The sequence below is a fragment of the Nonomuraea salmonea genome (genome assembly GCF_042428605.1).
Taxonomy (GTDB): Bacteria; Actinomycetota; Actinomycetes; order Streptosporangiales; family Streptosporangiaceae; genus Nonomuraea; species Nonomuraea salmonea.
Genome location: NZ_JBHMCF010000010.1, coordinates 1 through 43,474 on the forward strand (window position 1 = coordinate 1; position 43,474 = coordinate 43,474).

The 43,474-nt window shown below is 72.5% G+C and carries 48 protein-coding genes and 1 pseudogene; 24 read left to right on the forward strand and 25 right to left on the reverse strand.

Annotation, left to right across the window (positions count from 1 at the left end):
• Together ACFFR3_RS10255 and ACFFR3_RS10260 are read left to right on the forward strand one after the other, a co-directional pair.
• A pseudogene (locus ACFFR3_RS10255) lies at window positions 1-385 on the forward strand (hypothetical protein); the annotation flags it as partial.
• A gap of 110 nt (window positions 386-495) precedes the next feature.
• Complete coding sequence (locus ACFFR3_RS10260) at window positions 496-1,917, forward strand: serine/threonine-protein kinase (protein ID WP_379483008.1); 1,422 nt, start codon at window positions 496-498, stop codon at window positions 1,915-1,917.
• A 125-nt stretch (window positions 1,918-2,042) separates the two neighbouring features.
• Here ACFFR3_RS10260 and ACFFR3_RS10265 read toward each other — a convergent pair whose 3' ends face one another.
• Entirely contained in the window at window positions 2,043-2,807 is a 765-nt protein-coding gene (locus ACFFR3_RS10265) for an SDR family oxidoreductase (protein ID WP_364379838.1), read from the reverse strand.
• A 100-nt stretch (window positions 2,808-2,907) separates the two neighbouring features.
• On the opposite strand from ACFFR3_RS10265, the gene ACFFR3_RS10270 reads away from it, so the two are divergent.
• Window positions 2,908-3,753 carry a helix-turn-helix transcriptional regulator gene (locus ACFFR3_RS10270; protein ID WP_345385367.1) on the forward strand — a complete coding sequence of 282 codons (846 nt, stop codon included), beginning with the start codon at window positions 2,908-2,910 and terminating at the stop codon, window positions 3,751-3,753.
• Between the two features lie 5 nt (window positions 3,754-3,758).
• Here the strand turns inward: ACFFR3_RS10270 and ACFFR3_RS10275 are convergent, their stop codons facing one another.
• Complete coding sequence (locus ACFFR3_RS10275; protein ID WP_345385366.1) at window positions 3,759-4,196, reverse strand: ester cyclase; 438 nt, start codon at window positions 4,194-4,196, stop codon at window positions 3,759-3,761.
• Between the two features lie 232 nt (window positions 4,197-4,428).
• Between ACFFR3_RS10275 and ACFFR3_RS10280 the strand changes: the two genes are divergently transcribed.
• Together ACFFR3_RS10280 and ACFFR3_RS10285 are read left to right on the forward strand one after the other, a co-directional pair.
• Window positions 4,429-4,797 (forward strand): hypothetical protein, encoded by a 369-nt coding sequence (locus ACFFR3_RS10280; RefSeq protein ID WP_364379841.1) that lies wholly within the window; start codon window positions 4,429-4,431, stop codon window positions 4,795-4,797.
• 79 nt (window positions 4,798-4,876) lie between these two features.
• Window positions 4,877-5,368, forward strand: coding sequence for a DUF6789 family protein (locus ACFFR3_RS10285; RefSeq protein WP_364379844.1), 492 nt, complete (start codon window positions 4,877-4,879; stop codon window positions 5,366-5,368).
• Window positions 5,369-5,588: 220 nt separating this feature from the next.
• Here the strand turns inward: ACFFR3_RS10285 and ACFFR3_RS10290 are convergent, their stop codons facing one another.
• The 3 genes from ACFFR3_RS10290 to ACFFR3_RS10300 all read right to left on the reverse strand — a co-directional run bounded on the left by ACFFR3_RS10290 (window position 5,589) and on the right by ACFFR3_RS10300 (window position 9,152).
• Window positions 5,589-7,208: a RecQ family ATP-dependent DNA helicase gene (locus ACFFR3_RS10290; protein WP_364379846.1), complete on the reverse strand. Its 1,620-nt coding sequence runs from the start codon at window positions 7,206-7,208 to the stop codon at window positions 5,589-5,591.
• Between the two features lie 82 nt (window positions 7,209-7,290).
• A complete protein-coding gene (locus tag ACFFR3_RS10295) occupies window positions 7,291-7,734 on the reverse strand; it encodes a DUF4383 domain-containing protein (protein WP_345409214.1) in 444 nt (147 codons plus the stop codon).
• Between the two features lie 71 nt (window positions 7,735-7,805).
• Window positions 7,806-9,152, reverse strand: coding sequence for a TrkH family potassium uptake protein (locus tag ACFFR3_RS10300; RefSeq protein ID WP_364379849.1), 1,347 nt, complete (start codon window positions 9,150-9,152; stop codon window positions 7,806-7,808).
• A gap of 184 nt (window positions 9,153-9,336) precedes the next feature.
• On the opposite strand from ACFFR3_RS10300, the gene ACFFR3_RS10305 reads away from it, so the two are divergent.
• Entirely contained in the window at window positions 9,337-9,858 is a 522-nt protein-coding gene (locus tag ACFFR3_RS10305; protein ID WP_345385364.1) for a hypothetical protein, read from the forward strand.
• Window positions 9,859-9,862: 4 nt separating this feature from the next.
• On the opposite strand, the gene ACFFR3_RS10310 is transcribed toward ACFFR3_RS10305, so the two are convergent.
• Entirely contained in the window at window positions 9,863-10,318 is a 456-nt protein-coding gene (locus ACFFR3_RS10310; RefSeq protein ID WP_345385363.1) for an Lrp/AsnC family transcriptional regulator, read from the reverse strand.
• A gap of 111 nt (window positions 10,319-10,429) precedes the next feature.
• On the opposite strand from ACFFR3_RS10310, the gene ACFFR3_RS10315 reads away from it, so the two are divergent.
• The gene (locus ACFFR3_RS10315) at window positions 10,430-10,903 is read left to right on the forward strand and encodes a DUF2000 domain-containing protein (protein ID WP_345385362.1); all 474 of its coding nucleotides are present in this window, start codon (window positions 10,430-10,432) and stop codon (window positions 10,901-10,903) included.
• A gap of 4 nt (window positions 10,904-10,907) precedes the next feature.
• Here ACFFR3_RS10315 and ACFFR3_RS10320 read toward each other — a convergent pair whose 3' ends face one another.
• The gene (locus ACFFR3_RS10320) at window positions 10,908-11,372 is read right to left on the reverse strand and encodes a MarR family winged helix-turn-helix transcriptional regulator (RefSeq protein WP_364379856.1); all 465 of its coding nucleotides are present in this window, start codon (window positions 11,370-11,372) and stop codon (window positions 10,908-10,910) included.
• Between the two features lie 84 nt (window positions 11,373-11,456).
• Here ACFFR3_RS10320 and ACFFR3_RS10325 point away from each other — a divergent pair, with 84 nt between their 5' ends.
• Window positions 11,457-12,932, forward strand: a complete 1,476-nt coding sequence (locus ACFFR3_RS10325) for an amidohydrolase family protein (protein ID WP_364379859.1) — start codon at window positions 11,457-11,459, stop codon at window positions 12,930-12,932.
• Between the two features lie 3 nt (window positions 12,933-12,935).
• Here ACFFR3_RS10325 and ACFFR3_RS10330 read toward each other — a convergent pair whose 3' ends face one another.
• A complete protein-coding gene (locus tag ACFFR3_RS10330) occupies window positions 12,936-13,790 on the reverse strand; it encodes a helix-turn-helix transcriptional regulator (RefSeq protein ID WP_345385359.1) in 855 nt (284 codons plus the stop codon).
• Between the two features lie 187 nt (window positions 13,791-13,977).
• Between ACFFR3_RS10330 and ACFFR3_RS10335 the strand changes: the two genes are divergently transcribed.
• Together ACFFR3_RS10335 and ACFFR3_RS10340 are read left to right on the forward strand one after the other, a co-directional pair.
• On the forward strand, window positions 13,978-15,006 hold the full coding sequence (locus ACFFR3_RS10335; protein ID WP_345385357.1) for an alcohol dehydrogenase: 1,029 nt from the start codon (window positions 13,978-13,980) through the stop codon (window positions 15,004-15,006).
• A gap of 82 nt (window positions 15,007-15,088) precedes the next feature.
• Window positions 15,089-16,648 (forward strand): serine/threonine-protein kinase, encoded by a 1,560-nt coding sequence (locus ACFFR3_RS10340; RefSeq protein ID WP_345385356.1) that lies wholly within the window; start codon window positions 15,089-15,091, stop codon window positions 16,646-16,648.
• Here ACFFR3_RS10340 and ACFFR3_RS10345 read toward each other — a convergent pair.
• The 6 genes from ACFFR3_RS10345 to ACFFR3_RS10370 are packed head-to-tail and all read right to left on the reverse strand — an operon-like array spanning window position 16,638 to window position 21,928.
• Window positions 16,638-17,549 (reverse strand): hypothetical protein, encoded by a 912-nt coding sequence (locus ACFFR3_RS10345; RefSeq protein WP_345385355.1) that lies wholly within the window; start codon window positions 17,547-17,549, stop codon window positions 16,638-16,640. The two genes, ACFFR3_RS10340 and ACFFR3_RS10345, sit on opposite strands and share 11 nt — an antisense overlap.
• On the reverse strand, window positions 17,546-18,019 hold the full coding sequence (locus ACFFR3_RS10350; protein ID WP_345385354.1) for a hypothetical protein: 474 nt from the start codon (window positions 18,017-18,019) through the stop codon (window positions 17,546-17,548). Before ACFFR3_RS10350 ends, ACFFR3_RS10345 begins: the two co-directional genes overlap by 4 nt.
• A 3-nt stretch (window positions 18,020-18,022) precedes the next feature.
• Complete coding sequence (locus ACFFR3_RS10355) at window positions 18,023-19,234, reverse strand: macrolide family glycosyltransferase (RefSeq protein WP_364379870.1); 1,212 nt, start codon at window positions 19,232-19,234, stop codon at window positions 18,023-18,025.
• The gene (locus ACFFR3_RS10360) at window positions 19,231-20,244 is read right to left on the reverse strand and encodes a patatin-like phospholipase family protein (RefSeq protein ID WP_379483009.1); all 1,014 of its coding nucleotides are present in this window, start codon (window positions 20,242-20,244) and stop codon (window positions 19,231-19,233) included. The genes ACFFR3_RS10355 and ACFFR3_RS10360 overlap by 4 nt, the downstream gene beginning before the upstream one ends.
• Before the next feature lie 48 nt (window positions 20,245-20,292).
• Entirely contained in the window at window positions 20,293-21,132 is an 840-nt protein-coding gene (locus ACFFR3_RS10365; protein ID WP_345385350.1) for an aldo/keto reductase, read from the reverse strand.
• Entirely contained in the window at window positions 21,104-21,928 is an 825-nt protein-coding gene (locus ACFFR3_RS10370; protein WP_345385349.1) for a nitroreductase, read from the reverse strand. The genes ACFFR3_RS10365 and ACFFR3_RS10370 overlap by 29 nt, the downstream gene beginning before the upstream one ends.
• Window positions 21,929-22,065: 137 nt before the next feature.
• Here ACFFR3_RS10370 and ACFFR3_RS10375 point away from each other — a divergent pair, with 137 nt between their 5' ends.
• Entirely contained in the window at window positions 22,066-22,539 is a 474-nt protein-coding gene (locus tag ACFFR3_RS10375; RefSeq protein WP_345385348.1) for a MarR family winged helix-turn-helix transcriptional regulator, read from the forward strand.
• A 76-nt stretch (window positions 22,540-22,615) separates the two neighbouring features.
• Window positions 22,616-22,816: a hypothetical protein gene (locus ACFFR3_RS10380; RefSeq protein WP_379483010.1), complete on the forward strand. Its 201-nt coding sequence runs from the start codon at window positions 22,616-22,618 to the stop codon at window positions 22,814-22,816.
• A 152-nt stretch (window positions 22,817-22,968) separates the two neighbouring features.
• Here ACFFR3_RS10380 and ACFFR3_RS10385 read toward each other — a convergent pair whose 3' ends face one another.
• Entirely contained in the window at window positions 22,969-23,115 is a 147-nt protein-coding gene (locus tag ACFFR3_RS10385; protein ID WP_379483011.1) for a hypothetical protein, read from the reverse strand.
• 34 nt (window positions 23,116-23,149) lie between these two features.
• Here ACFFR3_RS10385 and ACFFR3_RS10390 point away from each other — a divergent pair, with 34 nt between their 5' ends.
• Entirely contained in the window at window positions 23,150-23,707 is a 558-nt protein-coding gene (locus ACFFR3_RS10390; protein WP_364379887.1) for a hypothetical protein, read from the forward strand.
• Window position 23,708: 1 nt separating this feature from the next.
• Here ACFFR3_RS10390 and ACFFR3_RS10395 read toward each other — a convergent pair whose 3' ends face one another.
• Window positions 23,709-25,043 (reverse strand): cytochrome b, encoded by a 1,335-nt coding sequence (locus tag ACFFR3_RS10395; RefSeq protein ID WP_345385345.1) that lies wholly within the window; start codon window positions 25,041-25,043, stop codon window positions 23,709-23,711.
• Window positions 25,044-25,248: 205 nt separating this feature from the next.
• Here ACFFR3_RS10395 and ACFFR3_RS10400 point away from each other — a divergent pair, with 205 nt between their 5' ends.
• Window positions 25,249-27,129 (forward strand): ABC transporter ATP-binding protein, encoded by a 1,881-nt coding sequence (locus ACFFR3_RS10400; protein WP_345385344.1) that lies wholly within the window; start codon window positions 25,249-25,251, stop codon window positions 27,127-27,129.
• Here the strand turns inward: ACFFR3_RS10400 and ACFFR3_RS10405 are convergent.
• The 3 genes from ACFFR3_RS10405 to ACFFR3_RS10415 form a co-directional block, all read right to left on the reverse strand.
• Window positions 27,075-28,268: an aromatic ring-hydroxylating oxygenase subunit alpha gene (locus tag ACFFR3_RS10405; RefSeq protein WP_345385343.1), complete on the reverse strand. Its 1,194-nt coding sequence runs from the start codon at window positions 28,266-28,268 to the stop codon at window positions 27,075-27,077. The two genes, ACFFR3_RS10400 and ACFFR3_RS10405, sit on opposite strands and share 55 nt — an antisense overlap.
• Before the next feature lie 139 nt (window positions 28,269-28,407).
• Entirely contained in the window at window positions 28,408-29,301 is an 894-nt protein-coding gene (locus ACFFR3_RS10410) for an aldo/keto reductase (RefSeq protein WP_364379896.1), read from the reverse strand.
• A complete protein-coding gene (locus ACFFR3_RS10415; RefSeq protein WP_345385341.1) occupies window positions 29,298-30,323 on the reverse strand; it encodes a glycoside hydrolase family 113 protein in 1,026 nt (341 codons plus the stop codon). Before ACFFR3_RS10415 ends, ACFFR3_RS10410 begins: the two co-directional genes overlap by 4 nt.
• A 96-nt stretch (window positions 30,324-30,419) precedes the next feature.
• Between ACFFR3_RS10415 and ACFFR3_RS10420 the strand changes: the two genes are divergently transcribed.
• From ACFFR3_RS10420 to ACFFR3_RS10435, 4 genes are all read left to right on the forward strand, one after another.
• A complete protein-coding gene (locus tag ACFFR3_RS10420; protein WP_364379899.1) occupies window positions 30,420-31,034 on the forward strand; it encodes a TetR/AcrR family transcriptional regulator in 615 nt (204 codons plus the stop codon).
• Between the two features lie 173 nt (window positions 31,035-31,207).
• The gene (locus ACFFR3_RS10425) at window positions 31,208-32,119 is read left to right on the forward strand and encodes a carbohydrate ABC transporter permease (RefSeq protein ID WP_364379902.1); all 912 of its coding nucleotides are present in this window, start codon (window positions 31,208-31,210) and stop codon (window positions 32,117-32,119) included.
• Between the two features lie 12 nt (window positions 32,120-32,131).
• Window positions 32,132-33,073: a carbohydrate ABC transporter permease gene (locus tag ACFFR3_RS10430; RefSeq protein ID WP_364379905.1), complete on the forward strand. Its 942-nt coding sequence runs from the start codon at window positions 32,132-32,134 to the stop codon at window positions 33,071-33,073.
• Window positions 33,073-34,446: an ABC transporter substrate-binding protein gene (locus ACFFR3_RS10435; protein WP_379483012.1), complete on the forward strand. Its 1,374-nt coding sequence runs from the start codon at window positions 33,073-33,075 to the stop codon at window positions 34,444-34,446. The genes ACFFR3_RS10430 and ACFFR3_RS10435 overlap by 1 nt, the downstream gene beginning before the upstream one ends.
• 13 nt (window positions 34,447-34,459) lie before the next feature.
• Here ACFFR3_RS10435 and ACFFR3_RS10440 read toward each other — a convergent pair whose 3' ends face one another.
• A complete protein-coding gene (locus ACFFR3_RS10440; protein WP_379483013.1) occupies window positions 34,460-34,786 on the reverse strand; it encodes a sensory rhodopsin transducer in 327 nt (108 codons plus the stop codon).
• Window positions 34,787-34,945: 159 nt separating this feature from the next.
• Between ACFFR3_RS10440 and ACFFR3_RS10445 the strand changes: the two genes are divergently transcribed.
• The gene (locus ACFFR3_RS10445) at window positions 34,946-35,881 is read left to right on the forward strand and encodes a quinone oxidoreductase family protein (protein ID WP_379483014.1); all 936 of its coding nucleotides are present in this window, start codon (window positions 34,946-34,948) and stop codon (window positions 35,879-35,881) included.
• Between the two features lie 20 nt (window positions 35,882-35,901).
• Here ACFFR3_RS10445 and ACFFR3_RS10450 read toward each other — a convergent pair whose 3' ends face one another.
• Both ACFFR3_RS10450 and ACFFR3_RS10455 read right to left on the reverse strand, forming a co-directional pair.
• On the reverse strand, window positions 35,902-36,702 hold the full coding sequence (locus tag ACFFR3_RS10450; RefSeq protein WP_345385331.1) for an SDR family NAD(P)-dependent oxidoreductase: 801 nt from the start codon (window positions 36,700-36,702) through the stop codon (window positions 35,902-35,904).
• Window positions 36,692-36,955 carry a hypothetical protein gene (locus ACFFR3_RS10455; RefSeq protein WP_345385330.1) on the reverse strand — a complete coding sequence of 88 codons (264 nt, stop codon included), beginning with the start codon at window positions 36,953-36,955 and terminating at the stop codon, window positions 36,692-36,694. The genes ACFFR3_RS10450 and ACFFR3_RS10455 overlap by 11 nt, the downstream gene beginning before the upstream one ends.
• Before the next feature lie 109 nt (window positions 36,956-37,064).
• Here ACFFR3_RS10455 and ACFFR3_RS10460 point away from each other — a divergent pair, with 109 nt between their 5' ends.
• Window positions 37,065-37,472, forward strand: a complete 408-nt coding sequence (locus tag ACFFR3_RS10460; protein WP_345385329.1) for a four-helix bundle copper-binding protein — start codon at window positions 37,065-37,067, stop codon at window positions 37,470-37,472.
• 19 nt (window positions 37,473-37,491) lie between these two features.
• On the opposite strand, the gene ACFFR3_RS10465 is transcribed toward ACFFR3_RS10460, so the two are convergent.
• Together ACFFR3_RS10465 and ACFFR3_RS10470 are read right to left on the reverse strand one after the other, a co-directional pair.
• Entirely contained in the window at window positions 37,492-37,920 is a 429-nt protein-coding gene (locus ACFFR3_RS10465; RefSeq protein WP_379483015.1) for an ATP-binding protein, read from the reverse strand.
• A 130-nt stretch (window positions 37,921-38,050) separates the two neighbouring features.
• Entirely contained in the window at window positions 38,051-38,497 is a 447-nt protein-coding gene (locus tag ACFFR3_RS10470) for a winged helix-turn-helix transcriptional regulator (protein ID WP_345385328.1), read from the reverse strand.
• 62 nt (window positions 38,498-38,559) lie between these two features.
• On the opposite strand from ACFFR3_RS10470, the gene ACFFR3_RS10475 reads away from it, so the two are divergent.
• Both ACFFR3_RS10475 and ACFFR3_RS10480 read left to right on the forward strand, forming a co-directional pair.
• On the forward strand, window positions 38,560-39,864 hold the full coding sequence (locus ACFFR3_RS10475) for an MFS transporter (RefSeq protein WP_379483016.1): 1,305 nt from the start codon (window positions 38,560-38,562) through the stop codon (window positions 39,862-39,864).
• Window positions 39,865-39,890: 26 nt separating this feature from the next.
• Entirely contained in the window at window positions 39,891-40,718 is an 828-nt protein-coding gene (locus ACFFR3_RS10480; RefSeq protein ID WP_379483017.1) for an MEDS domain-containing protein, read from the forward strand.
• 21 nt (window positions 40,719-40,739) lie between these two features.
• Here ACFFR3_RS10480 and ACFFR3_RS10485 read toward each other — a convergent pair whose 3' ends face one another.
• On the reverse strand, window positions 40,740-40,880 hold the full coding sequence (locus ACFFR3_RS10485) for a hypothetical protein (protein ID WP_364379928.1): 141 nt from the start codon (window positions 40,878-40,880) through the stop codon (window positions 40,740-40,742).
• 41 nt (window positions 40,881-40,921) lie between these two features.
• Here ACFFR3_RS10485 and ACFFR3_RS10490 point away from each other — a divergent pair, with 41 nt between their 5' ends.
• Both ACFFR3_RS10490 and ACFFR3_RS10495 read left to right on the forward strand, forming a co-directional pair.
• Entirely contained in the window at window positions 40,922-41,962 is a 1,041-nt protein-coding gene (locus ACFFR3_RS10490; RefSeq protein WP_364927674.1) for a LacI family DNA-binding transcriptional regulator, read from the forward strand.
• Between the two features lie 156 nt (window positions 41,963-42,118).
• The coding region (locus tag ACFFR3_RS10495) for a rhamnogalacturonan lyase family protein (protein ID WP_379483018.1) at window positions 42,119-43,474 on the forward strand (1,356 nt) is incomplete at its 3' end.

Below are 43,474 nucleotides of genomic sequence, written 5' to 3' on the forward strand. Positions count from 1 at the left end.
CGACCCCAAGGTGAAGAACATCTGGGAGCTCCACCTCAACATGGAGCTGGAGCACCTGCGGCTGGCCGTGGAGATGTTCAAGCGGTTCGACGGCCGCGACCCGGAGGAGGTGCTGGCGCCCGAACTGCCGGCGCCGGTGACGTTCGAGCCGAACAAGGCGTACCTGCGCGAGCTGATCGCGACCCAGATCGACTACACCACGCTGGGCACCGGCTACGTCCAGGAGGCCCACGAGCGCTTCGAGAAGATGCAGGAAGCGATCATGGGCGGCGAGAAGGCCCCCTCGGAGCGGGTCATCGACGACAACCGCGCCAAGAACGGCCGCGAGTACCGGCTGCAGACCGAGGGCGAGCACCCGGTCCACAGCCTCGCCGCCAACCGCTGACCCAGCGGCCCCGGGCTCCGCACCACGGTGGGCCCGGGCCCGTGCGCGTGACCCGCTCGCTCTGAGATGATCTCTGTCCGTCACAGGACACGACATGAGGGGTGCCGGCGGTGGACGGTGTACGGCAGGAGGACACGCAAAGGGAGGCGGACGGGCGCCTGCTCGCCGGCCGCTACCGGCTGACCGGCCTGCTGGGCCGCGGCGGGATGGGAGCCGTCTGGGCCGCCCGCGACGAGCAGCTCGGCCGCGAGGTGGCGGCCAAGGAGCTGTTCCTGCCCGAGCAGCTCGACGACGCCGAACGGGCGCACTGGATCGCCAGGCTCGACCGCGAGGCGCGCGCCGCCGCGCGGCTCAAGCATCCCGGCATCGTCACCGTGCACGATCACGTCACCGGCGCCGACGGCCGGCCGTGGATCATCATGGAGCTGGTGCGCGGGCGCTCCTTACAGGACCTGCTGGCGGAGCGGGGGCCGCTGCCGCCCGCGCGGGCCGCGCGGATCGGGCTCCAGGTGCTGGACGCCCTGTGCGCGGCCCACCAGGCCGGCATCACGCACCGCGACATCAAGCCGGCCAACGTCCTGCTGGAGGGCGAGCGGGTCGTCCTGACCGACTTCGGCATCGCGGCCGTCGAGGGTGACGTCACGCTGACCGGCACGGGCGCGATCCTCGGCACGCCCGCGTACATGGCGCCCGAGCAGGCGCTGGGCCGGCCGGCCACGCCCGTGTCCGACCTGTGGTCGCTCGGCGCGACGCTCTACACCGCCGTGGAGGGGCGTCCCCCGTACGACGGCGCGAGCGCCGGGGCGATCTTCGTCGCCGTCGCCACCCGCGACCCCGCACCGCCCGCGAAGGCCGGTCCCCTGGAGCCGGTGCTGATGGCGCTGCTGCGCCGCGACCCCGCGCACCGGCCGGCCGCCCACGACGTCCGCGCGCATCTCGCCGCCGTCGCCGAGGACCGCACGCCACCAGGCCCCGCCACCCTCCGCCTGCCCGCCGACCCGCCGCCTTCCGACAAACCTGGACGTCCGCCCAGGTCAGGCCGGCTCCGGCTGCTCCTCCGCCTGCTCGTGGGCGCAGGAGCCGCCGTGGCGCTCCTCGTCGCGGTGGCCGCGGCGATCCAGATCCGCGAAGCCCTGCAAGAGAGCCAGGAACGTGAGCGCTACGCCGCCAACATGGACCTGCTGGCGGGCCTCGGCACGATCCCGGGCAAGTCGGTCCACTTCCAGGAGGGCGAGGAGAGCGCCGTCGAGGTGTCGGCCACCCTGTGCGAGAAGGAGTACGCCACCGAGCAGGACAGGTGCGACGTGGGCGTCCTGGTCGACACCGTCGTCGAATGGCTGCGAACCCGCCCCGCCGTCCGCTCCGTGAACTTCACCCGGCCCAAGGAGGACTGCGGCGACGACTACGAGGACGGCGGCTGCCGACTCACCGTCCTCACCCAGAGCCCCCTGAAGCTGAGCGAGGTCGAGATCGCCAACTTCTCCGAGGACGGCGACAAGGACCTGATCAAGCTCAGATTCATCGTCGGATGACTCGTCCTCACGACCATAACTGCACTCGATGTCCGCGTAGAAATGCTCCACCTCGATACCGTCGGAGCGTTCAGCGATGATCGTCGACATGGCGGCATTCTGCACTGCTTCGACGGGGGAGAACGTCAGTCGCCGTGCGGGTCGGTGGCGTTCAGGATGGACACCACCTCGTCGTAGTCGCCGCGGACCTCGCTGTAGCGGAGGAACTTGACCCGCTCGACCTGGATCTCCTTCGCGTCCGGCCGGCTCTCCAGCAGCGCCATGGTCTCGGCCACGTACTCGTCCAGGGGCATCGCGTGCTCGTTCTCCTCGTGCCCGGGCAGCAGCGCGGTGCGCACGGCGGGCGGGACGAGCTCCACCACCCGCACGCTCGTGCCCTCCAGTTGCAGCCGGATCGACTCGCTCAGCATGTGGATCGCCGCCTTGGAGGCGTTGTAGCTGGGGGTGACGGTGAGCGGGGTGAACGCCAGCCCCGACGACACGGTGACGATGGCCGCGTCGGGCCGCGTCTGCAGGTGCTCGATGAACGCGGCGATGAGCCGGATAGGCCCGAGCACGTTCGTCGTCACGACGGACTCGGCGGAGGCGAGGAACGACTCGGGCTTGCGCCAGTCCTCGACCCGCATGATGCCGGCCATCGCGATCAGCACGTTCAGGCCGGGGTGCCGGGCGAGGACCTGCTCCGCGGCGGCCTGGATGCTGGCGGGGTCGGCGGTGTCGACGGTGACGGTGTCCACGCCGGGGTGCTCGGCGGCGATCCGCTCCAGCAGTTCGGTACGCCGCCCGCCCACGATCACGGTGTTGCCCTTGTCGCGCAGGGCGAGGGCGAGCGCGAGCCCGATGCCGCTCGTCGCACCGGGGATGAAGATGGTGTTCCCTGAGATCTGCATGCTTCGAGCGTGGCCCGGCGGGCGGCGCGGGTGCAGAGACCGGTCATCGGGGGATCGGCGATCCCTGGTTAGCGCGCCGGCAGTGCACATAATGGGATATATGGATCGTGCAGCCCTGGCGGACTTCCTGCGCCGCCGCCGCGAAGCCCTCCGTCCCGAGGACGTCGGGCTCCCGCCCGGAGCCCGCCGCCGGGCGCCCGGGCTGCGGCGCGAGGAGGTGGCGGCGCTCGCGGTGATGTCCACCGACTACTACACCCGGCTGGAGCAGCAGCGCGGCCCGCAGCCGAGCGTGCAGATGCTCGCCTCGCTGGCGCGGGCGCTGCGGCTGACCGACGACGAGCGCGGCTACCTGTTCCAGATCTGCGGCCACAACGCCCCCTCGTCCCTGTCGGCCGTGACGCACGTCGCGCCGCCGCTGCTGCGGGTGCTGGACCGCCTGTCCGACACACCGGCGCTCATCGTGTCCGACCTGGGGGAGACGCTGGTGCAGAACCGGATGGCCGAGGCGTTGTTCGGCGACAAGTCGCACTACGCGGGCCTGGCGCGCTACGACATCTACCGCTGGTTCACCGACCCGGCCGCGCGGCGCTGCTACCCGGAGAGCGACCACGGCCGGCAGAGCCGTTCCCTGGTCGCGAACCTGCGCGCCGCCTACGGCGTACGCGGGCCGCGCTCCCAGGCGGGCGAGCTGGTACGGGCGCTGAGCAGGGAGAGCGCCGAGTTCGCCGAACTGTGGGAGCGGCACGAGGTGGCCAAGCGGTTCGAGGACCACAAAGTGCTCGTCCATCCGGAGCTGGGCGAGATCGAGGTGGACTGCCAGGTGCTGTTCACCGAGGACCAGGCGCAGGCGCTGCTGGTGCTCACCGCGTCGCCGCGTACCGAGGGGCACGAGAAGCTGCGGCTGCTCGGCGTCGTGGGGCGGCAGCAGTTCGCCGAACGGGCCTGAACGCGTCACGCGGGCATCCGCTCCAGCTCCAGCAGGCCGAAGCCGAGCTGGCTGTAGAGCTCCAGCTGGTCGTAGTACTCCCGGTGTGTACAGATCTTCCCGTCCTTGACGAAGCTTGTGCAGGTCGCCCTTACCGAGATGGAACGGCCCGTCGGCTCGATCTCCCGGCCGCCGGGCATCAGCAGGGTGCCGTTGTGGGTGCCGGTGTACGTCCACTCGGTGACCGCCGGGTTCTCGCAGTCGCCCAGCTCGAACCAGGCCGCCGCGTGCCAGTCGGGAAAGCCCTGGAACGTCTGCTGGTACATCCACTCGATCTGGTCGTGTCCCTCGGCGAGGCCGCCAGGCGTGACGTAGACGGCGTCCTCGCTGTAGCAGGTGAGGATGCGCGGTATGTCGTGGGCGTTGACCGCCGCGTTCAGCCGGTGCTTGAGATCCCAGAACATCGACACGGTTACCCCCAAGCCTGGTCGCCACGGCCGCCACCGGCCCGGTGCACCTCCTCCAGTGTCGGCGGGACCCGCGGCACGGCGCTGCCAAGCACCCGCCAAAATCGCCATCCGCGCCGGGCTGCGACTCCAGCGGCCGGTAAACGCCAGGTTCGCGGGTGCCGGGCCGCTGTCCGGGCTCTTTCTGGGTAGGCGTACCGCCTCTGACCTACAGGAGAGGAGCGGTGCCGTGCACGCCTTTCAGGAGCCGGTGATCGATCAGGTGCAGTCCGGGATGAAGGTCGTCGACAGCGACGGCCAGGAACTGGGGACGGTGGAGTTCGTGAAGCTGGGCGACCCGGGGGCCGCGACCACCGAGGGCCAGGAGTCCGACCCGCGGCCCGGTGTCGTGCCGATCCTGGCCGACGTCTTCACCGACCCCGAGCCTGACCTGCCGCCCGCGCTCGCGGCCCGGCTCGTGCGTACGGGTTTCCTCAAGGTGGACGCCAAGGGGCTGTTCTCCCGCGACCTTTACGTCACCCCCGACCAGGTGGCCAGGATCGACGGGAACGTCGTGCACCTCAGCGCGGGTCGCGGCGCGCTGGCCAAGGAGAGCTGACCCCGGGGGCGCGCCCGCCTCCCGGCGGGTGTTTCCTCTGCCTTCTGTCGGGCAACCGGCTTGCATGATGCGAGCTCTCATGAAGGGCGCCGTGAGCGGCGTCCTCGCCACCGCCGCGATGAGCGGGGTCATGCTGGCCGGCAGCCGGATGGGCCTCATGCCCGACCAGCCGCCCAAGCGGATCGCCCGCGCGATGCTCCCGGGCCACAAGCACCGGCCGAAGTCCGGCGAGGGCGCCGCGGGCGCGCTCGCCCACTTCGGCTTCGGCGCCGCCGCCGGCTCCCTGTACGGCCTGCTCGTCCGCGGCCAGGCCCCGTCGATCGCCGGCATCGGCTACGGCCTGGCCATCTGGGCCGCCAGCTACCAGGGTTGGGTGCCCGGCATGAACATCCTCCCCGCCGCCACGGAGGACCGCCCCGGCCGCCCGGCCGTCATGATCGCCGGCCACGTGGTGTACGGCATGATGCTCACCAAACTGATGAACCGCCTCAACGCCCGCAAGGCGGGTGAAAAGCCCCACGAGCCGACCTACATCCACGACACCGGCCACCTCGAACCCGCCCTCACCTAACAGCCGCCCACCAGCCCCGCCGCCCACCAGCCCCGCCGCCGGCCTGCCCGGCCGGCAGCGGCGGCGGTCAGGGCCAGGGGCCGGGCCGGGCTGGGCGGACACCGCTGACGCGCCTCCGCCCAGCAGGCGACGGGCAGGTCCGCCCGCCGCCCCCCTGAGCATCGGGACCGCCGCCCAGAGTCGGCCCGGCCGGCAGCGGGCCGTCGAGGTCGGGCGAGGGTCAGGAGGTCGGGGGTTCGGTGAGGAGGTCTTGGTCGAGGACCGTGTCGAGTTGCAGTTCTCGGTAGCCGGCCGTGTCGAACAGGACCGTCAGGCGGTCCTCGCCGCGCTGGATGACCTCGCCGGGCCCCCACGTACGGTGCTCGACCCTGGCGTGGGCGGCGAACGGCCCGCTCTCCTCCTCCACCTGCCGGTCGGCGGTGCCGGCCAGGCAGGTGTCGCAGTTGCCGCACGCGTCGGCGACCTGCTCGCCGAAGTAGCCGAGCAGGAACCGCCGCCGGCAGTCATCGGTCTCGGCGTAGCGGCGCATCATCTCCAGCCGGGTACGCTCCACGTCCCGCCGCCGCTCGGCCAGCTCCACGGCCAGCTCGGCGGCCTCCTCAGGTGCGGGCGCGCCGGGCGCGGGCTCGACGCGGCGGGTGCCGACGCGTACGGCGCCGGCCCGTTCCAGCAGGTCGAGCAGCGTCGTCAGGCGGCGCGCCGACACGTCGGCCCGCTCGCGCAGTGCACGCCGGTCGCCTCCGCCCTCCGCCACGGCCCGCGCCACCCGGGCCAGAACCTCGGCGTCCGGTACGGACCCGGTGAAGTAACGCTGCAAGCCCAGGTTCTCGGGACGGTAGAACAGCGTCGCCGAGGCGCGTTCGCCGTCCCGCCCTGCCCTGCCGATCTCCTGGTAGTAGGCGTCAGGCGACCCTGGCACCTCGGCATGGACGACGAACCGCACGTCCGGCTTGTCGATGCCCATGCCGAACGCGCTGGTCGCCACCACCACGTCCACGTCCCCGGACATGAACCTGCCGTGCACCTCGTCGCGCTCGGAGCGCCGCAGCCCGGCGTGGTAGGCCGCCGCCCGCACCCCGGCCTCGCCGAGCAGCTCGCTCAGGCGGGTGGTCTGCTTGCGTACGGCCGTGTAGACGATGCCGGGCCCGGTCTCGGCCGCGACGGCGGAGACGATGTCGGCGGCGGGGTCGTCCATCATCCTGCGGACGGTGAGCGAGATGTTCGGCCGGTCGAACCCCTGCACGATCTCCACCGGATCCCGCAGCCCCAGCCGTTCGGCGATCTCCACCCGCACGGGCGGCGCGGCGGTGGCGGTCAGCGCGGCGATCGCCGGCCGGCCGAGAGCCTCGGCGACCTGCCCCAGCCGCAGGTAGTCGGGCCGGAAGTCGTGACCCCAGGAGGAGATCAGGTGCGCCTCGTCCACGACCAGCAGCGACGGCTTCGCGGCGGCCAGGTCGCGGACGACGTCGGGCTTGGCGAGCTGCTCCGGAGCACAGAACAGGAACTCCGTCTCCCCGGCGCGCAGCGACTCGAACGCGGTGCGCCGCCGCCCCGCCGAGGTGCCGGCGTCGAGGCTCACCGCCTCCTCATCACGCTCGCGCAGCGCCTCGACCTGGTCGCGCTGGAGGGCGATGAGCGGGGAGACCACGACGGTGGGGCCGGGCAGCAGCAGCGCGGGCACCTGGTAGATCGCGGACTTGCCGGCCCCGGTCGGCATCACGACCAGCACGTCCGTGCCGCGCGCCAGCGCGCTCATCGCGCCGAGCTGGCCGGGCCGCAGGTCGGTCAGGCCGAGCGCCTGCCGCGCCACCCGCTCGCACGCCGCGCCCACGTCCTCCATCGGGGCCTCCCGTCTCGTTCTGCCCGGTGTCCTTCAGCGGGGACGGGTCGGCTGCCCGGCGCGTGGCCGGGCAAACGACAGGTCAGCGGATGACGGCCGTCCGGCGGCTGAGCAGCACGCCCAGGCCGGTCATGCCGAGGCCGAGGATGAGGTGCAGCCAGTTGTCGGCGGTGTTCAGCGGTACGAAGTTGGCCGGGCTGTCGTGCGTGATGAGCAGGCCGTACAGCCAGAGCACGAGGTAGATGACGCCGCCGCCGATGAGGAAGGCGCGGGCGCCGCTCCACGTCCTGGCCATCAGCACGCCCGCGATGCCGAACAGCAGGTGGACGATGTTGTGCAGGATCGAGACCTGGAAGACGCCGAGCAGCATCGCGTCCGAGTGGTGACCGGCGAACTGCAGGTCGTCGTAGTTGGTGGTCACGCCCGGGACGAACCCGAGCACGCCGACCAGCAGGAACACCACGCCGGTGACCAGCGCGGCGAGCTGCAGCGGAGTGCGGTTTGCTGTGGTGCGCGAAGTGCTCATCTTGGGGGCCTTCCTGGGTAGTCGGAGCGCCCCTCTACCCACGGAGACGAACGCATTCGTCCCGGCGCGGCTCAGCCGATGATGACGCGCTCCTCCGGCAGCTCGTACCGGCGCGTACGCTGCTTCAACGCGAGCGCCGAGCCCAGGGTGAGCGGACCGATGCGGCCCACGAACATCAGCAGGCTCAGCAGCACGTGACCGGCCACGGAGATGTCGGTGGTGATGCCGGTCGACAGGCCGTTGGTGGCGAAGGCCGAGATCACCTCGAACAGCACCCGGTCGAGGTCGTGCCCGCTGATGATGAGCAGCAGCCAGGTGGACAGCGCCACGAGGATGACGCCGAGCAGCGTGATGGACAGCGCCTGCCGCTGGGTGGACGCGGGCAGCCGCCGGTGCCCGATGTTGACGTGGGTCTCGCCGCGCAGCTCCGACCAGATCATGAACACCAGGAAGCCGAACGTGGTGACCTTGATGCCGCCCGCCGTGCCCGCGCTGCCGCCGCCGATGAACATCAGGATGTCGGTGACGAGCCAGGAGGACGGGTACATCTGGCTGACGTCGAGCGTGTTGAAGCCGCCCGAGCGCGGCATGACGGCGGCGAAGAACGCGGCGAGCAGCTTGCCCGAGTCGTCGAGCGGGCCCATCGTGGCCGGGTTGCGCCACTCGGTCATCAGGAACGCGAGCGTGCCCCCGCCGATGAGCAGCACGCTCAGGCCGACCGTGACGCGGGTGAGCACGGACCAGCGGCGCGGCTGCCGCCACGTGCGCAGCAGCTCGAAGACGACCGGGTAGCCGAGGCCGCCGATGATGACCGCGGCGGCGATGGTCAGGCAGATCCACGGATCGGTGACGAACCGCATCAGGTTGTCCGGCCACAGGGCGAAGCCGGCGTTGTTGAACGCCGACACGCCGTGGAAGACGCCGAGCCACAGCGCCCTGCCGAGCGGCTCGCCGTAGCCGGTGACGAACCGTACGGTGAGGACCGCGGCGACCGCCGCCTCGCACACCAGCGTGAACATCACCACCTTGGCCAGCACCTGACGCAGGTCGGCGGCCACCACCGACTTGGTCTCCAGCTGCGCCGACAGCCGCGCCCGCAGCCCGATGCGGCCGGAGAGGATCACCATGACGAGCGTGGCGAGCGTCATGATGCCGAGCCCGCCCACCTGGAAGAGCACGGTGATCACCACTTCGCCGAACACCGACCAGTGCGAGGCGGTGTCGACCACCACCAGCCCGGTCAGGCAGACGGCCGAGGTGGCGGTGAAGAACGCGGTGATCCAGTCGCCCTCGCCCGAGGTCGTCGCCATCGGCGTGGCGAGCAGCGCGGTGCCGATCAGCACCGCCGAGCCGAACCCGGCCGCGATCACCACCGCGGGATGCCGGCCACGGCCCGCCACCGCAGGCCGGCGCGTCATGGGGCGACCCTGCCTTCGAGGCCGCCGTAGTCGTCGTGCATGGGGGTGCCTCCGTCGGGCTCACGCGGCCGGAGACCTCGCGGACCAGGCGTTCCGGCACTTCGAGGCCCTACGCTAGCGCAGCGGGGCCGCGCTGCCCGCCCTCCTCGATCATTTGTCACAGCCGCCGCGTACCGTGCTCACCATGACGAACGTGCACACACCACTCGACGGCGAGCGCTGGCAGCCCGGCGACCTCGTGGTCGACGCCGATGGCCGCCTGTTCAGCCGGGCGGGTGCGGACGACCAGGCCAGGGGGTTGCCCTGGGCGCGTCCGCGTGACGTGGCGCGCCGCGACGACGGCGGCGTGCTGGTGCCGGACGGCGAGGTCGCGGAGCAGGCGCCGGCCAGGCCGCTGACGTTGTTGCTGCGCGACGGCCGGCCGGTGCTGCCCGCCGTGCCCGCCGACCCCGCCGCCGTGCTCGGCACGCAGGCTCGCCAGACCGCCTCCGCGGCGGGCGTGGGCGGCCTCTATCTCGCGGCCACCGCCTTCGACCCCGACGGCGCGGGCGACACCAGGGCCGCCAAGCTCCGTGCCGACCTGCTCGATCACGTGGTGGTGGCGGTCAGCCCCGAGGAGTTGAGCGCGATGTTCGGCGGCGCCGCCGACGGGTTGCTGGTCGCGCTGGCGGAGTGGCACGAGCGCAGCGTGGGGGAGAGCGCCTGACCGGTCAAACAGCCGGGGCGATCCGGTTGTTGCGGATGTGCTCGTAGACGATCGAGGTGCGCACGTCGGCCACCTCCGGCCGCTCGGTGAGCTTGTCGATGACGAACGCGTACAGGCTGTTGTTGTCGGGCACCGCCACGTGCAGGATGAAGTCCTCCGTCCCGGCCGTCACATAGACGCCGAGCGTGTCGGGCAGGCGGCTGACCCAGTTGCGGAAGCCCTCGATGTTGCGCCGGGACGGCGGGCGTACGCGGATGGCGATGAGGGCCTGCACCGGGCGGCCGATCGCGGCGAGGTCGACGTCGAGGAGCGCGCCGCGGATGACCTGCCGCTGGCGCAGCGCCCGCGTGCGGTCGAGCGCCGTGGTCGGTGAGACGCCCACGGCCGCCGCGAGGTCGCGGTTGGTCATCCGTGCATCTGACTGCAGTTCGCGGACAATCGCCTTATCAAGTTCGTCCATGACCGCCCAAAACCCGCCTTCTCCGATACTTGTACGGATTGCTTGCTGCTCTAACGCATGGATGAATACCGTAACCCATCGGTTCCGTACGAACGAATAAGGGATTTCGCCATGTCAGACGGCAGCACCGTCGGCTTCGCGCCGGACGAGATCGACCCCACCGCCCCGACGAGGGCGGCCCGCCTGAAGTGGGTGATCGTCGTCAACGACGCCCTGCCCGCCGGCCGGGCCGTCAACGCGGCCGTGTGCGTCGCGGCGGCCACCTCGTCGGCGGTCACCGGCCTGCTGGGCGACGACGCGATCGACGCGAGCGGCGCCGACCACCCCGGCCTGCCCTGGGCGGGCTGCTCGGTGCTGGCCGCCGACGCGGCCACGCTGCGCACGATCAGGGCCAAGGCCGCCGCCGCCGACACCTGTCACGTGGCCGACATGCCGGCCGCGGCCCAGCACACCCGCGTCTACGCCGACTACCTCGCCACCGTGAAGGAGACCGCGCCCGAGGACATGGAGTATTACGCGGTCAGCGTCGTCGGCCCGCGCAACAAGGTCGACAAGATCGTCGGCCGCCTCCCGCTGCTCCCCTGAGCGGTCAGCCGGCGCCGGACCGGTCCGCCTCCAGGGCGGTGAGGAGCTTGGCGGAGATGGCGGCGAACGCGTCGAGCTCCTCCGGTGTCAGCCGCTCCACGAACAGGCGCCTGACCTCCTCCGCGTGCCCCGGCACCGCGGTGCGCAGCGCGGCGAACCCCTCGTCGGTGAGCACGGCGTCGATGCCGCGCGAGCCGCACCGTTCGCGGGTGATCAGGCCGCGGCGCTCCATGCGGGTGAGCTGGTGGTGCATGCGGCTCTTCTCCCACCCGGCGACCCGCCCCAGCTCGTACGCGCGCAGCCGCCTCCCGGGCGCCTCCGACAGCAGGGCGAGCACGGTGTAGTCGGCGTTGGACAGGCCGCTGCTCGCCTGGAGCTGCTGCTCGATGCGGGTGCGCAGCAGCTCGACCATCCGGAAGGACGTCCGCCATGCGCGGAGTTCGCGTTCGGTCAATCCCGGCTGGGCCATGCGGACACCTTACCAGTGAGTTGACACATCAACCGAATCGGTTAGCCTTCGAGTTGACGCATCAACTCATGAAGGAGAGCCGGCATGCCCGGACAGCAGCACGCCACCCCCAGCGCAGGCCCCGCCCACCAGGATCCGCCGCCCGACACCGGCGCCCCCGGACGGCGCTACGTCATCCGCGGCGGCGCGGTGATGTCGATGGACCCAGGAGTGGGCGACTTCGAGAGCGCCGACGTCCTGGTGGAGGGCGGCACGATCACCGCGATCGGCCCCGGGCTCGACGCCGCGGGCGCCGCCGTCATCGACGCGCGCGGGCGCATCGTCATGCCGGGCTTCGTGGACACCCACCATCACCTGTTCGAGACCGCCGAGCGGGCGTTCCTGGCCAACGGCCTGCTCCTCGACGACGGCTCAGGCTCGCCGAGCGCGTACCCCACGTACGTCGAGCACATCCTGAACGGCTTCGCCCGCGCCTACCGGCCGCAGGACGTGTACGTCAACGTGCTGTTCGCCGGCCTGTCGCAGCTCGACGCCGGCGTCACCACGGTGCTCGACGTCTCGCAGATCCACCACTCGCCCGAGCACACCGACGCGGCCGTCCAGGCCCTGATCGACACCGGGCGGCGGGCCGCGTTCGGCTACTTCGAGGGCGACGGGCGCCCGGAGGCCCGCTACCCCGAGGACGCCCGCCGCGTCAGGGAGCAGTGGTTCCCCTCCGACGAGCAGCTCGTGACCATGGTGATGGGCGGCGAGGTGCACCTCGGCAGGGACGTCTACACCCGCTCATGGACGCTCGCCCGCGAGCTGGGCCTGCGCATCGCCGCCCACGCGGTCGGCGCGTTCGGGATGCGGCCGGCCTTCGACGACCTCGCCCGGGGCGCGGGCGGTGTGGAGGTCGGCCCCGACAACCTCTTCATCCACATGACCGGCATGTCCGACCAGGCATGGACGATGCTGCGGGACGCGGGCGCGCAGGTCTCCATCGCCTTCCCCATCGAGATGGTCATGCGGCACGGCACCCCGCCCATCATCAAGATGCAGGAGCTCGGCATGGAGCCGTCACTGAGCTCGGACGTCGAGACCACGATGGCGGCCGACCCGTTCACACTGATGCGCACCGCGATGGCCATGCAGCGCATGGTCGTCAACGAGCGGGTGCTCGCCGGAGCCGGGGACGGCGACCCCTACCCGGCCCCGTCCGGGGACACGCCGCCCCTGCTCACCGTCCGCGACGTGCTCCGCTACGCCACCGTCAACGGCGCCGGGCACCTCGGGCTGGCGGACAGGACCGGCACGCTCACGCCCGGCAAGCAGGCCGACATCGTGCTGCTCGACGCCACCGCGCTCAACGTCGCCCCGCTCAACAGCGTGCCAGGCGCCGTCGTGACGCTCATGGACCGCGGCAACGTGGAGACGGTGATCGTCGGCGGGCGGATCCGCAAGTGGCGTGGCCGCCTGCTCGGCGCCGACCTGCCCCGCCTGCGCGCCGAGCTGGAGGCCTCTCGCGACCACCTGTTCAAGGAGACCGGCCTGCGGCAGGACCTGTTCGCCTACAGCTAGGTCTCAGGCGCGGGCCGTGCGGCCAGGCGCGGCCCAGCTGCTCAGCAGGCGCAGCGCGTCGGCGGTGGGGGAGCCGGGCTCGACGTTGTAGACGCACAACATCTGGTCGGCGTCGCCCGGCGGCATGAAGCTCTCGTACGAGAAGTGCAGCTCGCCCACCTCCGGGTGGTGGTAGACCTTGCCGCCGTGGGTGCGGCGCAGCACCCGGTGGTCGTTCCACCAGGTCGTGAACTCGGGCGAGCGCAACGTCAGCTCACCCACCAGGTCGGCCAGCCGCCGGTCGTTGGGGTAGCGGCCGGCCTCGAGCCGGAGCATCGCCACCGTCTCCGACGCGATCCGCTCCCAGTCGCCCACCCGCTCGCGGGCGGCGGGGTCGAGCAGGTAGTAGCGGGCGAGGTTGCGCTGCGGCGCGGGCAGCGCTTCGAAGTCGGTCAGCACCTGCCGGGCCAGGAAGTTGGCGGCCAGCACGTCGGTGCGCCGCCCGATGACGAACGCCGGCACGTGCTCCAGCGTCTGCAGCGTGAGGTGCAGGCCCGGCCTGACCCGCTGCGGCGCCACCGGGGCGTGCCGCGCCGGGGTGGGCCTGGCCAGCAGGTCGAGCAGGTGCTCGCGCTCGGCGGGATCGAGCTGCAGGGCACGGGCGAGCGACTCGACCACCTCAGGGGACGGCGTGCCGACCCGGCCCTGCTCGAGCCGGGTGTAGTACTCGGTGCTCATGCCGGCCAGCCGGGCCACCTCGTCGCGGCGCAACCCCGGCACCCTGCGGGCCCGGCCGTCCGCCGGCAGCCCCGCCTCGTCAGGGCCGAGGCGGGCGCGCCGGGAACGGAGAAAGCCGGCGAGTTCGCTCCTGCGATCCATGAATCCAGTGTGATCCGCGCGCGGGCGGCGCGGCCACCCCAAGGTGGCCCTGTCAGTACCTGCCCTGCCGTTACCTGCCCGCGAAGGGCCTGCTCAGGCCCCCTATGGCCGGTCCCGGACTGGTGTGCTTGACGTGGGCCGGCGAGCCGGTCCCCATCACGTTCGTTCTCCGCTCAAGGGGTACCTGATGTCCATGACCACTCTCTACCGCGCCGCCCAGGTCAACGAGGCCGGCGGACCGTTCAACCTGGTCGAGCGCGAGCTGACCGAGCCGGGCCCCGGCCAGGTCCGCGTCGCCGTCGAGGCGTGCGGCGTGTGCCGCTCCGACGCCGGGTTCGTCAACGCGGGCTTCCCGAACGTGTCGTTCCCGCTCGTCACCGGCCATGAGATCGCCGGCCGCGTGGACGCGGTCGGCGACGGCGTCGAGGACTGGAACGTCGGCGACCGCGTGGCCGTCGGCTGGTTCGGCGGCAACTGCGGCACCTGCCGGTCCTGCCGTGAGGGCGACTTCATCCACTGCGCCCGCATGCAGGTGCCCGGCTGGGCCTACCCCGGCGGGTACGCCGAGTACACCACCGTGCCCGCCTCCGCGCTCGCCCGCGTCCCCGACGAGATCAGCGCCGTCGAGGCCGCGCCCATGGGCTGCGCGGGCGTCACCACGTTCAACGCGCTGCGGCGCAGCGCCGCACGGCCCGGCGACCTCGTCGCGATCCTCGGCCTCGGCGGGCTCGGCCACCTCGGCGTGCAGTTCGCCAACAAGCTGGGCTTCGAGACCGTCGCCGTCGCGCGCGGCGCCGACAAGGCCGACACCGCCAAGCACCTCGGCGCCCACCACTACGTCGACTCCACCGCGGGCGACGTGGCCGGGCAGCTCCAGGCGCTCGGCGGCGCGAGGGTCGTGCTGGCCACCGCCGCGAGCTCCGAGGCGATGAGCGCCGCCATCGACGGCCTCGGCGACAACGGCGAGCTGGTCGTGCTCGGCGCCACGCCCGAGCCCATCCAGGTCAGCCCGTTCCAGCTCATCACCAACAGCAGGACCGTGCACGGCCACCCGTCGGGCACCGCCCGCGAGGTCGAGGAGACGCTGCGCTTCGCCGCGCTGACCGGCGTGCGGGCGCTCACCGAGACCCGCCCGCTGGAGGAGGTCGCGGCCGCCTACGACCGGATGATGTCCGGCGAGGCCCGCTACCGCATGGTCCTCACCACCGGCCACTGACGGCGGGGCGAGAGCGGCACGCGGGCGCGGACGGCACTAATCTGATCACCCGTACGATCGTCCGACCTGACGGGGGACCGCCGTGACCGTCCATCGAGCGCCCGATCACCTGTGGGTCGGGGACCACAGGGTCCTCGACCGGCTGGGCGAGGGCGGCCAGGGCACGGTCTACCTGGCGGAGTCGCCGGCCGGCGCCCAGGTGGCGATCAAGGTGCTGCACGCCTCGCTCGCCGCCGACCCGCAGACGCGGCGCAGGTTCCTGCGCGAGGCCGAGGTCGCCGGGCGGGTCGCCGCGTTCTGCACGGCCAAGGTCCTCGGCACCGGGCTGGTGGACGAGCGGCCCTACATCGTCAGCGAGTACGTCCCAGGCCCGTCGCTCGACGAGCTGGTCAAGCGCGACGGCCCGCGCACCGGCAGCGGCCTCGAACGGCTGGCGGTCGCCACGCTCACCGCGCTGGCCTCGATCCACGCGGCCGGCATCGTGCACCGCGACGTCAAGCCGGGCAACGTGATCCTCGGCCCGGAGGGGCCCGTCCTCATCGACTTCGGCATCGCCCGCGCGCTCGACCACCGCACGGGCGGCGGGGTGACGTCGGGGACGCCGTCGTACATGTCGCCCGAGCAGTTCACCGAGCAGCCGCTCACGCCGGCCTCCGACATGTTCTCCTGGGCCGGCACGATGGTCTACGCCGCGACCGGCCATCCGGCGTTCCCCGCCTCGTCGGTGCCGGGAGTGCTGCACGCGGTCCTGCACGGCGAGCCCGACCTGTCGGGGGTGCCGGAGCCGCTGCGGTCGCTGGTGGCGGCCTGCCTGGCGAAGGATCCCGCCGCGCGCCCGTCCGCCCAGCTGGCGCTGCGCCGCCTCACCGGCGGCGCGCAGGGCCCCGAGGCGACGCTGATCGAGCCCGTGCGACGGCTGTCGGGCCGGTGGGCGGCGGGAGTGGCCGTGGCCGTGGCGCTGCTGGTGACGGCGGGCGTGCTGGCAGGGCCGTCGTTATGGGGGAGGAAGACCGTGCGGCCGGGGCCGAGCCTCGACCTGGCGGCGTACGAGCGGGTCGCCGTCGCCGACGCGTTCACCGGCGACACCTCCCGCCGCTACGCCGCCTACCGGCCCTTCCCCGACGACGAGGAGCTGCCGCGCACCACGGCGGGCGGCGGCAGGTTCGCCGGCACCGGCTCGGCGCCGTACTTCGGCCTGCTGGCCGGGCCGGCCGCGCTCGCCTCCGACCAGGCGGTGGTGGCGGTGACGTTCGGCGCGTTCGCCGCCACCGGGCGGCCCGAGGACAGCGTCTTCACCGGCTGGATCAAGGACGCCGACGACTACGTCACCGCCTGGTACAACAACACCCGCGGCACCACCGGCTTCGACGTGCGGGTCGGCGGCGAGTTCCGCACCGACGTGCCCGTCCAGATCCCGCACCGCTTCAGCCCGGGCGACCGGCTGGCCCTGGTGCTGTCGGGCGCCACCATCACCTCCTACGCCGAGCACCAGGGCACGTGGCAGCGCCTGCACACCGCACCCATCGCGGGCCTGCTCACCACCGACCAGGACAGGCGCGCCTACCGCTACGGCTTCGGCCTGCGCGGCACCACCGGCACGATCGCGATCACCCGCCTGGAGGGCAGGAGCGTCACGGGCTGAGCGGCTCGCGGATGAGGCGGACGACGGTGTCGGCGGTGTGGTCGAGGTAGGTGCGGCCGTCGGGCAGCCGCGCGTCCGGGCTGATGTAGCTGCGCCGTCCCATGTGGGTGGCCGGGTCGAGGCGGTGCGTGGTGATCTTGCCCGCGCGGACGGCCCGGTTCCAGCCGCTGCCCCTGGCCGCCGGCCAGCGCTGCGGGAACAGGATCAGGCACAGGCGCTCGATCCAGTCGGCGTCGCTGGTGAGGCGGTGCAGCCGGCGGGCGTGGGTGAGGTCGTTGGCGCCGTTGTGGAACCCGCCGAGCGTGATCAGCAGGAGCGGGGCGGCCAGCCTGGCGTGCAGCTCCTTGACCGCGCCGGTGGCGACCTGCGCGCCGCCGCTGTAGCTGAGCAGCACCACGGGGATGCCGCTGCCGGGCCGGTAGCCGGCCAGCCGCAGCTGCCGGGCGATCTGGGTGCCGACCGCCCGGTTGTAGAGCGGGCGGTAGCGGCGGTCGGCGGCGACGAAGATCTGCATGACGTTGTGCAGGAAGAGCAGGATCTGCGCGCGGCGCCGCAGCCACGCCCACACGGGCCGGTCGGCGAGCGGGTCGGCCAGCGGCGAGTACGGCTGCACCTGCCCCAGCACCCGCACCTCAGGCGCCTTGTCGAGCAGCGCCTTGACCAGCCGGCCGCCGTCGCGGGTGTCGGTGAAGCGGCGCTTGCCGATGCCGTCCAGATAGACCAGGTACGCCGCGGGAGGACGGTTCGGATCGGCGCCCCTGGCGTAGGGGAGGCCGTGGGGCAGCTCGCCGGTGGCGGTCCGCCACCCGGCGGTGTAGACGAGCACCTCGTAGCGGGCCAGTAGCGCCTCGGCGAGCAGGACCATGCCGAGGGCCAGGAAGAGCAGCGGGAACTCGGTCATGCCGGCACCGCCTGGAGCGCGCTGATCCGCACGACCAGCCACCTGACGCCGCCCACGGCCGCGCCCAGCCCCAGCCCGGCGACCGCGACGCAGCCGGCGGCGCTCCACCAGCCCAGCCCGGTCGCCGTGGCGAGCGAGCCCGTGAGGTTCGCGCCGACCGCGACGATGAGCAGCGTGTGCAGCAGCGGCCCGAGCAGGGGGAACGCCACGATGGCGGCGAGCAGCAGCGGCGCCGCGAGAGCGGGCGTCCACCCAGGAGCGGCCTCCGTGCGCGGGCTCTGCAGCTCGGCCAGCACGCCCGCCGCCCACGGCCACAACGCGAACACCACGAACTCCACCACCGCCCCGGTCAGCAGCAGCCGCACCGCGTGCGCCCGCGACACGCCGGGCCGGCGCGCGATCAGCGGCAGGATCCGGCCCGCCGACTCCGACAGCCCGGCCAGCAGCAGGACGACAACGACGGCGGACATCGCTCACCGCCCTCGCGCGTTCGCGGGCACCGGCCTGCTGCCCTGGCCGAGGTGGCGTTCCAGCTCGTCGGCCGCGCGCCGGTAGCCGCCCGCCGCGCGCTGGGCGTCGCGCAGGTCGTACGCCGCGACGCGGAAGCGCGGCTCGCCGAGCAGCAGCCCGGCCCTCACCTGCACGGCCTCCGTGTCCGCCTCGTGCGGAGCCAGCGCGAGACCCGCGCCCAGCTCCGCCACCCGGCGCGCCACCAGCGGCTGGTCCGCGCCCTGCGGGAGCACCAGCATGGGGACGCCCGCGTGCAGGGCCTCGTTCACGCTGTTCATGCCGCCGTGGGTGACGAACAGCGCGGCGCGATCCAGCACCTCCAGTTGCGGGACGAAGCGGCGGGCCAGCACGTTCGGGGGCAGCGGGCCCAGCGCAGCCGGGTCGGTGCGGCCGGTCGAGATGACCACGGTGCCGCCCAGCGGGGCCAGCGCGGCGGCGAACGTCCGCAGCAGCGCCGGGCCCGCGTCGAGCACCGTGCCGGGGGAGGCGTACAACACGGGGTCCCGCAGCGCGTCCATGGGGAACGACGGGTCCCGCGGGCGCTCGCCCAGGCTCGGGCCGACGAACCGGTACGAGTCGTCGAAGCTCTCCGCGTCCGGCTGGAACGCGCGGGCGGTGAAGACCAGGTTGAGCGGCTGCCGGACGTTCGCGAGGTCGAGCAGCGGCAGCCGGCCCGTGGCATAGGCCCGGTGCAGCTCCCACCGCGACCGCAGGTAGCCGGTCGCGACGCCGGGCCTGGCCGCCGCCGAGGCGATCATCGGCCACGAGGCGCGGGTGGGGCTCGCGACGCGGCGGCCGAACGCGAACGTGGTGAACGCCGACACCGCCGGCACCCCCAGCTCCCCGGCCGCGACCGCGCCCCACGGACAGGCCGAGCCGTGCACGACCAGGTCCGGGCCGATGCGGCGCAGGTCGTCCAGCAGTGCGGGCAGCAGCGCGACGGTCGTGCGCGCGAGCCCGTCCAGCATCGTCAGAGGCGTCGGCCGCTCGGGCAGCGTCAGGTCGCCCCCGGGATACGTGCGCACGGTCGCGCCGGTGGCGGCGACCACGTCGGCGAACGCGGGCGCGACGTGGTAGGTGACCGTGTGCCCCCTGCGGACCAGCTCGGCCACGACCGGCAGCGTCGGGTTGACGTGCCCCTGCAGGGCGATGTTCACGAACGCGAAGGTGCTCACAGCCGGACCCCCGCTCCCTCATGGCCGGCCGCTGGGCCGGCGACCGCTCTTCGCAGGCCCGTCGTGTCCGGGCCGTGCGATGGAGGCCGCGTTCCCGCGTCCGCCTGGTAGAGGCCGGGGCCTTCTATCTGCAGCGTGTCGAGGAAGTGGCCGGCCGCGGAGGCGGCGGTGTGGATCAGGCGGCGGGACTGGCGGAAGTCCCAAGGGGCCGGCCAGCTCTCGACGCCGGTCGGCAGCACGACGGTCGGGACGCGCTCGGACACCTCCCGCAGGTCGCGGGCGATCTGGTGCTGCAACAGCAGCAGCCCCGCCCTGGCCGCCACCGCGCCGGCCCACCGGGGCGGCGCCGACGGGCGCGGCGGCATGCTCGTCTGTCCTGTCGCCAGCACGACCACGCTGGCCGCACCCGCCTCCAGAGCCGCCCGTACGGGGACGAACGCGATCACGCCGCCGTCCACGAGCGTCCTTCCGCCGCGCACGACCGGCGGCAGGATCCCCGGGATGGCGGCACTGGCCAGCAGCGCCGACTCCAGGTCACCGTGGTCGAGCAGCGCGGGCGCGCCTGTGGCGAGATCCATGGCCACGGCGGCGAACGGCACGTCGAGCTGCTCGATCCGCGACGGCAACCCCGCCTGCGCGATCAGCCGGCGCAGGCCGCGGTCGGCGAAGACCCCGGCCCGCGAGGGCAGGCGGCACAGCGGGAACACCTCGCGCCTGCGCACCCGCGTCCACACCCGGTCCAGCCACGGCGCCGCCGTACCCGGGTGGGCGGCCGCGATGGCGCCGTTGAGCGCGCCCACCGAGGTGCCGACGATCAGGTCGGGGACGAAGCCGCGCTGCTCCAGCGCGTACCCGATGCCGACCTGCGCGGCCCCCAGCACCCCGCCGCCGCCGACCGCGACGGCCACCGGCCGGGGCAGCGCCGCCAGCCCCGCCGCCAGCCCCGCCGGGCGCCCGTCCGGCAGGCGGCCGGTCTCCTCGGAGGCCAGGAAACGGTGATGGGTCGTCATGGTCATGGCCGTCCTTTCTGCAGGTACGCCCGGGACCGGCCGCGGGCGTCAGGCGAGATCGGCGAGGTCGTCGCCGGTGAGCGTGATCGAGCTGGCGGCCACGTTCTCCTCGAGATGGGCCACGGAACCGGTGCCGGGGATGACCACGGTCACCGGCGAGACGGCCAGCAGCCAGGCCAGCGCCACCTGGCGCGGGGTGACGGCGTGCCGATCCGCGACCTTGAGCAGGCCGGGGTCGTCGAGCCCGCCGCCGGCGGGGAAGAAGGGCACGAAGGCGATGCCGGCCCGCGTGCAGACGTCGAGCACGGCGGTGTCGGCGCGGAGGCCGCGGTGGAAGGCGTTCTGGACGGCCGCGACCGGCGCGATGCCGAGGGCCTCGGCGAGCTGGGCGGCGTCGACGTTGCTGACGCCCAGGTGGCGGATCAGGCCCTCGTCGCGCATCCGGGCGAGCACCTCGAAGCGCTCGGCCAGCGACTCGCCCGGCGCGGGTCCCGTGCCGCCGACACGCAGATAGACCAAATCGAGCCGGTCGAGGCCGAGGCTCTCCAGGTCGGACTCGACCTGAGCCCGCACCTCGGCGGGGGTGCCGGGCCGCGGACCTCCTGGCCCGAAGACCGGGCCCGCCTTGGTAGCGATGACCAGGCCGTCGGGATAGGGCGACAGGGCCTCGCGGATCAGTGTGTTGGCGCTGACCGTGCCGTCCTGGCTGCGGTAGAAGCCGGCCGTGTCGATGTGGTCGACGCCCAGCTCGACGGCCCTGCGCAGGACGGCGCGGCCCTGCTCGGCTTCGCGGGCGGGCCCGCCCGGGACGGCCTGGGACAGGCGCATGGCGCCGAACCCGAGCCGGTTGATCGTCAGGTCACCGCCGAGGCGGAACTGGCTGGTCATGTCTCTCCTGATGGGTGGGGGCGCCGGACCCGGTGGGCCGGTCGTCGTCCGGTGTCGGCCGCGGCAGGCGGGCGCGGACCGTGTGACCCCTGCGGCGGGCCGGGCGGCGCCGGCTCCGGCAGGCGGGGGAGGGGCCGCCGACGAAGGTGACGGTCTCCTCCAGGGGCGCCCGGCCCGTACGCGGCCGGCTGACCGAGACGTCCTCGAACCCGATCGACATGCCGCAGAACAGCACGAGCCCTTCGGCGGGCCGCACGATCTCGGCGACCGTCCTGCGGTAGACGGACCATGCCATCTGCGGGCAGCTGTGCAGACCTTCCGCGCGCAGCAGGAGCATGACCGTCTGCAGGTAGATGCCGAGGTCCGCCCACTGCGCCGGGCCCATGTCGCGGTCGATGTAGACGAACAGCGCGGCCGGCGCGCCGAAGCACTGCCAGTTCTCCGCCGCGGCCCGCTGGCGGGCCTCCCAGTCCTCTCGTTCGATGCCGAGCGCGCCGTAACGCTCCCGGCCGAACGCGGAGCGCCGCTCGCGGTACGGGGACTTCAGCTCGGCCGGGTACATCTCGTACTCGCGCTCGTCCCACGCGTCGCCGGTGGCCACGCGCTCTCCTGCGCGCCTCTTGAGCTCGGCGAGTCGCTCGCCGGTCACCACGTAGACGTGCCAGGGCTGGAGGTTAGAGCCGGACGGCGCCCACGCGGCGGCGGCCAGCACCCGCTCCAGCACCTCCTTCGGGACCGGGCGGCCGGTGAAGGCACGCACTGACCTGCGGCTGGTGACGGCTTCGTAGACCTCCATGATTCCTCCCCCGATGGTCGTTACACCTACTACGGTATCACTCGAAATAGTATCAATCAATACGATTTCGGACGTGACGGTGTGAGTTGTTTCACCTGAAACCGTCGCGAATGAGAGCGTTCGAGTACTATGTCGGTATGACCGCACCTGAGCCCGCCACGCCCCGCGCGACCGACCGCCCCGGCGACCCCTCGCCCTTCGCCCTGGGCCTGCTCCTGCGCAAGGCCCACTGGCGGGCGGCGAACGTGCTGACCGAGGCGCTGCGGCCGCTCGGCATCGAGCTGCGCCACTTCGCCGTGCTCATCGTGCTGGTCAACCGCGGGCCCACCGTGCAGCGCGACCTGGCGGCGGCCACCGGAACCGACAAGGCGGGCGTCATGCGGGTCGTGGACGACCTGGAGCGGCGCGGACTTGCCGTCCGCAGGACCGTTCCAGGGGACCGGCGCGTACGCGTCGTGGAGATCACGCCCCAGGGCCTGGAGTTGTTCGACGCCGCCCACGTGAGCGCGGGGCCCCTGGCCGAGCGGCTCATCTCCGGCCTGGAGCCCGGCGAGGCCGAGCAGCTCAAGACCCTGCTGACCCGCTTGGCCTACCAGGACGACGCCTCCTGAGAAGGCGCGTTACAGCGGCCCGCGTACGGGCAGCCAACCGGCACGTATCCGCACACGTTCGTGCCACGGGGGACCCATGAACGACGAGAAGGACCAGCCGATCGAGCGCGGGGGCAGCGAGGAGGCCGCCGGTGCGCCGCTGACCCCCACCGAGGAGGAGACGCTCAGGCGCCCCGCGGGCGTCACGCCCGGGGTCGCCCCCGGCACCGAGGACGCCGACGAGGAGGACGAGGAGGGCGACCGCCGCAGGCGCCTCGGCCCCCACGAGCTCGGCTGAACCAGCGTGCTCCCCGGCGAGCACCGCGACGAGCCCGGACGGCTGTGATCTCACCGTGGTCAGGGTGCGCTTGCCGCTGATGCGGAAGATGACCAGCAGCGCCACGTGGATCGCCGCCGCGCGCAGGACCGCGTCCTTGCCGGGACCGCCTCCTAGGGATGGATGAACTGCCAGAAGCGGGCCGCGGGACGCCCGGGGACGCCGATCGCGCCCCGCAGCGTGCCGCCGCCCCCCTCCCGCTCACATTGGCCGATGGCCGGAGTGGTGGTGACATTGGGATAGGTTGTGCGATGGATCATGATCGATCTGCGTCGCCGAATGAGGAAGATGAGAGTGACCAATCGTCTGGCGCGTGTCATGGCCGGGTTCCTGATGTCGCCGGTCCTCGTCTCCTGCTCAGCCCCCGTCACCGACCCGCTGCTGAGGGACCCGGCCCAGTGGCCGCTGACCACGTTGCGCGGCCTGGTCGACCACGGCGAGCTGCCCGAGGAGGCCGAACGTCCGCTCGCGCAGATCAAGGTCGGCACCTACGACATGATCGCCTGGGTCAACTCCGAGGGCCACTGCGGGCTGTCCGGCGCCGACTGGACCCTCGACCTCGACCTCACCGGCAGCCAGGGCCACCCGGCCAGGCAGCAGGGCTTCTCCGGGCCCATGGAGGTGGCGGTGAGCGGTTCGCGGGAGAGCGAGGCCAGCCTGTTCTGCACCCCGACCCGCATGCTGATCAGGGTCGAGGGACAGACCAGCGAGCCCTTCGTCTCCGGCGACGCGGTCGCGCAGATCGTGGACGGCGGCCTCAACGCCGTCGTGGGCCCGCAGGAGGCGCAGCGCGAGTCGCTGCCACGCGCCGCGATCACCGTCGCGGGCCCAGGAATCGGCTCGGACCTCTAGCTCAGACCTTCAGCTCGGGCCGCCGCTCGCGGCGGTCGGGCTCCAGGCGCTCGTGGAAGCCGCCGTCGGGAGTCCGCACGATGACGCCGCTCTCCACGCCGTGCTCGGCGGCCTCCCGCTCGGCCTGCCGCAGCGCCAGGCAGATCCACCGGGTGACGACGAAGGCGACGACGGGGCCGATGAACACGGCGTACCTGAAGAAGATCGTCACCGACTCGACGGTCAGGTGGAAGCTGTGGGCGAGCTGGTCGTTGGCCGCCGCCGTCCACAGCAGGCCGTAGAACGTGATGCCGGCGACCGCGAGCGCCGTCTTCACCGGCTTCTCGCGCGGCCGGTCGAGCAGGCCGGACGCGGGCACGGGCCGGCCCCGCCGCCTGGCGACGATGCGCTCGGCCACCGGGTACGCGGCCAGCGCGGTGAAGAACACCCCGGGCACCACCACGGCCGGCACCAGGACCGCCAGGCTCAGCGTGTAACCGCCGAGCGTCAGCTCCCAGCCCGGCATGATCCGCAGGGCGCCGTCGAGGAAGCCCATGTACCAGTCGGGCACCGAACCGGCGGAGACCTGCGTCGGCCGGGCGGGGCCGTACAGCCAGATGGGCGCGATCTGGAAGCCGAACCCTAGGATGATCAGCATGCCGGCGGTGGCGCCCGCCATGAGCGGGCGCGCGCCGCGCCGCACCGGCAGCGAGGCGACGAAGCGGGAGTGGCCGTTCCGCCGCACCAGCAGCTCGCGGGCGAGCAGCAGCGCGGCGACGACGAGCGAGAGCAGCAGGTGCCCGCCGTACAGGACCGGGATGACCTGCTCGCCGGGAAAGGCGGAGCCGAACAGCAGGGACGCCGCCCACGTGCCCACCACCGGCACGGACTGCACGACCGAGACCATCAGCCACAGGCTGCCGCCCGACAGCAGGTCGTCGGGCAGGGCGTTGCCGGTCTCGCCGGCCAGCATGCCGAGCCCCAGCAGGGCCACCCAGATCAGCCACTGCCCGGTGCGCGGCCTGCGGAAGGCGCCGGTGAGGAACATGCGCAGCAACTGGAGCACGACCGCCGCCACGAACACCAGTGCCGACCAGTGGTGGATCTGCCGGATGAGCAGGCCGCCGCGCACCTCCAGGCTGAGCTGCATGGTCGAGTCGAACGCCTGGCTGACCAGCGCCCCGCGCAGCGGCGCGTACGGGCCGTCGTAGGTCACCTGGGCCATGCCGGGGTCGTAGAACACCATGAGCACGGCTCCGGTCACCGCCAGCACGACGAACGACCAGAGGGCGATCTCGGCGAACATGAACGACCAGTGAGAGAGCTGGAATGAGCGCCTGGCCTGTGCCGTACGCATGTGGGCCTCCCCCTGAAGGTGGTTTCACCCTGGAGACGGAATCGGGCCGGGATATGTGACGGAAAGCGAGGCTTTGGTAGCGGTGATGCGCATCACTTACGCGCCTAGCTGGGAGAACGTCCGATAGGCCGGGAAAAAATCATTCGCTTGTCCGGGTCGCGGACGGCACCATGTCGTGGGCTGCGTCGGCGATCGGGGAGGGCGGATGAGCGTGCCGGAAGTCGCTTCGGACCAAGACAAGGAGACCGGGCAGAGCTCCGCACCGCGAGCCCAGGAGGCGGCCGACGCGGGCGAGCCGTCCGTACGCAGGTCCGCGGTCGGGCTGGCGCTGCGCCACTACCTCGGCGAGCTGCGCAGGCTGTGGCCGGTCGCGGCGCCCGCGCTGCTGATGCCCGCGCTGGGCAACATCTGCCTGTTCTACATCGCGCCGCTCGGCGTGGCCGGGCTCGTCGGCCACCTGGCGGGCGGCGGCGACGGAACGCTGCCCGCGCTGCTGCCCTACGTGCTGGGCTTCGGCGCCGTGCTGCTGGCCGGCGAGACGCTGTGGCGGATCGGCCTGCACTTCATCAACCGCACCGACGCGCGCGGCGTCGAACGCCTCGCCATCATCGGCATGGACGAGCTGCTGGCCAAGGACGCCGCGTTCTACCACGACAACTTCGCCGGCGCGCTGACCAAACGGGTGCTCGGCTTCGCCGCCAGGTTCGAGGAGTTCGTCGACACGCTGACGTTCTCCGTCATGGCCAAGGTCGTGCCGCTGGTCTTCGCCTGCGTGGTCCTGTGGCAATATCACCCGCTGCTGGTGGTCGTGCTCGTCGGGCTGCTGGCCGTCACCGGTTTCCTCGTCGCGCCGCTGATCCGCCGCCGCCAGAAGCTGGTGGACGCGCGCGAGGCCGCCCGGGTGCACGTCTCGGGCCACGTCGCCGACGTGCTGTCCAACATGGACACCGTACGCGCCTTCGCCGCCGAGCGCCGCGAGGCCGCCGAGCACCGGGTCAAGCTGGCCGAGCAGCAGCGGCTCGCGCTGCGCTCATGGGACTACGGCAACCTGCGGGTCGACACCGTCGTCGCCCCGCTGTCGGTGCTCGGCAGCTCGCTCGGCCTGCTGCTGGCCGTCGCGCTGCGGGGCGGGCTCGGCGTCGAGGCGATCGTGGTGACGTTCACCTACTACACCAACGCCATCGGCATCATGTTCGAGTTCAACCAGATCTACCGGCGCATCGAGAGCGTGATCACCGAGGCCGCGCAGTTCACCGAGCTGCTGCTGACGCCGCCGAAGGTGGTCGACCCGCCCGACCCGCTGCCGCTGCGGCCCGCCGACGCGTCGGTGCGCTTCGACCGGGTGACGTTCTCGTACAAGAGCGGGCTGCCATTGTTCCGGGACCTCGACCTCGACATCCCGGCGGGCGCGAAGATCGGGCTGGTCGGCCAGTCGGGCGGCGGCAAGACCACGCTGACCCGGCTGCTGCTGCGGCTCATGGACATCGACGCGGGCCGCATCCTCATCGGCGGCCAGGACATCTCCCGGCTGCGCCAGGCCGACCTGCGCGGCCTCATCGCGTACGTGCCGCAGGAGCCCGCCATGTTCCACCGCAGCGTGCGCGACAACATCGCCTTCGCCCGGCCCGGCGCCACCGAGGCCGAGATCCTCGCCGCGGCCGAGGCGGCGCACGTCATGGAGTTCGCCGACGCGCTGCCCGACGGCCTCGGCACGCTGGTCGGCGAGCGCGGCGTCAAGCTCTCCGGAGGCCAGCGGCAGCGCATCGCGCTGGCCCGCGCGATCCTGCGCGACGCGCCGCTCCTGCTGCTCGACGAGGCCACCAGCGCGCTCGACTCCGAGAGCGAGCTCCTCGTGCAGGAGGCGCTGTGGCGGCTCATGCAGGACCGCACCGCGGTCGTGGTCGCCCACCGGCTCAGCACGGTCGTCCGCATGGACCGCCTGGTCGTGCTCAACAAGGGCGTCATCGTCGAGCAGGGCACCCACGGCGAGCTGATCGAGGCCGACGGCGCCTACGCCCGCCTCTGGCGCCATCAGTCAGGCGGCTTCCTGGTGGACGACGACGAGGCCGGCATGGTGCCGCGCTGATCGCCGGCCAGCTCGCGCCGGTAGGCGTCGAGGACGAGACCGTGGAAGTGGTGCACCGCGTGCTCCGACAGCCCCCGGCCGCCCGGGTCGTACACGATCTTGCCCTGGGTGAAGGCCGGGGTGCGCATGCCCCGCTGCACGCTCTCCACCAGCGCGATGTCCTCGCGCTGGAGCACCTCGTCGATGTAGCGCACGCTGTCCAGCTCGGCCTCCGTCGGCTCCGCGGTCTCCAGGTAGAAGTCCCACGTCTCGCGGGTCCGCCCGGGGCCGTCGGGGACGATCTGCAGCACCATGAAGTTGCCCCGCCCCGGATAGCGCAGCAGGCAGGTGTTGGGCCAGAGCCACCACACCGCGTGCTCGGTGACGGTGGCGCCGGACACGTCGTACGCCGAGTTGCCCGCCTGGCCGGCCCGCGCCATGTGGCTGGAGTAGATGCCGTACGTGGTGACCTCGTAGGTGCTCATGTCCACCAGCGACACGAAGTCCTTGTGCGCCACGTGGCAGTGGTAGCACTCCAGGAAGTTGTCCACCACGGTCTTCCAGTCGGCGGCGATGTCGTAGGTGAGCCTGCGGGCCAGGGTCAGCTTCGCCACGTCCGGCGCCCGCTCGATGATCTCCGCCTCCAGGCCGCCCGCCTGCTCCCGCAGCGGGGCCGCCGCGGGGTCGAGGTTGACGTACGCCATGCCGCCGAACTCCGTGACCCGCACCTGGTCGAGGCAGACCTTCGAGGGGTCGAAGCCGGGCATGGCGGCGGTGTGGCGGGCCCGCCGCAGCCGTCCCGTCAGGTCGAACGTCCACGCGTGGTACGGGCACACGATGCTGCGCCGCACCCCCTCGCCCGTCAGCAGCTCGTGGGCCCGGTGCTTGCACACGTTGTAGAAGGCGCGCAGGGCGCCCGCCTCGTCCCTGACGGCGACGATCGGCAGGCCCGCCACCGTGCCCGTCACGTACGCGCCGGGCTCGCGCAGCCGCTCCACGTGGCACAGCCACTGCCACGACCGGGCGAAGATCGCCCGCTGGTCGATCTCGTGCCAGCGCGGATCGGTGTACGCGTCGGCGTGCAGCGACATCGACAGCGCGGGATCGGGGTCGTAACCGGCGGAGATGTGGTCGAAGTCGGCTCTCGGGTCCGGCGTCACCGTGCCTCCTCGCGGGGGAGCGCGATCACCCGCGACCCTAATCACCCCCGCGGCTTGCGACAAGCCCCCGCGATCACCGCGCGGTCGCGGCCGGCCCCGGCCTCGCCCACCGTCTCGCCCTCGAACGTGCCGCGCCATCTCACTGGTGGGAACCCTCCCGCCGGACCTCCGGCGCGAGGGCGGCGAGGGCGGCGAGGTCGGTGGGGGTGAGGCGGAGGCCGGCGGCGGCCATGTTCTCGGCGAGATGGGCGAGCGAGCCCGTGCCGGGGATGGGGAGCGTCACCGGCGAGACGGCGAGCAGCCAGGCCAGCGCGACCTGCGCGGGAGTGGCTCCGTGCCGCGCGGCGACCTCGGCCGGGCGGGACAGGTCGATCGACGGGTGCCCGCCGCCCAGCGGGAAGTACGGCACGTACGCGATGCCCGCCTCCTCACATGCCGCCAGGACGGCCCGGTCGCCCTGGTCGTGCACGTGGAACGCGTTCTGCACGGCCGCCACGGGCGCGATCGACCGAGCCTCGGTGAGCTGGGCCGCGCTGACGTGGCTCACCCCGAGATGCCGGATCAGCCCTTCTTCGCGCAGCTCCGCCAGGGCCGCGAACCGGTCGCCGACCGGCTCGTCACCCGGCGGCCCCAGCCCGCCGACCCGCAGGTGGACCAGGTCGAGCCGGTCCACGCCGAGCCGGCGCAGATCGTCCTCGACCAGGCCGCGCAACTGCCCGGCACGCGCCTCCCCGGCCGGTGCGAGCCCCGCGCCGAACAGCGGGCCGACCTTGGTGGCGATCACCAGCTCCTCGGGGTACGGCGCCAGTGCCCGCCTGATCAGCTCGTGCGCGCCCGCATCGCCGGCGCCGTAGAAGCCGGCCGTGTCGATGTGGTTCACACCCAGCTCCACGGCGCGCCGCAGCACCGCGACGCCCGCCTCGGGACCGCGCGCCGACCGTCCGAGCGCGAGCCGCATCGCCCCGAACCCGATCCGCCGCACCGGCGCCTCGCCGCCGAGCGGGAAGGAGGGGACCGGCAGGTCGCCCCTCACTTGGCCGGGGCCTTCTCGTAGCAGGCCGCCACCGTGGCGAACGCGGCCTTGGGGTCCCAGGGCAGGCCGGGGTACGTGTCGCCGTCTCGGTCCGCGTACACCTTGACCACGCCGAGGCTGGCCAGGTCGAGGTCGTCGCGGGGGTCGCCGCCGGGGCGGTGCGGCAGGTCGGGGAGGGCGAAGGTGTGGACGAAGGCGGCGTCCACGCCCTCGGCCTCGAAGATCTCCAGCAGTTCCCGCAGGTACGCGGCCTGCCCGGCCTCGTCGCGCGCGTACGGACCGTCGAGGCGCACGGGGGAGCCGGTGGCCTGGTCGTACTCGATGATCTCCATGCTGCGGGGCGCCACGTCGGGGGCGCCGCGCCAGGTCGCCGTGCCGAACCCGGTGATCGCCACCGGCCTGCCCTGGGCGACGAGGGAGCGCACGCCGTCCTGGAACCGGTCGGCGACCTCAGCCGAGCGGATCAGCTCGATCGTCATGACGTCGAAGAGCGACCAGTCCACGGGCTCGAACGGGATCGCCGCGTACGTGACCTTGCCGCCGAACCGCGCGCGCACCACGCCAGCGGCCTCGGCCAGGAACGCGGCCACCCGCTGCCCTGCCTCCGCGACCAGTTCGCGCCGGTTCATCAGCGCGCCGACCCGCTCCTGGAGCGTGTCGCCGGGCAGGAAGCCGCGGTCCATCAGGGTCAGCTCGCACCCCGCCACGAACACGACCTCCGCGCCACCCCGCCTGATCCGCTCCGCCCGCTCGGCGCAGTCGGCGAACAGCGCCAGCATCTCCTCGGGGGCCAGCTCCAGCGGGTACGGCGTGAACCACACTTCAAGCCCCAGCCCGGCGGCCAGGCCGGCGGCGAGCTCCAGCCGCTCGGGGTCGCCCCCGACGAGCTGGACGGCGGTGCAGTGCAGGTCGTCGCGGATGATCGTCAGCTCGCGCCGGACCACGGCGGGGTCGAAGGGGCCTGACGCGCGGGTCCCGCCGGTGACGAAGCCGGTGTCGTAACTGATGCCCTTGGCTCGCATGGGCTCGTCCTTTCGCTTGGGTGGCCTCAGCGTAAGGACAAAAGTTGCGTTCACGCAAGTTTGCGCGTGCGCAACTTCTCTGCCACAGTGAAGGGCATGGCGGGGTTGCGTGAGCAGAAGAAGCAGGCCACCCGGCAGGCGCTGCGCGAGGCGGCGCTGCGCCTGGCGCTCGAACGCGGGCCCGACGACGTCCGCGTGGACGACATCGCCGAGGCCGCCGGTGTCTCGCCGAGGACGTACAACAACTACTTCGCCAGCCGCGAGCAGGCGATCGTCGCCGCCGTCACCGCCGAACGGGAGATCCGCGTGGCGCAGGCGGTCGCGGCCAGGCCGCCGTCCGCCCGTTTGGCCGAGGCCGTCATCGACGCGGTCGTGGAGCAGTACGCCGACCCGGGCGAGCAGCACGCCGCCGCGCTGCTGATGATCACCACCCGGCCCGCACTCAGGGAGGCGTTCGTGGCGGCTCCTGCCTCGATGGAGCTCCCCCTGGCCGAGGCGATCGCCCCCCGTGTGGTCGGCGAGGACACCGCCAGGGTCCTGGCGGCCGCCGTGGCCGCCGCCGTCCGGGTCGCTCTCGACCGCTGGGTGGGCGTCACGTCGGAGGGCGGTCTCGTCGTGCCGTCCGGCTCGCTCCCCGATCGGCTCCGCGCCGCCCTCGAACCCCTCGTCCCGGCCCTGGACGAGGCCGAACGCCGGGGGCGCGATAGGTGATCTCGGTCGCCGCGAGCCGCTCACCGTGTCCTATAAGACGTAGTTAGGACCTCTTGACACGGGGTGTCATGGGGAAAGAGACTCTCCGCTAACCGTTTGGCACGTCGGGTTGACGTGCAGAGAGGGTAGACGCGGCCCAGGGCCGATCAGCCGGTGACGGCGTAGGAGAGACCATGGCCACCCCCACCAGGCCGGCGACGACCGGCACCGCCAAGCGACCTCGCGACGACACGCGACTGGCGCTCCTGTTCATCCTCCCCGCGCTCATCGGCTTCCTGGTCTTCCTGCTCTGGCCCACGCTGCGCGGCATCTACCTGAGCTTCACCAAGTTCAACCTGCTCACGCCCTCCCGGTGGACCGGGCTGGACAACTACGTGCGCATGGTCGAGGACCCGGTGTTCTGGAACGCGCTGGGCGTGACCGTCTACTACGTGGTCGTCAACATCGGCATCCAGACGGTGCTCGCGCTGATCATCGCGGTGCTGATGCAGCGGCTGACCCGCAAGACGTGGCTGCGCGGGCTGGTGCTGACGCCCTACCTCGTCTCGAACGTGGTCGCGGCGCTGGTCTTCCTGTGGATCCTCGACTACCAGCTCGGCATCGGCAACAAGGTGCTGGAGCTGCTCGGGCTCGACAGGGTCGCGTTCCTCGCCGACTCCGCCTGGGTGATCCCGACCGTCGCGCTCATCAACGTCTGGCGGCACGTCGGCTACACCGCCCTGCTGATCTTCGCCGGCCTGCAGACCATCCCCCCGACCCTGTACGAGGCCGGCCGCATGGACGGCGCCTCCGAGCTGCGCATGTTCAGGAGCATCACGCTGCCGCTGCTGCGGCCCGTCACCGCCGTCGTGCTGATCATCAGCGTGGTCGGCTCGTTCCAGGTGTTCGACACCATTGCGATCGCGACCAGGGGCGGCCCGGTCAACTCCTCGAACGTGCTGCAGTACTACATCTACGAGGCCGCGTTCAGCCGCTTCCAGTTCGGCTACGCCTCGGCCATGTCCGTCGCGCTGCTGATCGTCCTGATGATCATCACGTTCCTGCAATACCGGCTCACCCGGGCCGGCAGCTCCGACCTGGCCTAGGGAGAGTGTGACATGGCGACCGTCATGGCCCCCGCCCCGAGCGACGCCCCCGCCGCCGGCCAGGAGCCGCCGCGCAGACCCCGGCCGGGCATCGGCCGGATCATCGCCTGGACGTTCATGGTCCTGGTGATCATCGGCAGCCTGTTCCCGTTCTACTGGGTGCTGCGCACCGCGCTGTCCGACAACAACGCGCTCTACGCGGGCGGCGACAGCCTGCTGCCGGTGCGGTTCTCGTGGGGCGGCTTCGAGCGCGTCTTCGGCCTGCAGACCGGGCAGGAGGCCATCGACGCGGGCGGATCAGGACAGCCCATCGCGTTCTGGCGCTACCTGCTCAACTCGGTGCTGGTCGCGACCATGGTCACGGCCGGGCAGGTGTTCTTCTCCTCGATGGCCGCCTACGCCTTCGCCCGGCTGCGCTGGCGCTACCGCGAGCAGGTGTTCGCGGTCTTCCTGGCCGGCCTGATGGTCCCGGCGATCTTCACGCTGCTGCCGAACTTCGTGCTCATCAAGGAGCTCGGCCTCGTCGACACCGTGCTCGGCATCGCGCTGCCGACGATGCTGATGACCCCGTTCGCGGTGTTCTTCCTGCGGCAGTTCTTCCTCGGCATCTCCCGCGAGGTGGAGGAGGCCGCGCTGGTGGAGGGCGCGTCGAAGACGCGCATCTTCTTCCGGCTCATCCTGCCGATCTCGGCCGCGCCCATCTCGACGCTGTCGATCCTCACCTACATCACCTCCTGGAACGAGTACTTCTGGCCGCTCATGGTCAGCTACACCGACAAGTCACGCGTGCTCACCGTGGCGCTCGGCGTGTTCAAGTCGCAGAAGCCACAGGCCGGCCCCGACTGGGCGGGACTGATGGCGGCCACGCTGGTGGCGGCGCTGCCGATGTTGCTGCTCTTCTTCGTCTTCGCCCGCCGCATCGTCAACTCTATCGGCTTCAGCGGGATCAAGTGATGCTCAGAAGAATCCTCCTGTCCGCGCTTCTGCTGACCACCACCGCCGCCTGCGGCGCGGGCGGCACCGGCGGCACCGGCGGTGCCGGCGGCGCCATCGAGTACTGGCTGTGGGACTCCGCGCAGCAGCCCGGCTACCAGAAGTGCGCCGACGCCTTCGAGAAGCAGAACCCCGGCCTGCGCATCAACATCTCCCAGTACGGCTGGGAAGACTACTGGTCGAAGCTGACCGCCAGCTTCATCGCCGACACCGCCCCCGACGTCTTCACCGACCACCTGACCAAGTTCCCCCAGTTCGTGGACCTGCAGGTGCTGCGCCCGCTGGACGACCTCGGCCCGACCAGCGACATCAAGGACTCCGACTACCAGGCCGGCCTGGCCGAGCTGTGGAAGGGCAAGGACGGCAAGCGGTACGGCGCCCCGAAGGACTGGGACACCATCGCGATGTTCTACAACGCCACCGCGCTCAAGGAGGCCGGCATCTCCCCGGAGACGCTCGGCGAGCTGACCTGGAACCCGCGCGACGGCGGCACGTTCGAGAAGACGATCGCGCACCTGACCATCGACCGGAACGGCGTGCGCGGCGACGAGCCAGGCTTCGACAAGACCAAGGTCAAGACGTACGGGCTCGCGGCCAACGGCGCCGGCGGCGACAACTGGGGCCAGACGCAGTGGTCGGCCTTCACCGGCAGCACCGGCTGGCAGCCCACCGACAGGAACCCCTGGGGCACCCGCTTCAACCTCGACGACCCGGTGCTGCAGGAGACCCTCGACTGGTACTTCGGGCTGGTGAAGAAGGGGTACATGGCGAGCTACGCGGCGATCGGCGGCAGCAACGCGATCACCGCCGACAAGCAGATCCAGTCGGGCATCGCCGCGATGGGCTTCGACGGCTCGTGGACGATCTCGTCGTTCACCAAGCTCACCGACGCCGACGGCAAGAAGCTGGACATCGGCGTCGCGCCCAACCCGATCGGGCCGTCGGGGAAGCGGGCCTCGATGTTCAACGGGCTCGCCGACTCCGTCACCACGTTCTCCAAGCAGCCGGAGAACGCCGCCAAGTGGGTCAAGTACCTGTCCGGCGAGGAGTGCCAGAACCTCATCGGCCGCTCCGGCGTGGTCTTCCCCGCCCGGCCGTCGGGGACCGAGCTGGCCATCGCGTACAACAAGAAGGAACGCGGGCTCGACGTGTCGGCCTTCACCGACCACATCGAGAACCACACCACGTTCCCGCTGCCGGTGACCTCCAACGCCGCCGACATCGCGGCGCTCTCGCAACCCGCCTTCGACGCCGTCTACCTGGGTCAGGCCCCCGCCAGCTCGCTCACCCGCCTCAACGACCAGCTGAACGAGCTGTTCAAGGTGGCCGGCTGACCCGCGTGCGGCGCTAGGCCGCCGGGCGGGTCAGCTCGGGCGCCTGCCGGCCCGCCCGGTGCGGCTGCACGAGCACCGGCGCGTCCGACACCACCACGACGGTGTACGCCGGCCCCGGCGCCATGGTTCCCGCCTCGTCCATCAGGTCCTCCACCACGGACGACCGCGTGCGCCGGGGCGGGATGGTCAGCCGGATCGGGCCGCGCGGCCGGTCGCCCTGCGCGCACAGCGTCACCTCGACGTGGGCGGGGCCAGGGCTGAGGTTGAGCAGGCTCAGCCGGTCTCCCGGCCGGCATCCGTCGGTGATCGTCATCTTCCAGCTTCCCGCCATGGTGCTCATGCGTGCTCCCGTCCTCCTGCTGCGGCAGGAGAGCCGCTACCCAGGCGCGGCCCGAACTATCACCCCCGTCGCATGACCCGGGCGGCACGCGGGCACAGGACCTCATACGACCCGCCTGACCAGGGCATACGTCTTCTGACCGGAAGGACGACACGCCGCATGAGAGCCGCCGTACTGCACGAGCACAGCGCGCCGCCGCGTTACGGCGAGTTCGGCGACCCGCGCCCGTCGGGTGACGCCGTCGTCGTCGACGTCGAGGCGGCCGGCCTCAACCACCTCGACCTGGCCAAGGCGTCGGGCACCTTCTACACCGGGCCGCCGCCCCTGCCGTCGGTCGTCGGGAGCGACGGGGTCGGCCGCCTGCCGGACGGGCGCCGGGTGTTCTTCGACACGGTCGTCCCGCCGTACGGGGCGCTGGCCGAACGCGTCCTGGTGCCGTCAGGCGCGCTGTTCGACGTCGCCGACGGCATCGACGGCACGCTCGCCGCGGCGCTCGGCAACAGCGGCCTGGCCGCGTGGCTGGCCCTGGAGTGGCGCGCCGGCCTGCGGCCGGGGGAGTCCGTCCTCGTGCTGGGCGCGACCGGCACGGTGGGCACCGCCGCGGTCCAGATCGCCCGCGCCCTCGGCGCCGGCCGCGTGATCGCCGCCGCCCGCTCCAGCGCCCGCCTCCACCACCTGAACGCGGACGCCCACGTCGAACTCACCGGCGACACGGACGACGTGGCCGCCGCCATGCGTGCGGCCGCGGGCGGCGGGGTGGACGTCATCATCGACCCGCTGTGGGGGCCGCCCGCGCTGGCGGCGATGGGCGCGGCCCGGCACGGCGCCCGGCTGGTCCAGCTCGGACAGCAGGCCGCCACCGCGATCGAGCTGCCCGCCCCGCTCGTCCGCTCGGCCGCGCTCGACATCAGGGGCTTCGCGATCTTCCACGCGCCCGCCGACGTCCGGCGCGACGCCTACCTGCGGATGACCGTGCTGGCCGCGTCCGGCGGCCTCACCATGGACGTGCAGGTCGTCCCGCTCAAGGACATCGCCGCCGCCTGGGAACGCCAGCGCACCGGCGCGGGCGTCAAGCTCGTCATCGCCTGCCAGTGAGCCGGCGACCGCCGGGAGCGTCAGTCGTTGCCGGAGCCCGGCTCCGACAGGTGGCGGTGGGCCTTGGCCTTGGCCGTCTCCGGCATGAGCTTGGCGGCGCCGGCCATCACCTTGTTCTTGGGAGAACCGGCCACCACGTGGTCCTTGCCGCTCATCAGCGCCTCGTACGCCTGCTCGGCCACCTGCGCCGGGTCGTCCTTCTTCGAGCTGCCGAGCCGGGTGTCCTCGAGGCCGGCGCGTTCGAAGAACTCGGTCTCGGTGGGGCCTGGCATCAGCGCGGTCACCGTGACGCCGTGGTCCTTCAGCTCCTCACGCAGCGCCTCGGAGAACGACAGCAGGAACGCCTTCGACGCCGCGTACGTGGCCTCGAAGGGCCCCGGCTGGGTGGCGGCGATCGACGAGGTGAACAGCACCCGCCCCTGCCGCCGCGCCGCCATGTCGCGTACGCACAGCTTGGCCAGATGGACCGCGGACCGCACGTTCAGGTCGACCAGCCGCAGGTCGGCGGCGAGCTCCGTCTCGGCGAACGGCCCGCCGACCCCGACCCCCGCGTTGATCGCGAGCACCTGGAGCGGACGGCCGTCGTCCACGACGGCCGCGTAGAGCCGTTCGACGCCGTTGTGCGTGGTGAGATCGGCCTGTACGCCCTGCACGGACGCCCCCGGCCGGCGCAGTTCGGAGGCCGTGTCGGCGATGCCGGGGTCCTCGGCGTTGATGATCAGGTCGAAGCCGTGGCCGGCGAACTGCTTGGCCAGCTCGTACCCGATGCCGCTGGACGCCCCGGTGACCAGCGCGAGCGGCCGGCCGGCGTCAACGCTCATGATGGCGGATCCTCTCGTGCGTGCTCTGGCACCGCCTGCCCAGCACGGGGGCTCTCACGCCTCTCGACAGCCGGGCCCGCACCAGCCGCGCGGCGACGACGGCGCCGCAGGCCCCGGCGAGCAGCGCGGCCACGACGGCCGGAGCCGGTGCGCGGCGCCCGGTCACGCTTCCCGTGATGACGGCGGCGGTCTCGGCGGCGGCCTGCCGATCGAGCCCTCGTGCGCGCTCGTCCTCGCCCTGATGAAGCGTCATTCCCTGACCCCCTTCGTTACGCGTTCGACAGCCCGCCATACCCGGAGCGGGCCGGGTTAGCGGGCCGCGCAAGGTGGGTAGCTGCGGTGGCTGGCGAACGGGAGGCGACATGACTTCACAGGTGGCGGAGATGCTCTCCGCGTATCCGCAGGACCTCGGCCGCGTCGACCAGGACAGGCTCATCAGGTGCATCGAGCAGTGCATGAGCTGCGCCCAGGCGTGTACGGCGTGCGCCGACGCCTGCCTGAGCGAGCCCGAGGTCGCGGAGCTGGTCAAGTGCGTCCGCAGCGACCTTGACTGCGCCGATCTCTGCGAGGCGACGGCCCGGGTGCTGTCGCGGCACACCGGCTACGACGCCAACCTGACCAGGGTCGTCCTGGAGGCGTGCGCCCAGGCGTGCAAGGCGTGCGGCGACGAGTGCGCCCGCCACGACCACCACCCGCACTGCGTGACGTGCGCCCAGGCGTGCCGCGACTGCGAGCAGGCGTGCCGCGAGCTGATGGCCGCCCTGGGGTGAGCACGGCTCAGAAGTGGCTCTAGAAGTGCTGGGGCAGGGCGTCGTCGGGGCCGAAGCGCATGAACAGCTCCAGCCGCGACCGCCCGCCGGGATGGTCGAGCACCACGCGGTCGCAGACCCGCTGGATGACGAACAGGCCCAGGCCGCGACGGGGCGGCCAGGGCGGGGCGCGTCGGAGGTGTTCGTGGGTTAACGAACCGCGCTCGTCCACGACGTGCACGGTGATGCCGTCGAGGTCACGGCGGGCGCTCACCGTGCCCGCCGCCTGGGCGTGTTCGAGCACGTTGCTGGCCGCCTCGCTGACCGCGAGGACGAGTGCCTCCGTGCGGTACTTGCTCAGGCCGGCCTTCAGGGCGAACGTGCCCACCAGCTCGCGGAGCAGGGCCAGATTGTCGTCGATCGGTACGTGCAGGCCGTAGGACTCGCCCATGGTCACCGCCTGATCCATCCCATCGGCCGCTCTTTGGTAAGTGCACTGCACAAAATCCTAAGCGCGGTTGTGCGGCGGTCGTTCGCCTATTTGCGGAAAGGTCTCCGGTGAGCGCGCCTGACCTGAGCCGCCGGACAAGGGTGCGCCGCTATCCGGCCTTCCGCACGCGGGTGGTGCCGGTGTCCAGAATGCTGCCGTCGGCGCCGACCGGCGTCAGCTCGGGCACGGGGTCGCCGTGCTGATCCACCAGCGTGGAGTGGGCCTCGCCCGGCTCGAAGGCGTGGCGTTCGCCCCACTGCCGCAGGGTGACGATGACGGGGAAGAGGTCGCGGCCCGCGTCGGTGAGCACGTACTCCTGGCGGCGGCCCGACGGCGCTGCCGCACGCCGGGCGAGCAGGCCGTGAGCGGTCAGCCTGCGCAGGCGGTCGGTGAGGATGTTGCGGGCGATGCCGGTGCGGCGCTGGAACTCGGTGAACGATCGCGCCCCGTCCATCGCGTCCCTGATGACGAGCAGGCTCCATCGGTCGCCGACCAGGTCGAGCGTGCGGGCGACGGGGCAGCTCGGGTCGGTCCAGGCGAGGTCCGCGGCGCTCATGTCATCTTCCTATCGGTTGCTTATTGAAACCATTATGCCCTACGGTCGGAATTGGTTTCGATATGCAACTGATCGGGGGGATGGCGATGGACGGGTGGCGGCGGGCGCTGCTCGCGGTGGTGTGCGGCGTCGCGGTGGCGGGCGTCTACGCCGCCCAGCCGGTGCTGGAGCAGATGGGACGCGACCTCGGCGTGCCGGCGGAGCGCGCCGGGTGGATCGTCGCCATCGGCCAGATCGGTTATCTCGCCGGGCTGGTGCTGCTGGTGCCGCTCGGCGACGTGCTCGACAGGCGCCGGCTCATCGCCGCGCACCTGGTGCTCACCGCCGCCGGCACGGCCCTGACCTCGCTGGCGCAGGCCGGGTGGGTGGCCTTCGCCGGGCTCGCGACGGCCGGTCTGTTCGCGGTCGTGGTGCAGACCACGGTGGCGTACGTGGCCGCGGTCGCACCGCCCGCCGAACGCGGACGCAGCATCGGCGTCGTCACCTCGGGCGTGGTGGCCGGCATTCTCGGCGCGCGGGTGGTGACCGGCGTGCTCGCCGAGATGTGGGGCTGGCGCAGCGTCTACGCCGCACTCGCGGCACTGTCGCTCATCCTCGCCGCCCTCGTCCGCGCCGCCCTCCCACCCGACGACCGCCCACGCCGGATGGCGGCCACGCGCCGCGTGCCGGCAGGGGAGGGCCCGGACGGGGCCGTGGCCACGGAGCGTGTGCCAGCCGGGAAGCGCTCGGGCCGGGGCGTGGTGGTGGCGCGGGTGCCGTTCGGGGAGCGGCTGTTTCTGACGCGAGGGCTCGTCACGTTCTTTCTGTTCGCCTCGTTCGGCACGTTGTGGAGTGGGCTGGCCCTGCCGCTGGCGGGCGACCCCTGGCGGCTGGAGGAGAGCCAGATCGGGATGTTCGGCGTCGCCGGGCTCGCCGGCGCCCTGGGCGCGGCCAGGGCGGGACGCTGGGCCGACGCGGGACGCGCCGCGCCCGTCACCGGCATCGCACTCGCCCTGCTCATCGGCTCGTGGGCGGCGATCGGCCAGCTGCGCTGGTCCCTGTGGCTGCTCATCGCCGGGATCGTGGTGCTGGACTTCGCCGTCCAAGTGGTCCACGTGAGCAACCAGCACCGGCTCACCGCCGCCTACCCCGGCAGGACCAGCGGCGTCGTCGGCGGCTACATGATCTTCTACTCGCTCGGCTCCGCACTCGGCGCGGCCACGACCACCGCCGTCTTCGCCGCCCATGGCTGGACGGGCGCCAGCCTCCTCGGCGCCGGTTTCGCGGCCTGCGCCCTGGCCGTCTGGGCGGTGGATCGCCGCGTCGTACCGGAAAGAGCACGTTCCCAGAAGACACCCTCGACGGCGCGAGGCCGCGGCCTAGGATGAGGGAACCTGGGTGGGGAGGCGGCACGATGCCGGTGCAGGCGACAGTGCGCGCGGGAGACCATGTCGCTGCCCGTTTCGGCTCCGACGCCGGCTTCGCCGACCTGGCCATGGAGTTCGCGCGCGGCGGCGTGACCGCGCGGGGCCAGGTGCTGCTCTTCGTGCCCCGCCGGCTCCGCCGCCTGATCGGCGACCGGCTCGCCGCCTCGGCGTCGCTGCGGGCGGCGGCCCGCGACGGCCACGTGCGCCTCGTCGACCCGCGCGACGTCCAGCTCGCCGGCGGTTTCGACGCCGTACGCCTGCACACCACCTACCACGACGCCACCCAGGCCGCGCTGATCGCCGGTTACCCGGGATTGTGGGTGGCGGTGGACATGAGCTGGGCCCGTCCGAGCGTCGTGGACGCCGAGGCGCTCGTCGCGTTCGAGGCCGCCTCGATCACGCTGTTCACCCAGGCCACGCTCACCGCGCTGTGCGCGTTCGACACCCGCGTCTTCACCGCCGAGCAGGTGTTCCGCGTCTGCCAGGCGCACCCGGTCGCCGACGCGGCCGGCTTCGGGCACCGCGCGACCCCCGACGGGTGCGGGCTGGCCTTCTCCGGTGAGACCGACCGCTCCAACGCCCTGGCCTGGAAGGCGCTGCTCGCCGCGCTCACCCCTGACCACTACGTCGTGGACATCAGCGGCATGTCCTTCCTCAGCGTCCGGGCAATGGCCGACCTGGGCACCGCCGCCCGCGTCCACTCCCGCCCGCTGACCGTCCGCGCCACCCGCGCCCAGGCCACCCACCTCCGCCTGCTCCATGTGGACGACCTCGTCACCATCGACGTCCTACCGCCCCGGACGACCCCCGTCTGACCCCGCTCAGCCGTCCACCGGTCAGGCGTTCTCGGCGAGCAGGACCAGCGGGCGCCGCCCGTACCGGTCGGACAGCCGGCCGAGCAGCGGCGCCGCCACGAGCTGCGCCACCGAGGAGGAGCTCATCAGTGCCCCGAGCGTCATCAGTGCCCCGAGCGTCATAAGCGTCCTCTCGTGCGCGGCGAGCCCGGTATGGTGCTGCGGTGAATGGGGACGCTCCGCTCGATTCCACGCGCCGCCCCGGCATGCGCCAGGTCGCGAAGGAGGCCGGCGTCTCGCCCACGACCGTGAGCAACGTGCTCAACAGCCCCGAGCTCGTCGCCGAGGAGACCCGCCGCCGGGTGCACGCGGCGATGGAACGCATCGGCTACCTCCCCGACAACGCCGCCCGCCGGTTACGCGGCCTGCCGAGCCCGCTGGTGGGCGCGGTCACGCTCGACATCGCGGGCCCGTTCTTCACCGAGGTGTGCCGTGGCGTCGAGGACCGCCTGCTGCAGGACGGCTGCATGCTCATGACCTGCAGCACCGACCTGCAGCCCGGCCGCGAGCGCCACTACCTGCAGGAGCTGGAGAAGCAGCGGGTGCGCGGCGTGCTCATCACCCCGGTCGAGGACGACCTCGGCCCGCTGGTCGCCCTGGCCGGCCGCGGGGTCCCGGTGGTGCTGCTCGACCACCGCTCCGACGGCCGGCTGTGCTCGGTGTCGATCGACAACCGGTGGGGCGGCGAGCAGGTGGCGGCGCACCTCATCGCGCTGGGGCACCGGCGCATCGCGCTGCTCGGCGCGGCCATCGAGGTGCAGCAGACGGCCGAACGGCACGCGGGGGTGCGCAGGGCGTTCGTCAAGGCGGGACTCGACCCCGACCAGGGTGTGCTGGAGGTGCGGGTGCCGTCCCCTGACATCACGGTGACCGCCGCGGCGGCCCTGGAGGACGTGCTGGGCGCGGCGGACCCGCCGACCGCGATCGTCTGCCTCAACGACACGGCGGCGCTCGGCGTGATCGGCGGCCTGCGCGAGCGCGGCATCGCGGTGCCGGGGGAGATGTCGGTCGTGGGGTACGACGACGTGGCGTTCGCCGCCCAGCTCGCCCCGCCGCTGACCACGGTGTGGCAGCCGAAGCGCGAGCTGGGCAGGGTCGCCGCGGAGCTGCTGCTGGACGAGTCGCGGCCCGGCCACCGGCACCAGAAGCTGGTCTACCGGCCGCGCCTGGTGGTCCGCGACTCGACGGCGCCGCCGCGCCGCTGAGGCTCCGAAAGTTTCAGCGCCGCCGGCCGGGCTTCCCGCCGCTGACCTGAAAGGTAACAACCGCCGTGCCGCGGCCGAGGGTCCGATCGTTGACACCCTGAGCAGGGCCTTCCTACGGTGTGGGCCCCCAGCATCTGTACGGCGATTGGACGCTCAATGAAACGTTTACCCCGTTCCGCGCTGCTGTCCGCAGGGCTCGCCGGCGCCGTGTTCGTGGCGGCGGGCGCCGCCGGTCTGCAGACGTCCGCGGCCGCCGCGGTGGCCTGCGAGGTGGACTACGCCGTGGCCACGCAGTGGTCCGACGGGTTCACCGGCAGCGTGACCATCCGCAACGTGGGCGACGCGATCGACGGCTGGCGGCTGGACTGGTCGTTCGCCGCAGGGCAGCGGATCACGCAGGCGTGGAACGCCACCGCCACGCAGAGCGGCGCCGACGTACGGGCCGAGGACGCGGGCTACAACGCCGTGATCCCGAGCGGCGGCAGCACCACGTTCGGCTTCAACGCCTCGTGGAGCGGCTCGAACCCGGCGCCCGCCGCGTTCACGCTGAACGGGGTCGCCTGCACCGGCGAGTCGGGCGAGCCCACGCCCACCATCACGCCGGACCCGCCGGACCCGCCGGACCCGCCGGACCCGGAGGGCGGTAAGCAGGCCGAGGACCTGGACAGGGGGCTGATCAGCGTACGGTCGGGCAGCGGCAACCTGGTCTCCTGGCGGCTGCTGGGCACCGAGCCGCGCGAGACGGCCTTCGCCGTCTACCGGGGCGGCACCCGCGTAGCCACCGTCACCGACTCCACCAACTACCTGGACGCGGGCGCTTCGTCCGACGCCTCCTACACCGTCAGGCCGGTCACCGGCGGCGCCGAGGGCCCGGCGTCGGAGCCCTCGCTGCGCTTCGCCAACGGCTACCTCGACGTGCCGATCTCCCCGCCGAGCAGCGGCCACCACGCCAACGACGCGAGCGTAGGCGACCTCGACGGCGACGGCCGGCTCGACCTCGTGCTGAAGTGGGAGGCGAACAACTCCAAGGACAACTCCCAGTCCGGCACCACCGACCCGGTCTACATCGACGGCATCAAACTCGACGGCACCCGCCTGTGGCGCATCAACCTGGGCCGCAACATCCGCGCCGGCGCGCACTACACGCAGTTCCAGGTCTACGACTACGACGGCGACGGCCGGGCCGAAGTGGCCATGAAGACGGCCGACGGCACCGTGGACGGCCGCGGCACGGTGATCGGCAACGCCGGCGCGGACCACCGCAACTCCAGCGGCTACATCCTGTCGGGCCCCGAGTACCTGACGATGTTCAACGGCCAGACCGGCGCCGCGATGTCCACCGTCAACTACGACCCGCCGCGCGGCACGGTGTCGTCCTGGGGCGACAACTACGGCAACAGGGTGGACCGCTTCCTGGCGGGAACGGCGTACCTGGACGGGGAGCGGCCCAGCCTGATCATGGCGCGCGGCTACTACACCCGCAGCGTCATCGCCGCCTGGGACTTCCGCAAC

Excerpts from the sequence above, each read along its gene's own strand:
- ACFFR3_RS10265 (WP_364379838.1), bottom strand. The coding sequence starts at position 2,807 with ATGCAGATCTCAGGGAACACCATCTTCATCCCCGGTGCGACGAGCGGC.
- ACFFR3_RS10270 (WP_345385367.1), top strand. The coding sequence starts at position 2,908 with ATGGATCGTGCAGCCCTGGCGGACTTCCTGCGCCGCCGCCGCGAAGCC.
- ACFFR3_RS10275 (WP_345385366.1), bottom strand. The coding sequence starts at position 4,196 with ATGTTCTGGGATCTCAAGCACCGGCTGAACGCGGCGGTCAACGCCCAC.
- ACFFR3_RS10285 (WP_364379844.1), top strand. The coding sequence starts at position 4,877 with ATGAAGGGCGCCGTGAGCGGCGTCCTCGCCACCGCCGCGATGAGCGGG.
- ACFFR3_RS10290 (WP_364379846.1), bottom strand. The coding sequence starts at position 7,208 with ATGGAGGACGTGGGCGCGGCGTGCGAGCGGGTGGCGCGGCAGGCGCTC.
- ACFFR3_RS10295 (WP_345409214.1), bottom strand. The coding sequence starts at position 7,734 with ATGAGCACTTCGCGCACCACAGCAAACCGCACTCCGCTGCAGCTCGCC.
- ACFFR3_RS10300 (WP_364379849.1), bottom strand. The coding sequence starts at position 9,152 with ATGACGCGCCGGCCTGCGGTGGCGGGCCGTGGCCGGCATCCCGCGGTG.
- ACFFR3_RS10305 (WP_345385364.1), top strand. The coding sequence starts at position 9,337 with ATGACGAACGTGCACACACCACTCGACGGCGAGCGCTGGCAGCCCGGC.
- ACFFR3_RS10310 (WP_345385363.1), bottom strand. The coding sequence starts at position 10,318 with ATGGACGAACTTGATAAGGCGATTGTCCGCGAACTGCAGTCAGATGCA.
- ACFFR3_RS10315 (WP_345385362.1), top strand. The coding sequence starts at position 10,430 with ATGTCAGACGGCAGCACCGTCGGCTTCGCGCCGGACGAGATCGACCCC.
- ACFFR3_RS10320 (WP_364379856.1), bottom strand. The coding sequence starts at position 11,372 with ATGGCCCAGCCGGGATTGACCGAACGCGAACTCCGCGCATGGCGGACG.
- ACFFR3_RS10325 (WP_364379859.1), top strand. The coding sequence starts at position 11,457 with ATGCCCGGACAGCAGCACGCCACCCCCAGCGCAGGCCCCGCCCACCAG.
- ACFFR3_RS10330 (WP_345385359.1), bottom strand. The coding sequence starts at position 13,790 with ATGGATCGCAGGAGCGAACTCGCCGGCTTTCTCCGTTCCCGGCGCGCC.
- ACFFR3_RS10335 (WP_345385357.1), top strand. The coding sequence starts at position 13,978 with ATGTCCATGACCACTCTCTACCGCGCCGCCCAGGTCAACGAGGCCGGC.
- ACFFR3_RS10345 (WP_345385355.1), bottom strand. The coding sequence starts at position 17,549 with ATGACCGAGTTCCCGCTGCTCTTCCTGGCCCTCGGCATGGTCCTGCTC.
- ACFFR3_RS10350 (WP_345385354.1), bottom strand. The coding sequence starts at position 18,019 with ATGTCCGCCGTCGTTGTCGTCCTGCTGCTGGCCGGGCTGTCGGAGTCG.
- ACFFR3_RS10360 (WP_379483009.1), bottom strand. The coding sequence starts at position 20,244 with ATGACGACCCATCACCGTTTCCTGGCCTCCGAGGAGACCGGCCGCCTG.
- ACFFR3_RS10365 (WP_345385350.1), bottom strand. The coding sequence starts at position 21,132 with ATGACCAGCCAGTTCCGCCTCGGCGGTGACCTGACGATCAACCGGCTC.
- ACFFR3_RS10370 (WP_345385349.1), bottom strand. The coding sequence starts at position 21,928 with ATGGAGGTCTACGAAGCCGTCACCAGCCGCAGGTCAGTGCGTGCCTTC.
- ACFFR3_RS10375 (WP_345385348.1), top strand. The coding sequence starts at position 22,066 with ATGACCGCACCTGAGCCCGCCACGCCCCGCGCGACCGACCGCCCCGGC.
- ACFFR3_RS10380 (WP_379483010.1), top strand. The coding sequence starts at position 22,616 with ATGAACGACGAGAAGGACCAGCCGATCGAGCGCGGGGGCAGCGAGGAG.
- ACFFR3_RS10385 (WP_379483011.1), bottom strand. The coding sequence starts at position 23,115 with ATGATCCATCGCACAACCTATCCCAATGTCACCACCACTCCGGCCATC.
- ACFFR3_RS10395 (WP_345385345.1), bottom strand. The coding sequence starts at position 25,043 with ATGCGTACGGCACAGGCCAGGCGCTCATTCCAGCTCTCTCACTGGTCG.
- ACFFR3_RS10400 (WP_345385344.1), top strand. The coding sequence starts at position 25,249 with ATGAGCGTGCCGGAAGTCGCTTCGGACCAAGACAAGGAGACCGGGCAG.
- ACFFR3_RS10415 (WP_345385341.1), bottom strand. The coding sequence starts at position 30,323 with ATGCGAGCCAAGGGCATCAGTTACGACACCGGCTTCGTCACCGGCGGG.
- ACFFR3_RS10420 (WP_364379899.1), top strand. The coding sequence starts at position 30,420 with ATGGCGGGGTTGCGTGAGCAGAAGAAGCAGGCCACCCGGCAGGCGCTG.
- ACFFR3_RS10425 (WP_364379902.1), top strand. The coding sequence starts at position 31,208 with ATGGCCACCCCCACCAGGCCGGCGACGACCGGCACCGCCAAGCGACCT.
- ACFFR3_RS10430 (WP_364379905.1), top strand. The coding sequence starts at position 32,132 with ATGGCGACCGTCATGGCCCCCGCCCCGAGCGACGCCCCCGCCGCCGGC.
- ACFFR3_RS10435 (WP_379483012.1), top strand. The coding sequence starts at position 33,073 with ATGCTCAGAAGAATCCTCCTGTCCGCGCTTCTGCTGACCACCACCGCC.
- ACFFR3_RS10440 (WP_379483013.1), bottom strand. The coding sequence starts at position 34,786 with ATGAGCACCATGGCGGGAAGCTGGAAGATGACGATCACCGACGGATGC.
- ACFFR3_RS10445 (WP_379483014.1), top strand. The coding sequence starts at position 34,946 with ATGAGAGCCGCCGTACTGCACGAGCACAGCGCGCCGCCGCGTTACGGC.
- ACFFR3_RS10450 (WP_345385331.1), bottom strand. The coding sequence starts at position 36,702 with ATGAGCGTTGACGCCGGCCGGCCGCTCGCGCTGGTCACCGGGGCGTCC.
- ACFFR3_RS10455 (WP_345385330.1), bottom strand. The coding sequence starts at position 36,955 with ATGACGCTTCATCAGGGCGAGGACGAGCGCGCACGAGGGCTCGATCGG.
- ACFFR3_RS10460 (WP_345385329.1), top strand. The coding sequence starts at position 37,065 with ATGACTTCACAGGTGGCGGAGATGCTCTCCGCGTATCCGCAGGACCTC.
- ACFFR3_RS10465 (WP_379483015.1), bottom strand. The coding sequence starts at position 37,920 with ATGGATCAGGCGGTGACCATGGGCGAGTCCTACGGCCTGCACGTACCG.
- ACFFR3_RS10470 (WP_345385328.1), bottom strand. The coding sequence starts at position 38,497 with ATGAGCGCCGCGGACCTCGCCTGGACCGACCCGAGCTGCCCCGTCGCC.
- ACFFR3_RS10475 (WP_379483016.1), top strand. The coding sequence starts at position 38,560 with ATGCAACTGATCGGGGGGATGGCGATGGACGGGTGGCGGCGGGCGCTG.
- ACFFR3_RS10480 (WP_379483017.1), top strand. The coding sequence starts at position 39,891 with ATGCCGGTGCAGGCGACAGTGCGCGCGGGAGACCATGTCGCTGCCCGT.
- ACFFR3_RS10485 (WP_364379928.1), bottom strand. The coding sequence starts at position 40,880 with ATGACGCTCGGGGCACTGATGACGCTCGGGGCACTGATGAGCTCCTCC.